This window comes from Jonesia denitrificans DSM 20603, from assembly GCF_000024065.1.
GTDB lineage: Bacteria > Actinomycetota > Actinomycetes > Actinomycetales > Cellulomonadaceae > Jonesia > Jonesia denitrificans.
Map to the genome: position 1 here is coordinate 1,782,132 of NC_013174.1, position 57,184 is coordinate 1,839,315.

Here is a 57,184-nt window from a genome sequence, read left to right on the forward strand (position 1 = left end):
AGACACTTCAACAGCAGAAATTTCGGAGAACTTGCGTACCACAGGGATCCTGCTCGTGGACGGTGCCGCGGGCGGACCATCATACAGACCATCCACATCAGTCAACAGGACCAACGCATCAGCACGCACAATGTGCGACACCAACGCAGCCAACCGGTCGTTGTCACCAAAACGGATTTCATCGGTGGCCACCGCGTCGTTCTCATTAATGATGGGGACAATCCCCAACGCCAACAGCCGCTCCAACGCGCGGCGCGCATTGGCATAGTGACCACGACGCATTGTGTCATCTGCGGTCAATAACACCTGTCCTACCTGAACGCCATGCTGAGCAAAAGCTTCCTGGTAGTAGGTGATCAAAATACCCTGCCCCACCGACGCAGCGGCCTGCGCGGTTGCAAGGTCACGGGGACGAGTAGCTAAACCCATCGGCGCGAATCCAGCAGCAATAGCGCCAGAAGTCACCAGCACAACCTGCTGCCCCCGTGCGTGACGTTCCGCAATCACACCCACAAGGTGGTCGATCATCTCCGTCGCAAGGGTTCCATCTGGGTTCGTTAACGACGACGAACCAATCTTGACGACCACTCGGGGCGCCGTAGCAATTCCAGTTCGGTCTCGGACAAAAGGTGGTGTCGTTTCGATACTCACCCCACTATTGTGGTCCATCAGCGGCCTGGCATGCCGAGATGTCCGAATAGTATCGGCCATCTCGGCACAATCCGGTCACCTACCCGTTACTCATCGTTCGGGTCAGTCCAGTGCCCAGCTTCCCGTTCAGTCCACAATTCCTCACGCGCTGCCGCCTTTGCATCCATGCGCTCATAGTATTCACGGCGTTTATCGGAGCGTGTTGGACGGTGGCTGTCCTCAAGCCTGAGATCAGAACCGCGCGGGCCTCCCAGGAACTCAGCACCCGTGGTCATCGTGGGTTCCCAATCGAACACAACAGCGTTTTCTGGTGGACCGATACGCACCTCATCACCGGCAACAGCGCCAGCTTTAAACAGTTGGTCTTCCACCCCCAGGGTGGCAAGCCGGTCCGCGAGATACCCCACTGCTTCATCGTTGGCAAAGTCAGTTTGCCGCACCCACCGCTCAGGTTTCGCGCCCCGCACCTCAAAATAGTGACCTGCGTGTTCGGTGCGTTTCGTGACCGTGAACCCTTTGTCATTGCGCCCACCCAAAGGTTCTGGTCGCACAATAATGCGCTGCTCACCCGCATCAGGGTTAGTGCGGCGGGCATACTCCACATACTTCGCTAGCGCAAAGGACAGCTCTTTCAAACCATGGTGACTGACTGCAGACACCCGGAACGTCCGCAACCCGCGTTCCTTGATGGCCGGTTCCACAAGGTCAGCAAGGTCAGCACCATCAGGGATATCAACCTTGTTCAACACCACAAGTTGAGGGCGTTCGTGCAACGGTGTGCGTGCGCCATCAAGGTCAAGTTCGTCGCTGTAGGCGCGAAGTTCTTGTTCAATCACTTCCAGGTCGGTCACCGGGTCACGCCCAGGCTCCAGTGTCGCGCAGTCAAGAACGTGCACGATCACCGCGCACCGTTCAATGTGGCGAAGGAACTCCAATCCCAGCCCCTTACCTTCACTGGCACCGGGAATCAACCCAGGAACGTCCGCGATTGTGTACCGCGACTCCCCTGCTTGCACCACACCCAAGTTCGGCACAAGGGTGGTGAACGGGTAGTCAGCAATTTTTGGTCGCGCAGCAGACATCGCGGCAATGAGTGATGATTTTCCAGCGGAGGGGAACCCCACCAATGCAACATCAGCAATGGATTTCACTTCGAGGCGCACGGTCACTTCATCACCTGGTTCACCCAGGAGCGCAAAGCCTGGGGCTTTGCGTCGTTTTGACGCCAGGGCTGCGTTACCAAGGCCACCGCGACCACCTTCCGCGATGATCAGTTCGGTGCCTTCACCCACCAAGTCAGCGATGATCGCGCCATCGCGATCTTTCACCACTGTTCCATCAGGAACCCCAAGGATAAGGTCCTCACCGTTTGCACCGTGCCGCATATCCCCCATACCGAAGGTGCCGCTGGGGGCTTTGCGATGCGGGGAGTGGTGGTAGTCAAGAAGCGTGGTGATGTTGGGGTCAACTCGCAGGATCACTGACCCACCGTTGCCACCATTGCCGCCATCGGGGCCCGCGAGAGGCTTGAACTTTTCGCGGCGAATCGAGGCGCAGCCGTGTCCGCCTTGTCCCCCTTGTGCGTGCAATACGACGTAGTCAACAAATGAGGCCATGTCACTCTTCCTTCCTCGGGAGTTTCAGTATCCCCAGATACAGCGAGGGACGCACCCTCGGTGCGTCCCTCGTGTGAATAAGCGTGTGTGGTGCGCTCAGACAGCTTCGACGATGTCGATAACCTTGCGTCCACGGCGGGTGCCGAACTGGACAGCACCAGCAGTCAGTGCGAACAGTGTGTCGTCGCCGCCACGGCCAACGTTTTCACCTGGGTGGAAGTGTGTTCCACGCTGGCGAACGATGATCTCACCGGCTTTGACAACCTGGCCACCGAAACGCTTGACACCGAGGCGCTGTGCGTTGGAGTCGCGACCGTTGCGAGTTGAACTCGCACCCTTCTTGTGTGCCATGACAGTACCTGTCTTTCCTAAGTCTGTGTGGGGACGTCAGCGAAGATCCCCGAGGGGAACTCCAACAGAGCTCACTTAATGGAGGTGACCTTCAGGCGGGTCAACTTTTGACGGTGACCCTGGCGCTTGCGGTAACCAGTCTTGTTCTTGTACTTGAGGATGGTGATCTTGGGACCCTTCTCTTCGCGAAGGATCTCAGCGGTAACCACTGTCTTCGCGAGGGTATCCGCGTCAGTGGTGACCTTGTCTCCATCAACGAGAAGGATCGCAGGAAGTTCAACGGACTCGCCAGCGTCGCCGGAAAGCCGGTCGACGACGACGACGTCGCCAACGGAAACTTTCTCCTGGCGGCCACCAGCCTTGACGATCGCGTAAACCACGTTGCTGCTCAACTCTCTTATAGTCTCTTGGGCGTGCTCTCTGCTGGGTTTGCCCCAGGACACACGATGGGACGCGCGCATAAGCGCCGACGATCAAGATTACGGAATCTTCATCCCAGGGTCAAATAAGATCCGGTCACCTGCGGGCATGCATCGTGGAACCGGAAGGGTTCGTTGTTGCGTTCACCTGCACGCGCCATCTGTTCGATGACCACGTTCCATGGTACGGCACAACTGCCGTTGGAGGCGATCATCAATGGTGTGATGCGTAATACGTCGCGTGTTGCGCGTGGTCGTCTCCTCGCGCAACACGCACGCATCGTTTGCTATTCCGTCTCGCGGGTCGCGTCCTTAGCGGAGCTTCCTGCGGGGCGACTGGCCCGCCGTGAGCGGGTTCGTGTGGTCTTCTTTGGAGCTGGTTCAGACTGCTCCTCGGATGTCACCTGTGGTGCGGTTTCCGGCTCGGGTGAACCGGTTGGTGCAGTGTGTTCGGTGCTGTCCGTACCACCTGCCGATGCGCTGGTGACTGTGGGCGCATCGTCACTGTGGTCCTCACCGTGTTGTGCATCGTGCGCGTGAGCGGCAGCAGCGGCAATGGCAGCGAGCGCTGTTTTCACGTCTTCGCGGACGGAGGGGTCCGTCGCAGGATCTTGGGGAGTGTCCGGTGCAGACTTGTCAGCAGACGTATGAGTGTCGACTGTGTCTTTGGGTTCTTTGGCCTCTTTGGAGCGCCGACGCTTGGAGCGTTTACTTTCACCCTCCTGAGTGTTGCTGGACTGTGGGGAGGGGGCGTGGCCGTGTCGTTCTACGGGGTCTGTGTGGATGGTGTACCCGCGGCCGCTGCAGTGGTCGCAGGCGGTGGAGAACGCTTCAATGAGCCCTTGCCCCACCCGTTTGCGAGTCATTTGCACGAGGCCCAAACTGGTGACTTCTGCGACTTGGTGTTTGGTGCGGTCCCGTCCCAGGCATTCCACGAGTCGCCGCAAGACAAGATCACGGTTGGATTCGAGGACCATGTCAATGAAGTCGATGACGATGATTCCGCCAATGTCGCGTAACCGTAGTTGACGCACGATTTCTTCGGCGGCTTCGAGGTTGTTGCGGGTCACGGTTTCTTCGAGTGTTCCGCCAGTCCCGGTGAATTTTCCGGTGTTGACGTCAATGACTGTCATTGCTTCGGTGCGGTCGATGACGAGGGATCCACCGGAGGGGAGGTAGACCTTTCGGTCAAGCCCTTTGGCGAGTTGTTCGTCGATGCGCGCGGCGGCGAAGATGTCGTCTTCGGAGGTCCACCGCGACATTTTGTTGGCAAGGTCGGGTGCGAGGTCTCCAACATATTCTGAGATTTCACCCCATGCTTGGTCGCCTTGGACAGATAGTTGGGTGAAGTCGTCGTTGAAGATGTCGCGGACGACGCGGATTGCGAGGTCTGGTTCTCCTTGGAGCAGTGCGGGTGCGTTGGCGTTTTTGCGTTTCTTTTCGATCGCAGCCCACTGTTTTTTGAGGCGTTCGACGTCCGCACGGAGTTCGGTTTCGGACGCGCCTTCAGCGGCGGTGCGCACGATGACGCCGGACCCTTCGTCCACGAGTTCTTTGAGGATGCGCTTGAGGCGTGCTCGTTCGGTGTCGGGGAGTTTGCGGGAGATCCCGGTCATGCCGCCACCGGGGACGTAGACGAGGTAGCGTCCAGCAAGGGTGATTTGGGACGTGAGTCGGGCTCCTTTGTGTCCAATGGGATCTTTGGTCACCTGAACGAGGACGGAGTCGCCGGATTTGAGGGCTTCTTCGATCCGGCGTGGTTGACCTTCGATACCGTGGACGTCCCAGTTCACTTCACCGGCGTACAGGACTGCGTTGCGTCCTTTTCCGATATCGACGAATGCCGCTTCCATGGAGGGCAGGACGTTTTGTACGCGCCCAAGGTAGACGTTCCCAGCAATGGAGGCTTGTTCTTGTTGGGAGACGTAGTGCTCGACGAGGATACCGTCTTCGAGGACCGCGATTTGGGTGCGTCCTGCCACTTCGCGCACGACCATGGACCGGTCTACTGATTCGCGGCGTGCCAGGAATTCTGCTTCGGTGATGATGGTGCGGCGACGGCCTGCGTCGCGGCCTTCACGGCGCCGTTGCCGTTTCGCTTCGAGGCGGGTTGAGCCTTTGAGTGCGGTGACTTCATCGGAGGCGCGGCGGCGTGCTGTGTCGTCGTCGGCGGTGCTGCTTGACCGGGTGCGGCGGCGACGGCGGCGGCGACGGCTTGATCCTTCTCCGTCGTTGTCGTCGTCGGTGGTGTCATCGGTGATGTCGTTCTCGCCGGTTGTGTCGTCGTCTGACACTTGTGGCTGCGATTCGTCGGCGGTGTCGGGGGTTTGTGTGGATGACTCATTGGTGGTGTCATCGCTGGTGGATTTGGATTTGCGGCCTCGTGATCCGCGGCGTCGGCGGCGGCGTGGGGTGTCGTCTGCGGTGTCGTCTGCGGTGTCGGTTGCGCTGTCCGCGTCGGTTGTGGCCTCAGTGGTTGTGGTCTCTTCAGCGGTGTCGTTTGTGTTGTTGTCGCTGGTGGCTTCGTCTGAGTGTGACCGGTTTTTCGAGCGACGGTCTGTTTGTGAGCGGGTCCGTTGACGTCCGGTGCGTGGTGCGTCGTCTTCTGCGGGGCGTGGCGAGCTGGTGGTGTTGTCCTCGGTGTCTGGGGTTGGTGTGGGGACGACCACTTCTGGTGCTTGGAACAGCAGTGCGGTTGTCGCTAGCCGCGGGCGCACGGGCGCGGCGGGGGTTTCTGCTGCGGGTTGCGTTGGTGGCGCGAAGACGTCTTTTGTTGCCCGCCGGGGGGTGCGCTTGGTCGTGCGAGCGGGCGCGGGGGTGTCACTGTGAGCGGTGTCTGCCGATTCCGCGTCGGTTGTGGCGCTGGTTTTGGCTGTTTTACCGTGTTTTTTGGTGACTGCATCGAGGTTGATGGCTTGGTCGATTTTGCTGAAGTCTGCCTTCGACCGTTCGGTCCGTGCGGCGTCCTCTTGTGTTCCAGCGATCTGGGACAGTGATGCGATGACGTCTAGTGGTTGTTCTGCTGGGGTGCGTGTGGCGGGCGCGGCCTTGGCGGGCTGTGTGTCTGACGATGCGCTGGTTCGCCGGGTTGTTGTTTTGCCGTCTGAGGTGGCTCGGCGTGAGCGGCGGGGCGCGGGGGTCTCACTGGTGGTGTCAGTGCGGACGGTGGCTCCTCCGGCGGTTGTGAGCCGCTGGGTGGGGGCAGGAGCCTCTGCTGCGAGGAAACTGACGGGTTCCACTGTGGGTGCACTGACGGTTCGGGTGACGCGGCGTCGCGCGGGCTTGCGTGGCGCGTCGGTGGTGCTGGGGGTTGGTGTCTCCTGAGAGTCGTCTCCGGATGTCACGTGGTACTCCTTGTCGCCGCATGTCGCCCGTCCACACCTAGGCGTTGCGGTTATGTCGTCGTGGAGCGGCGTGATGAGTGCTGCCCCACGGAAGTCATGGTAGGGCGCAGTCCAGGGCGAGCGATCTCCGTTTGCGTGGGCAGTTCCACATGGTGAGTGGTCCTGCTCGCCCCGCTCGTTGGGGTTCGCATGGGATCGGCGTTCGCGGTGCTCTGCGCCGGGGTTATCAAAGTGTGGTCTGATAACGCCACCAAGTATCTCACACCCCTGTTGTTTTCGGTCTGGTGGAGTGTGGACGCCTCGTGCACTCGCGTCAGTACAGCAGTGAATCTTCACATTGTTTTGACGAAATGACCGCGACTTCACGGGGCATGCCACCGGGCGTGTTGCCCGGATCTCACTGCCCCCGGGATCAAAGTCCCGCATCATGACACTTCATCACCATGTGTCAGTTCCCTGGTTTTTGCACTCACAAACGCCCAGGACCACGGAAACAACACGGTGAACTTCACACCACCCAATGCCACCTGGGGACCTTAGTCCCAAGCAATTTTTCGCTCCAGATCTAGCGTCGAAGAACAAGGATTTTCCTTCGAATAACCAGTGGAGAACCATGGACCCGCTCGATATCGCACGGTGGCAGTTCGGCATCACCACCGTCTACCACTTTTTCTACGTCCCCCTCACCATCGGACTCGCGCCGCTGGTCGCCATCATGCAGACGATGTGGGTGCGCACTCAGGACGAACGGTGGCTCAAGCTCACCAAGTTCTTTGGCAAACTCCTCCTCATCAACTTCGCGATCGGTGTGGTGACCGGGATCGTGCAGGAGTTCCAATTCGGGATGAACTGGAATGAGTACTCCCGTTTTGTGGGCGACGTCTTTGGTGCACCACTGGCTATGGAGGCACTCGCTGCGTTCTTCGTGGAATCAACATTCCTTGGCCTTTGGATCTTTGGGTGGGACAAACTCAATAAGAAGATCCACCTCGCCTGTATTTGGGCTGTTGCAGTCTCCACTGCGTTGTCGGCGTACTTCATCTTGGCCGCGAACTCGTGGATGCAACACCCCGTGGGTGCAGTGTTCAACCCGGAGACAGGGCGCGCTGAGATGGTCGACATTGTCGCCGTCCTCACCAACTCCACTGTGCTTGCCGCCTTCCCGCACACCATCACCGCCGCGTGGCTCACAGCAGGAACATTTGTTGCCGGTATCGCCGCATTCTGGATGGTCAAAGAAGCACGACGAGGCCGCGACGATGTTGCTCGCTCCATTTACAAACCAGCACTGAACCTTGGGCTCGTCACCATGCTCATCGCCGGAGTTGGCCTCGCCATCTCTGGTGACTTCCAAGCCAAACTCATGTTCGAGCAACAACCCATGAAGATGGCTGCCGCCGAAGCCCTTTGCACCACCCCTGAAGGCGGCGCTCCTTTCTCCATCCTCACCATCGGTGACCTCACCAACGACTGCGAATCAGTGAACCACGTCCTGGAAATCCCCGGACTGACCAGCTTCCTCGCAGACGGTGACTTCAACGCACAACTACGCGGCATCGACGAACTGCAGGAGTACTACACCGAACGGTACGGAGATGTTGGACCAGACGGTGAACCCATCGACTACAGCCCAAACCTGGCCATCACCTACTGGTCGTTCCGCCTCATGATTGGTTTTGCCGCATTCTCCGCAGCGCTGGCAGCCGCCACCATGTGGTTGACCCGCAAGGGCCGCATCACCAATAAGAAGTGGTTCGCCCGCCTGGGACTGATCGCAATCCCCACCCCCTTCATCGCATCAGCTTTCGGGTGGATCTTCACCGAAATGGGACGCCAACCCTGGGTAGTTGCGCCAAACCCCACGGGGATCGACGAAATCCGGATGCTCACCTGGGGCGCGGTGACCACCAACCAATCTGCGGGGGTCATGCTGTTCTCGCTCATTGCGTTCACGGTGATCTACACCTTCCTCACAGCGATATGGGGAATGCTTATCTGGCGGTACATGGCCCACGGGGCACCCGAAACCGTCCACGACGAATCACCCGAAGCCAACCCCGACCGGGCCAACGACGCGGACGCACCGCTGTCGTTCGCGTACTGACCAGGAAGTAGGAGACCCAACATGGAACTCAGTATTCTGTGGTTCATCCTCATCGCGGTCCTGTGGACCGGATACCTCGTCCTTGAAGGCTTCGACTTCGGGGTCGGTATGCTCCTTCCCGTCCTAGGAAAGAGCGAACGCGAACGCCGTGCAGTGATCAACACGATCGGCCCCGTGTGGGACGGCAACGAAGTGTGGCTCCTCACCGCAGGTGGGGCAACCTTCGCGGCGTTCCCCGAGTGGTACGCCTCGATGTTCTCCGGTTTCTACCTGCCGCTGCTGTTCATCTTGTTCGCTCTCATTTTTCGCGGCATGGCCTTCGAATACCGGTCCAAAATTGAAACACCACGCTGGAAAGCCTGGTGTGACTTTGGGATCATCTTTGGTTCGTGGACTCCCGCGATCCTGTGGGGTGTTGCGTTTGCGAACCTGGTCCGTGGAGTGGAACTGAACGACAACTACGACTTCGTCGGGTCGTTCTTCTCCTTGCTGTCGCCGTATGCCCTCCTTGGAGGGGCGGTCACGTTGTTGTTGTTCCTTGCGCACGGCGCGTTGTTCCTTGCCTTGAAGACAGACGGGAAGATGCGCGTTGACGCCAACCGGTTAGCCTCCCGCTTCCTCGCAGGCGCTATTCTTGCTGGCGGCGTGTGGGTTGTGTGGACTCAGCTCGGGTACGGTGCTGGGTGGACATGGATCGCCACCGGTGGCGCTGCCGCCGGACTGGTTCTGGCGTGGTTGTTCAACAAGGTGGGTCACGAGGGCCGCGCATTTGCCGCATCGGCTGCCGCGATCTTGGCTGCTGTGGTGCTGATCTTTGGGTCGCTCTACCCGAACGTCATGCCTGACATTAACGGCATCAATAACCTCACCATCGAGAATGCGTCCTCGACTGACTACACCCTGACGATCATGACGTGGGTGGCTGTGCTCCTCACCCCCATTGTTCTGCTCTACCAAGGGTGGACATTCTGGGTGTTCCGTAAACGGATCAAGGTAGAACACATCCCTGACCCCATCGGTCTTCCGAGTTTGCGGGTCCCCCGGGACACCCCAGGCGCCCCGGCACCCAACTCCACGGACAAGGCATAGGGTTGGTGCGTGAAGCCACTCGACCCTGACCTGCTCCGGCACACGAGCGCGGCCCGAGGATACGTGATCCTCACGGCCGCGCTCGGCTTCGTCACCTCAGGTCTTGTTCTTGCACAAGCTGTCCTCCTCGCCGCGGTCCTCGCCCCGGTCATCACAGCGAATGCCACGCTGACCGATGTGCGTGTCCCGTTGATTGCGCTTGCGTGTGTTGCTGTTGCACGGGCGGGTGTGGCAGCGCTTCAAACCCGGTTTGCACATCGGGCTGCGACCCGTGTCATTGCCGGGCTTCGTCGCGACTTATTGACCCGCGCCCTCGCGCTTGGGCCACGATGGCTCACTGCACCCACTGAATCTGGTACGCGCGCCTCGGACCTCCATACCCTGACCACGCGGGGGCTGGAAGATTTACGGCCCTACATCATCAACTATTTGCCTCAACTGTTGTTGACCGCCACTGTCACTCCAGTCGCGTTAGTTCTGGTGTTTGGGTTGGATATCATCTCTGGGCTCATCATCGCGGGGACCATCCCGCTGGTGCCGTTGTTCATGATTCTCGTAGGCACACTGACTCAAACATCTTCGCAACGCCGACTGGTCACGATGTCGCGCCTTGGTGCGCAAGTCCTTGACCTGCTCACTGGACTTGCAACTCTTCGTTCATTTGGCCGCGAGCGCGGGCCTGCTGCCCGGGTGCGAGCGCTGGGTGAGGCGTATACGCGCTCAACGATGACAACGCTGCGGGTGGCGTTTTTGTCGGGGATGGTGTTGGAGTTGTTGACGACGTTGTCCGTTGCGTTGGTGGCGGTGGCGATGGGGCTTCGTCTTGTGTATGGGCAGGTGGGGTTGGAGGCTGCTCTTGCTGTGATTATTTTGGCTCCGGAAGTGCATTTGCCTTTGCGGCAGGTGGGTCAGCATTTTCATGCGTCAACGAATGGTATTGCGGCGTGGGAGCGGGCGAAAGCGGTTCTTGATGAGCCGGTTCGGCCTCCTGGCCAGGTGTGTTTGTCTGGCCATGGTGATGTGCGGATCGACGTGCGTGATGTGTCGGTTGGGTCGCCTGAGCGGGCTGTTGATGCACCTGCGGGGGTGAGCTTCTCGGTTGAACCGGGTGTGATCACTGCGTTGCGTGGGCCTTCAGGTTCGGGGAAGTCGACGGCCGTGTTGGTGGCTCTTGGGCTTGTTACCCCCACTTCGGGGCGGGTGACAGTCACGCAAGGGGGCGTGACCACGGATATGCCAGATGTTGAGGTGGGGACGTTGTGGCGACATGTGGCGTGGTTGAATCAGCGTTCACCGTTGCCTCCTGCGTCTCTTGCAGAGATTCTTGGGGTGGCTGACCACACTCCTGAGCGGGTGCAGCAGGCGTTGGCTGCTAGTGGGCTTGACACTGTGGTCGCTGGTCTTGCAGCAGGGTTGGATACCCGGGTGGGCTACGGGGGTGTGGGGTTGTCTGTCGGGCAGCGGCAGCGGGTTCATGTGGCTCGGACGTTGCTCAGTGACGCTGGTGTTGTTGTGCTTGATGAGCCCACTGCTCACCTTGATGCGGCAACGGAGGAAACGGTCATGGCTGCAATGAAGGATCTTCGTGATGCTGGTCGTGCCGTGCTTGTGGTGGCGCACCGGCCGTCGTTGCTTTCTCTTGCGGATCGTGTGGTGGATGTGCGGTCCTCGGTGTGGGAGAGGAGCCCGGTGTGACACGTTCAGGTGGTGTTGGTGAGCGCGTTGGCGCGGTGCGTGACTTGCGGGTTGCTCTTGGTTTGCTTGATGTATCGCCGTGGGCTGTGATCAAAGCGGTGACGGCCGGTGTGGTGGCGTTGGGTAGTGCCATTGCGTTGGGGGCGGTGTCTGCATGGTTGATTGCTCGTGCCTCGCAGATGCCCCCGGTCATGATGTTGTCGGTGGCGACGGTGGCGGTGCGTGCCTTTGGGGTGACCCGTGGGTTGTTCCGCTACTTGGAGCGGCTTGCGTCGCACCAGGTGGCGCTGTCTGGGATGGCTTCGTTGCGCACGAACGTGTATGACAGGTTGTCGCGGGGAAATATTGCGGCGGTGACGTCGGTGTCCCGTGGTGATTTGATGACGCGTGTGTCGGCTGATGTTGATGCAGTGGGCGATGTCATTGTGAAAGCGGTGATCCCCGGTGCGGTTGCGGCTGTGTTGTCGGTGGGGTCGTTGCTTCTGATTGGTTCGTTGTATCCACCTGCTGCACTGACGTTGGCTGTGTGCATGATCCTGGCTGGTGTGGTTGCCCCGTGGTTGGCGCAGCGCGCTGGTCGCGGTTCCGAGCAACAGATCTCTAATGCGCGTTCCGGTATTTCTGAGGTCGCCCATGATCTGCTCCACTCCCCTGGGCAGGTTCTCGTGCATGGGGATGACACCGCACTTGTTCGTTTGTTGGGTGAGCGGGAACGGTCACTTGACGATGCGCTGGAACGTAATTCCCGACTTGATGCGCTGGCACAGTTTGTGTTTGTGTTCGCGGTTGTCGCATCGGCTGTCAGTGCGGCGGTCGTGTCGATTCCCGCGACGAACGCCGGGTTGTTGTCCCCGGTGGCGTTGGCGGTTGTGGTGTTGACCCCCCTCGCGGTGTTTGAGATTCATCAAGGGTTGCCGGCTGCAGCGTTGCAGTTGCACACCTCAGCGACCGCGGCCCGGCGTATTGTGGCGTTACTTGACGATGCGGCACGCCCCTTGGATGACACGGCCACGGATGATCTTTCTGCGGTGTCTGCTCACCCGACCTTGGTTGCTGAGGGGCTTGCGGCTGGGTGGCCTGGTCACACGGTGGTGTCTGGGGTGTCTTTGACGGCGCTGCCTGGGCAGTCCATTGCGTTGGCTGGACCTTCGGGGACTGGGAAAACGACCTTGCTGTATACGTTGGCGGGGTTGCTTCCAGCACATGCGGGCACGGTCATGGTGGATGGGGCGCGCATTGGTCCGGCGAACCAGCACGACGCCGCAGCGCATGTTGTGGTCGTGGCTGAGGATGACCATGTTTTTGACACCACGATTCTTGAGAATCTGCGGGTTGCTCGCGGAGACGTCACCCCTGACGATGCGCGTGCCGCATTGGCTGCGGCCGGGTTGGCGCAGTGGGTTGAGGGGTTGCCTGAAGGGCTTGACACTGTGTTGGGACCGGATGGGACCACGATGTCTGGTGGGGAGCGTCGGCGTTTGTTGGTGGCTCGGGCGTTGTGTTCCTCCGCTCCGATTGTGTTGTTTGACGAACCTGGTGAGCACCTTGACCCAGAAACAGCGGACACGGTAATCACTGATCTTTTGACTACGGTGGCCAACGATCACGGGCGCACTGTTGTTGTGGCCACTCACCGGCTCACCCCGTTGCGTCATGCGTCAACCGTGGTGTACCTGGAGGATGGGGGCATTGCTGCGCGCGGTTCGCATGAGGAACTTGTGGCAGGCCATGCTGGTTACCGTCGTGCCGTCGACGCTGAGGCTCCGGTAGTCCAGTAATGTGGTCATCACACACTTCCTCACTACGACAAGGACGAGCGATGCTGCCCTCCGAAGCTGACGCAATTGAACGTGAAAAGTGGCTCAGCGCTGGGTCGGAGATCACGACAATGCTTCTCCAGGGTTCCCCTGAGGAGGATGTTCTTGAGCATATTGTCACCGTGGCGCGTGATATTGCCGATGCGGAAACAGCGGGGCTTGTTCTTCCTGGGTTGCGGGGAGAACTGGTTATGGAAATTGTGCACGGCTGGAATGCGCACGAACTGCTTGGGCTGGTGATGCCTCGTGAGGGTTTGTCGTGGACGGCACTTCGCACGGGGAAAGCAAAGATTATCCCTTCGTTAGCGAAGGCACGGAACCTGTCGCACCCGGAGATGCGAAAGTTTGGTCCCGCGTTGTACGCCCCGATGGGCACAACGGAGAAACCCGTGGGTGTGTTGGTGTTGCTCCGCAAAGTGGGTGAAGAATCGTTTATCACCAAGGATTTGGAGCGGGCTTCGTCGTTCGCAGACCAGGCTGCTCTTGCCCTTGTTCTCTCGGAAGCACGTCAGGCGCAGGATTTGTCGAAACTTGTTGAGGAACGTGAGCGGATCGCCAGGGACTTGCATGACCTTGCAATCCAACAGTTGTTTGCCACCGGTATGCAACTTGAGGTGGTACGCCGCCGTGCTGCTCGTGGTTTAGATAAGGCTGGGCTGATTGCGATCCTTGATGAAGCCCTCGACAATGTTGACAACTCGGTGCGTGAGATTCGTTCCATTGTGCATTCGTTGCGTGACCCTGACGCGGCAACAGGCATTGTGGAACGGTTGCGGCGTGAGTCGGCGCTTGCCCGTACCGGCCTAGGATTTGCGCCGTCGCTGGTGATTTCTCTTGATGGGCAAGACCTTGGCGCATTGGATGAGGCTGAGGACACGATTGACTCGATGATTTCGAAGTCGTTGTCCGATGACATCCTCGCGGTTGTGCGTGAGGGACTTGCTAATTCGGCCCGTCACGCACAAGCTCAGTCTGTGGCGGTTCGGGTGTCCTTCCATTCCTCGCCTGCACCAGGGGAACCTGGCCGGGTTGATATTGAGGTGGAAGATGACGGCATCGGGCTGAAAGACGTGTCTGGGCGCAAATCAGGGACGTGGAACCTGGCTGCACGTGCTCGCCAACACGGTGGTGCGTACGCTCTCGATAACTCCCCTACGGGCCGTGGCGCGTTACTGACCTGGACCGCCCCGATTAGCGGTGTTCAGGCCATATCACCCACCACGGTCCCGTAAGGCCGCGACCTATTTGCCTGGTTCTGACCAGGCGTGGTGTTTACGGGCAGCAACCCACGCTGCGACTTGGGTTCGGCGCTGCCACCCCATTTTTGCCAGCAAGCTCGTGATGTGGTTTTTCACGGTTTTTTCCGCGATGGACAACCGTTCGGCAATTTCACGGTTGGAGAGCCCTTCACCAATGAGTTCAACGACACGTAACTCTGATGGGGTGAGATCCTCGGTGGGGTCATCGTGTTCTTTGCGGCGGCGAGTCACGGTTCGCTCGTCAAGCAGGACACGGCCTGCTGCGACAGCGCGGACCACCTCGGCGATCTCAGCTCCTCGCACTGACTTCAACACGTAGGCGGCGGCCCCCACATCGAGAGCGGCGGCGAGCGCGGAGTCGTCGTCAAAGCTGGTTAACACGATTGCACGGATCTCGGGTTTTGATTGCCGGAGTGTGCGCATCATGTCGATGCCGGTTCCGTCAGGAAGTTGGAGGTCAACAAGCATAACCTGCGGGTTGACTAGTTCGGCGCGTCGGATTCCTTCCGCGACGCTGCCTGCTTCGGCAACCACGCCCATCCCTTCGGTGCGGTCAATCACCTCAGCGATTCCGCGACGGACGACTTCATGGTCGTCAACGATCATGACTCTGATGTCTGCGGCTTGGCCGCTTGCTGTGCTCTCCACACGGTCATTCTACGCATTGGGGCGCGCTTTTCCTTCGAGTTGTCCGGTGTTTCGGTCTTGCAGTGGACCTGCACGACCGCTGGGTGCCAGATAGCCTGGTGGCGTGAAGATTTTGGTGCCCAGCACAGTTCATGATGAGATTCGGGTTCCACCTGGGGTGACGGTGGCCCGATACGACCCGCGTGTGGAGGTTCCCGCTGAGCACCATGACACACAGGTTCTTGTTGCGTGGGGGAATTCTCGGAAAAATTTGGCCGGGTGCGCCCGCGACTTGGCGAACCTCCGATGGGTGGCTGCGCTGTCAGCAGGAGTGGACGGGGTTATTCACGCCGGTTTTGCCCCTCATGTGATGATCACGAGCGGGCGTGGGTTACATGATCGGCCAGTGGCTGAACACACGCTCATGATGATTCTTGCGGCGGTGCGCCGGTTTGATCTGATGCATGAGGCGCGGTGTGATCACCGGTGGGATCTTTCCCTTGGTGGCGTGCAGCACCCTGGTTTGTTAACGGACCGCACACCCGGTGATGGCGGGCTCCCCGGCTTAGGCACCATTGATGGAGCAAACATCATGATTTGGGGGTTTGGGTCTATTGGGCAAACGTTGGCCTCTTACGTCACAATGCTGGGTGCGCGGGTACTCCCGGTTGCGCGCAGTGAAGGGGACCGAGCAGGCTTCCACACCATGACCCCTGACCACATGGGTGAGGTGCTGCCCGTCACGGACATCCTTGTCTCCGTGTTGCCGGCAACCGCTGACACTTTAGGGGTAGCAAACCGTCAAATTTTCGATGCGCTCCCCACCCACGCGTGGTTCGTGAACGTGGGCCGTGGCAGCGTTGTCAACGAGGACGACCTAGTTGCCGCATTACATTCAGGCTCCCTTGGTGGAGCAGCCCTGGATGTCACCGACCGTGAACCACTCCCAGACTCTTCCCCATTATGGGACGCCCCCAACCTGATCCTTACCCCGCACGCTGCAGGTGGACGCCCAGAAGGGGCTGGTGAGTTCCTGTCCACAAACATTGAGGTATTCCATGCAGGCGGCACCCCCGCCAACCTCGTCACCTAGACGCCCTTATTTCCCTGGGACACCAACCTTACTTCCATGAACGTTGCCATCCGCCCCGGTATGACCGCTCGTGACCGGTTCGTCAAACACCACCAGGGCGTTGAAGACCAGGGCACCGAGGTGATCCACCGGCAGTTTGCCTCAGTAGTGGTAGCGGGCCTGCAGGATCACGAGATCGTCGCCGTCGACGAGATAGACGAGCCTGTGCTCCTCATTGATCCGCCGGGACCACGAGCCCTGCACGCCGTACTTCAGCTGCTCAGGCTTGCCAATGCCCTCGAACGGCTCGCGCAGGCAGGCGTCAATGAGCAGGTTGATCCGCTTGAGGACCCTCCGGTCGGCCGTCTGCCAGTGCTTGTAGTCCTCCCAGGCGGCCTCGTCCCAAACCAGCCGCACTCAGATGCCCCGAGGCTGATCTGCGGGCTCGTCGGAGCGGTCGAGTTCGTGAGCCTGCACCTTCCCGGCGCGGGCGCGGTCGTAGGCGTCGAGCAGCCTGCGCGCGTTCGCCGGCGAGCGGAACAGGTAGGCGGTCTCCTGCCAGGCGGCGTACTCGTCGGCCGGCATGAGCACCGCGTTGCCCTTGCGGGAGACGATCTCGATAGCTTCGTGATCCTGGTTCACGCGCTCGATGAGCGGAAACAGCGTCTTGCGGGCCTCGCTCGCGCTGATGGACATGGCGGTCTCCTTCACTCACTTGGCTGGTACAGATTTATGGTACCACTCAGCACTTGCGGCGCTCAGATTCGACGATCAAGACACACACCGATGCGGAACCTCATCACAGGGAAAACCTCCGTTTCATTCAGGTGCTCTTGGTGGAGCAGCCGTGGATGTCACCGACCGTGAACCACTCCCAGACTCTTCCCCATTATGGGACGCCCCCAACCTGATCCTTACCCCGCACGCCCTTGTTTCCCTGGGGCACGTAGGATCACTGCATGACCAGTGCTGCCCCTACAGTTCACCTGATGACTCCGCGTTTGATTCTGCGCGAGCTCACTGAAGAAGACCTTCCCAGCCTGTCTACTCTCCTCCAGGACGAACAGACAATGCACGCCTACGAGGGTGCGTTCAGCAACGACATGGTTCATGCATGGTTCTGCCGGATGCTCGAGCGGTATGACTCTGACGGGTATGGGTTATGGGCTGCCATCAACCGTGACACTGGTGTGATGATCGGGCAGTGTGGACTGACCCGGCAAACAATACTCGACCGCGATGTGATTGAGGTGGGATACCTGTTTCATCACGCTCACTGGCATCAAGGGTTCGCCGTTGAGGCTGCGTCCGCATGCAGAGACTATGCGTTTCACCACGTCAACGAGCACAAGGTGTGGGCTCAGGTGCGGGACACCAACATTGCCTCCATGAACGTTGCGATCCGCCTCGGTATGACCGTTCGTGGCCGGTTCGTCAAACACTACCGGGGTGTTGACATGCCACACCTAGCGTTCGCAATCAACAATCCACGGTTCACTCAGAATGCGTAACAACCAGGTATTACCCCGTACGCAGTGACCGTTTCCGTTGGCACCGCGGACACCAGAATGAAGACCGGTTCATGAACGCTGAGCGGCGGATAGGGGTAGCACACCGCCTGCATGGCTCACCCTCACGCCCATACACGTTCAACGACCGGTCAAAATACCCCGACTGTCCGTTAACGTTGACATACAAGTCATCAAAGCTGGTGCCGCCCTGCACCAACGCTTCACCCATCACCTCACCCAGGTGAGTAAGAAGACGCCGCCACGCGGTGCGGGTCACCGCGTTCGCGGCGCTCTCTCCATGAATACGCGCCCGCCACAACCCCTCATCAGCGTAAATGTTGCCCACACCAGACATCACAGACTGGTCAAGCAGAAGCCGTTTCACCGCAACCTTCGACCCCACACACCGGTCAAGGAGAGCCTCCCACTGCACAGACCCCACCGCCAACACCGGGTCAAGAAGATCACGGGCGATATGCTCCGCCAACGAAGGGACAACAGCACGTTCGCTACCCCGCCCACCAGGACGCGCATCGGCAGTAGCAACAGTAGGTGACAACGCTAAATACCCGAACGTGCGCTGGTCCACAAAATCAACGACGCCTTCTCTACCGTCCGCTGTGTGCGTCCACAAACGCACCCGCACATGCGGGTGGCGCGGTTCCGCGTCCTGAGCTTCCTTAATGAGCAATTGCCCGCTCATCCCCAAATGGGCGACCAACACCTCACCAGGCTCATCAAACTCACACCACAAGAACTTCCCACGACGCGCCCACCCGCGCATCACCCGGCCAGAAAGCCGCGCACTAAAATCGTGGGGACCACCCTCATGGCGGCGCACCGAATACTCACGGAACACCTCAACACCAGTGACCTGGTGACCCAGCACATGACGAGCTAACCCATCACGCACAGTTTCCACCTCAGGTAACTCCGGCACCCCAGGTCACTTCCCCTGAGCGGCGTCTCGTTCCGCAACAAGCACGTCATAGCTACGGTGCGCAGCCTGCTGCTCCGCAAGTTTCTTTGACGTGCCTTCACCGGAACCATAACGACGGTCCTCAATCACCACAGTGGAGGTAAAAACGCGCGCATGATCAGGGCCCTGCGACGTGAAATCGTACGTCGGTTGCGGGTACCCTAGCTGGGCACACAACTCCTGGATCGCTGTTTTCCAATCCAAACCAGCACCCATTGTCGCGGCCTCACGCATGGTCTCCCCCAGCAACCGGTGCACAAACTCCCGGGCAGTTTCCAACCCATGAGTGACATACACAGCGCCAATGATCGCTTCCACCGTGTCCGACAAAATAGAGTCCTTGTCCGCACCACCAGTACGAGACTCCCCCTTGCCCAGCAAAATATACGACCCCAAATTCAAGGTCCGCGCCGCCTGAGCCAACGGCCGCTGCGACACCGTTGCCGCACGCATCCGCGCCAAATCACCCTCAGGTCGGTCCGGGTGACCACGGAACAACGCTTCCGCACTCACCAGTCCAAGAACCGCATCGCCAAGAAACTCAAGCCGCTCATTCGTGGGGATCCCCCCCGCCTCATGAGCAAAGGATCGGTGCGTCAACGCGAGAACAAGAAGCTCGGGATCCAGATGGATCCCGAGCTTCGAGAGAAGTTCTGACGCCGGCGCGGCCTGTTTGTCTTTCGCAGAAGCCACCGGAGTACCCTTCATCAGGTCAGTGAGGAAAAACCCATCACTCAGCGTGCACGGAACGCAGCGCCTCAGCGTACTGACGCCCGTTGTAGGACCCGCACGTTGGGCACGCAGTGTGCGGCAACTTTGCGGCCTTGCACTGCGGGCAAGTGGCGAGGTTCGCTGCGGTTGCCTTCCACTGCGAACGGCGCGCACGGGTGTTGGCGCGCGACATCTTGCGCTTTGGAACAGCCACGGCTAGCTCTCTTTCGTCTCGTTGAACAAGGTATGTAACGCCGACCAGCGAGGGTCAACATTGTCATGATAGTGGTCATCGTCATCTGCCAGACGCGCTCCGCATTCGGAACACAAACCACGGCAGTCCGGTGAACACAACGGTTGAAATGGTAGTTCAAAGACGACGGAATCGCGAAGAACTTGCTCCAGATCGATTTCATCGTCCTCGAGGACTACAACATCATCGTCCTCGTCTCCCTCGTCACTCATGAGACGTGCACGCTCAGGGTAGAAGAACAGTTCATGGAACGTGACATCAACAGGTGACGTCACAGGTTCCAAGCACCGAACACACTCCCCGCGGGCAGTACCGCGAATGGTTCCGGACACAAGAACACCTTCAACAACCGACTCAGCGCGAACAGACACGTCAAGTGGGTCGCCTTCAGGAATGCTCAGGACAGGTGTACCAAAGTCAGCCGGCGCGTGAAGGTCGAGGTCATACTCACGCATGGACCCTGGACGGCGGCTGAGCTCCAACACATCGAGCACAAACGGCGAACGTGGGCTTGCGATGATTGACTCCCTTTTTCATAGCGATAGTGACAGGTGAACACACCCATTAGCGCGCAACCGCTGCACGCCAACGATTAATCCTACGCCACAGAGCCCCAACACCCAACCCTTCACGGGTCACAGTGCCGGTGATACCAACCACATCACGTCTCCGGCGAATCCTGAGCAAGCCGCTGCCCCAACCGGGCCCGACCCGCCTGAACCTGCGTCACCAACTTACCCAAATCAATCTCAAACTCAGCAAGCCGTCGGTCACAATAATCATCCGCTTCGTGCCGCAACCGCTCCGCCTCAACACGAGCCTGAGTCACAATCTCCTCAGCACGCCCCTGCGCGACCCGCACCACCTCTTCGCGAGCAACCAACTCCTGGGCCCGCGCGCGAGCAGCCGCAACAATTCGGTCCGCCTCATCACGCGCATCGTCAAGCACATGCCCCGCATCTGACAACACCTCATCAGCACGCGTAATCTGCGTAGGCAACTGCTCACGCAGTTCATCCAACAAATCAAGCGCCTCATTGCGGTTCACCAACACCGACGACGACATCGGCATCGCACGGGCACGCTCCACCAAGTCCGTGAGAGCATCCAACAACGCTGGAACTCCCAGCCGATCCTGTTCCACAAACGTCTCCGACGACGGCATATCAGACATGGTGACCTCGTTGTGTAAGCGGGCTGACCGTTCCACCATAACGCCGAGACAGCACGTTAGCGCGAAGACTCACTCAGTGGGTGAAAAACGCTCACGCAACGCAACCGCAACCGCTGGCGGAACAAACGTGGACACATCCCCACCATGGCGAGCAACATCCTTGACCAGAGAAGACGCCACATGCGCATGCTCAGGCCGAGCAGGAAGAAACACCGTATCCACCCCAGAAATCGCCCGGTTCATACCAGACATAGCCAGCTCCTGATCCACATCAGCACCCGACCGCACACCACGAACAAGCACCCTCGCCCCCCGGTCAACGCAATACTGGGCGATCAACCCATCGGTCACATCGACAGTGACACCAGGAAGATCAGCAACGACCGCGCGCACCAACGACACCCGCTCGGCCACCGAAAACACTGCGTTCTTCGCCGCGTTGCCCGCAACCACCACGATCACCTCGTCAAAAAGCTCGTGTGCGCGTTTCACCACGTCGTAATGCCCCCACGTGATGGGGTCGAAACTTCCAGAACAAACGGCTATAGTCACTCTGCAAGGGTAATGGAACGGACGCTTTCATGGGCGCCCAACAACACCATTGCCACCACGGCACGATGGGATGATGACCTTGCCTTTCGCGGTGCTCGAGTCACCACAGGACCTCGCAGAATTTTATGACAATGTGCTCCTTCCGTCTTTTCCTGCAACGGAGCTGGTCACAAAAGACGAATTTCTCGAAGCCTGCACACAACGTTTCCTGCACGTCATTGGTGCAGTAGAAGATGGAAAAATCATTGCCGGTGCGGTAGGAACAGTACCCACCCACGAAGGCGTCATGATGCTGCTGTACCTCGCCCTGCAACCCGGGCTCCGTGGAGCAGGAATCGGAGGACGGCTCGTGGACTGTGCCGTTGCGAAATGGTGTGACGAGTTCTCCCCCACCATGATCCTCGCCGAGGTGGAACACCCCACCTACCACCCCAGTTCCGATGACCACGGTGACCCTGCTGCCCGCATGCGCTTCTACGCAAAGCACGGCGGCCGCATCCTTGACATCCCCTACTTCCAGCCAGCAATCCGCGACGGGGAACCACCTGTTCCCGCGCTCATGCTGGTCACCTTGTGGGTTGCCCCTGAAGCCTTTATTGATGAGGACACCATCATTGCGTGGCCACTTCGAGCAGCCCTTCGCCGTGAAATAGTTGACACCTGCCCAGAAGGGTTTGGTCCAGCTATTGCTGTTGCAGAATCAGTTGCAGGTGACGCGGTACGGCTGTGGCAGCCCACAGACATCGACCGAGTCCCCGTCGGCCTATTTGACCCCAGCGAGTATCACGCGCACGTGTAACCAACGAGCGGCACTTCAGGTTCCACGTAGTACACGGTTGACTCACCGTAGGTTTTACTTGTCATGACCCGCCATTGTTTGGGCAAGAGAGGCATCCCACTGCGTGCAGAACGCTCAATGACGATCACAGCACGTTCGTCAACATGCGGAACAAGCGCCGCCAACACATCATGAAGACGCTCATTGCTGAGGTCATACGGCGGGTCTAGAAACACGACATCCCATGGTGGGGAGGTCGGTAGCCCAGCCACGTGTTCCGCGCGGTCACACCGCACGCTCACCCCAGCCAAACCGAGTTTTGTGGCATTGTCTCGGGCGATGCCGGCTGCAGCTTTGTGTGCCTCAACCAACAGCACCTCCCGCGCACCGCGGGATGCTGCTTCTAACCCCAGCGCCCCAGAGCCCGCATACAGGTCAAGAACCTTGGTGTCCCGGAGAAGGTCGTAGTGCTCCAGGCGGGAGAAAATCGCTTCGCGTACTCGTTCGCTTGTGGGTCGTGTCCCTTTCGGGGGAACTTTGAGTACTCGGCCGCCTGCCAGGCCCGCAACGATTCTAGTCACCGTGGGATTCTACTTCGTTAAGCGCGGTCAAGGTACTCGTCGCGACCAGCGTCACTATAGGCCCTGACTGCAGCAGCCAGTTCCGGGTGGTCTGTGAGTGTGGGGTCTGCAGTCACGATGGTGATGGCATCTTCGCGGGCGGTGGCGATCAGGTCTGCATCGGTGATGACGCGCAAGAACTTCAGGGAACTTCCCCGCCCCGATTGGGTTGCCCCTAACACGTCCCCTTCACGCCGAAGTTCCAAGTCTCGCGCGGCGAGGTCGAACCCGTCGGTGGTGCTGGCGACCGCGTTGAGTCGGTCATCAGCGGGGGTTCCTGGTTGGGTGTCGGCCACGAGGAGACACAGTCCAGGTTCGGTTCCTCGGCCAACCCGGCCACGGAGCTGGTGGAGTTGGGAAATCCCGAACCTGTCCGCATCCAGGATGATCATGGTCGATGCGGTGGGGACGTTGACCCCCACCTCGATGACCGTTGTGGCAACCAGGAGCGGGGTGGTGTGGTCGGCGAAGTTGACCATGGCTGCGTCTTTGTCGTCGCCGGACATCCCGCCATGCAAGACACCGATGCGCACCCCTGCGAGCGCGGGTTCGTTGGCGAGCATGGTGGCGGTGGTGGTGACGGAGGCGAGGGTGCGTGGGGTGGGTGTGTTGTCGAGGGGCAGTGTGTCAGGGTCGGTGAGGTCGGGTTCGGTGGTGGGGTCTGGTTCGGTGTCGTTGATGCGGGGGCAGACGACGTAGACCTGGCGGCCTTGGTGGATTTCTTCGGCGGCGCGTTGCCAGACTCTGCTCATCCAGGTGGGGTTTTTTGCGGGGACGCGGTGGGTGGTGATGCCGGCTCTGCCTGCGGGCATGTCGGTGAGGGTGGAGATGTCGAGGTCGCCGAAGACTGTCATGGCGACGGTGCGTGGGATGGGGGTGGCGGTCATGACGAGCATGTGGGGGGTGTGGGTTCCGCGGGTGCGGAGGGTGTCGCGTTGGTGGACGCCGAATCGGTGTTGTTCGTCGACGATGACGAGTCCGAGGTCGGCGTAGTGGACGTTGTCGGAGAGTACTGCGTGGGTGCCGATGATGATTCCGGCCATGCCGCTGGCGATGTCGAGGAGCGCACGTTTGCGTTGTGTGGTGGTCAGGGAACCGGTGAGGAGGGTGATGGTGGTGGCGGGGCCCTTTGTGAGGGGCCCGTTGGCGAGGGGGCCAAGGAGTTGGGTGAGGGTCGCGGCGTGTTGGGTTGCGAGGACTTCAGTGGGGGCAAGGAGTACTGCTTGTCCGTGGTTGTCGATGACTTGGAGCATTGCTCTGAGTGCGACGAGTGTTTTTCCTGATCCGACGTCTCCTTGGAGGAGGCGTTGCATGGGGTGGGTGGAGGCGAGGTCTGTGGCGATGTCTGCGCCGACGTCGCGTTGTCCTTGGGTGAGGGTGTAGGGCAGGGTCGCGTCGAAGGTGTCGGCGAGTTGACCGGCGATGTGGGGGCGGGCGGTGGCGGGGAGGGTGCGGGTTGTGTGGCGTCGTTGGATGAGCGCGGTTTGGATGACGAAGGCTTCGTCGATGCGCATGCGGTGACGGGCGCGGCGCCAGTCGCTGTCGGTGTGGGGTTGGTGGATCATCCGCAGCGCTTCGTAGGCGGTGGGGAGTTGGTCGCGTTCGCGGATGGTGGCTGGGAGTGGGTCGGGGACGTCGGTGGGGGTGAGTTGACCAAGGACGGTGGCGACGGCGCGTTCGATGCGCCAGGTGGGGACGCCTGCGGTGGCGGGGTAGATGGGGATGGGGCGGTTGGCTACGTCGATGGCGTCGTCGGTGGTGGTGGCGTCGATTCCGATGATGATGTAGTCGGGGTGGGTGAGTTGGCGTTCGCCTCGGTAGTCGCGCACTGTTCCGGTGAAGAGGGCGACTCGACCGGGTTGGAGTTTACTTTCGTGGACGCGTAGGGCTCCTGCGCTGCGGGCGAAGAACGCGAGTGTGAGTGTGTGGGTGTCGTCGGTGACGAGGGCGGTGAGTAGTGCGCCGGATCGGGATCGCATGGTGCGGGTGCTGGTGGAGTGGATGCGCGCCATGACGGTGACGTGTTCACCTTCGGTGAGTGCGCCGATGTTGGTGAGGCGTCCAGGTTCGGCGTAGCGCCGTGGTGTGTGCCAGAGGAGGTCTTGGGCGGTGGTGAGCCCAAGTTTGGTGAGGGCGGTCGCGGTTTTTGTTCCGAGGAGTTTGGTGAGGGGCCGGCTGAGGAATGGTTGGTTGGCGAGGGCGTCGTCGGTGAGGGGGGCCGGGTGGCTCATGGGGGTCTCCTGCAGCGTCAGTGATGACGGGTGAGGGTGATGTCTGCGGTGGTGCCGGCGGTGTGGGCGGGGATGACGGTGAGGTGTGGGGGTGTGGGGTGGAGGGTGGTGAGGTGGTGGGTGAGCGCGCTGATGTGGTGGGCGGGGTAATGCGTGTCGGTGAGCATGGTGATGGTGGTTGTGCCGTTTGTGGCGGGTTGGGGGGCGGCGTCGGTGAGGGTGTTGAGGGCGTTGGTGATCGCTGTGATGGGGTTGTCGTCGCGGGTGAGGGTGAGGTGGGTTGTGGGTGGTGTGTCGTTGGGGTCGATCGCCCAGGCGTGGTGGGTGAGGTGGGTGGCTAGTGCAATGTCGTTGGGGTGTGGTGTGGCGTGGGGGAAGGCCGCGGCGGTGTGCGGGTGGGTTGCGCGGTTGGTGATGTGGAGGTTGCTGGTGTGTGTGTCGTCGAGAAGTGCGGTGAGTTCCTCGGTGGTGATGTGGTGGGTTCCGGTGAGGATGACGAGCGCACCGGTGCGTGCTAGTTCTCGGGCGAATACGGGTGTGCGTAGGACCACGACGGGTTGGGGGGCGTCGGGGGTGTGGGGCGGAGTGAGGGAACGAAGTGCGATGTGACTGACCTGGTCTGCCACGTCGGCGCAGATGTTGAGGACGCGTTCTGGGTGGTCGGTGTGGATGTGGAATGGGACGCTGTCGTTGGGTGATACACCACGACCAAGGACCAGTGAGTCTCCGGCGTCTTTTAGGCGGCGTTCGATACCGGGGCGTTGAGTGGGTGACAGTGGCTTGTTCCAGGTCAGGAGTGCGGTGACTTCATATCCAGCGGTGGTGGTGTCCGTTGTGGTGTGGGGTCTGTTGGGGTGGTCTGGTGCCGGTGGGGTCACACGGAGGAAGTCTTGGGGGGTAGGGCGCCCATTGGTGTGGTGATGGCCGAGGATCGTGGTAGCGAGCGCTTGGATGATGAGCACAAAACCGCAGGCTCCAGCGTCCCGCACACCGTGGTCTGCCAGGGCATCGAGCTGGGTGTTGGTGGCGAGGAAGGACGTGTAGGCCACTTCGGCGAGATTGTCGATGCGCGTGGCAGCATCAGTGGTTGTGTCACCTGTACTCGCGGCGCGCGCAACGGCGTGCGCGACAGTGAGGACGGTTCCGTCCACCGGGTCAGCGACCGCACGGTAGGCGCTGTCAGCGCCCTCGACACATGCTGCGGGCACCCCCGCTTGGGTGTGACCATGGGCGAATCCGTTGAGCCATTGCGCAAGAATGGCTCCGGAGTTCCCTCGGGCGCTGTGCATCGCAGCGCGGGCAACTTCTGACAGGAGGGCGTTGGCCTCAATGTGTGGCTGTGTTCTGGTTGCGGCCTGGGCTGCGCGAGCGGCGTGGGAGATGGTGACAGCCATGTTTGTTCCGGTGTCTGCGTCCGCGACGGGGAACACATTGGCGCGATTGAGCGCATCTCGGGCTTGGGTGAGTTGTTGGGCGGCCTCGTTCATCCACTGATGGACGTGGTCAGGAGTCAGGAGCCACTGGTCACTCACTGCTGCGTCTTCACCGCCCTTCACTGTTTCGTGTCGTGTTGTACCAGCGTACTGCGCACCCGCGACAGTCAGCTGTGCTTGTCACACCTCAACGGCGAGGGTGTCACATCTCACGCATGGGAAGCGATTCGGCCCTAGAGTCTGAGGTGAGTGGTTCGCTAGACTGGACCACGCCTTGTTCCCGTTGCAGCACACCATCATCGTTGTGCAACGTGACGAAGAACGTACGCACTATATTTGGGGTTCGCCCTCCTTATCGGCTAACCTAGTGTAGTTGCCCACTGGGCACGTGGGGACACCACCGCGCTTCGTCGCCCGCCGTCAGGCAGGCGCCACGGTGACAACTCACACCAAGACATACTGACTGAGCCGTCGCATCTCGCGACGTGCATGACGACCAGGAGAGACCGTGGCTGCTATCTGCGACGTCTGCGCCAAGGGCCCAAGCTTCGGGCACAGCATCTCGCACTCGCACGTGCGCACGAAGCGCCGCTGGAACCCAAACATCCAGCGCGTTCGCGCAATCGTCAACGGTGCACCCAAGCGCCTCAACGTTTGCACCTCATGCCTCAAAGCAGGCAAGGTGACCCGCAACATCTGACAGGACACAGCAGTACGCTGACCTGAACGCCACGAGGGAGATCACATGCGTGTGATCTCCCTCGTGGCGTTTTCTGTGCATCCTCAATCCCATGCGTAGACTGGACACAGACAGAACCCCCCTACAACTCACCACAACAACGTGGCAAGGTGGACACATGGCAGAGGAATTCTCACAGATCACCGTTCGACACGCGCAGCACTCCGATGCAAGCGCGATCGCACGCATCCACATCATGTCGTGGCGGCAGGCCTACTCCGGGTACATTTCCAACGACTACCTTGACCAGTTAGACGTGGATGAACGCGAAAACATGTGGCGTGACGTTCTCGCCATGGAGGACACAACCGTATTCCTGGCAGAAAACGGTCGAGTCCTTGGGTTCGCCTCCATTGGTGCCGCAAAAGATGAGGACGCCGAACCAGGCGACCTCCAGTTGTACACCATGTACCTCGACCCGGAAGCATGGGGCCTTGGTGTCGCGAAAGAACTCATGCACCACGCAGATTCACTCATCCCCGAAGGTCACGCCATGACCCTTTGGGTGTTTGAAAAGAACGATCGTGCGCGCCGTTTTTACGAGCGACACGGATTCACCCACGACGGTGTGGAACGCATCGAGAATTACGGGGACGACTACCTCACGTCGCTGCGGTACCGGAAGACCCACTGAAATGGTCCCAGCCTGACCCCATCTCACCGGTCTCCACACCACGCACCCGCACACGGTGAACTGCTCCCCCACAAGGACCACTCGGGGTACGTGGAGGGGGCACCACGGTGCCAATAGCAGTCCACCCGTCAGGAAGAGCAACATCCGGTGGGAACACAGCAATAAACCCATGATCCTCACCCCCTGTGAGCATCCACTGACGTACAACATATGCCGGATCATCCTCATCAACCACGGCCGCTACCTGCATCAATGGTTGAGGGTCATACCAGGTGAGTGGGTCGTCAAGATTGACCCCCACCCCTGAAGCTGTTGCGATTCGCCCCACATCGCGCAGCACCCCGTCAGAGACATCAAGCATCGCGCGGGCATGACCATGCTGAGCCGCCAAACCATGAACAAACGGAGAAGTCGGCGCACGAAATGCAGCCAGTGCACGCTCCACCACTGCCATAGGGGCACCAGGAGCATCTCCTCGGAGATCACCACCATGCTGCAACAGTGCAAACCCAGCCGCTGACCACCCACACGAACCCGTGTGAGCAACAACGTCCCCGACGCTGGCACCTGAACGTAATATCGGGGGCTGCCCACCTAAGTTTCCATGCACCGTCACCGCAACCATGATGACAGGGGCAGCCGTCAAATCACCCCCAACGATCTCCGCACCCACCGTGGCACACACCTGAGACAACCCGTCATAAAAGTCCATCACCCACTGAACCGGGGTGTCACGCGGCACCCCCAACGCGACCACCATGGATGTAGGAGACGCCCCCATCGCAACAATGTCAGCAAGGTTTTGAGTCCCAGCCCGCCACCCCACATCCCGCGCACTCGACCACTCCCGGCGGAAATGATGCCCCTCCACCAACGCATCAGTGGACACCACCACACGACCATCTGGGGCACGCACAACAGCAGCATCATCGCCCACTCCCACCTCAGTGTGGACTGTGCCACAAAGAAACCGCTGGATCCGGTCAATAATCTGCGACTCATCAAGGTCACCCACACGCTCAATCACGCTCGCCACGATACCCACTCCCCACCCACCCAAGCGAACCCGATAGGCTGGTTGCTGTGACCCAACAGCGACGCGCACTCACCCTGAGCGCAAGTTTCCTCATCCTGGCAGGCTGCGCCCCCACGATCGCCACCACCGCTGGCCCCTACGCGCCCGACCCAGCCTGCGCATCAGTGATGCTCGCCCTCCCAGAATCAGTGCTGAACCTTCCCCGGGCGCAAGTCACAGCGCAAGGAACCGCCGCATGGAGTGAAGGAAACGGTGCGGTCGTCGTTACCTGTGGGGTCGAACAGCCCGCCCCCACACAAGAAGACTGCCAATCCATCACCACGAACGTGTTCGGCATCGAAGAAACCGTCGACTGGATCTCCACCTCCGACGACCGCGGGTGGATCTTCACCACCTACGGGCGCGACCCTGCCATCATGGTCCAAGTGCCACACGCACTCAACGAACCACAACCCACCGGCGCACTCGTTGACGTAGCCCCCGCCATCGCGAAAGTCGAACAAACCCAGTTCTGCCGATAACCCACGTTACGTAACTACTGCCCCCTGACAGCGGGCTGGTCACGGCAACTAACGCAGACCCAGCGGACGCTCCAACGCAAGATCAATGAGTTCCGAAATCAACTCGGTGTACGACACACCCGATCGCTCCCACATCCGCGGATACATGGAAATCGGCGTGAACCCCGGCATCGTGTTGATCTCATTGACCACCACTGCACCATCTTCTTGAACAAACACGTCAACGCGAGACAACCCTTCCCCGCCCACCGCGTCAAAAGCGCGAACCGCCACCTCACGCACGGTCGCAGTGGTGGTCTCATCCAACTCAGCTGGGCAACTCAACTGGGCTGACGCATCGTCAAGGTACTTCGCCTCAAAGTCATAAAACTCATGGGCGCTACCAGTCATCGTGATCTCACCTGGAAGCGATGCTCGGGCCGGGGTGTCCCCATGCCCGCCAAGAACAGCACACTCAATCTCACGGCCGACAATGCCCGCCTCAATAATCACCTTCGGGTCATGCTTGAGCGCCTCAGCCATCGCCCGGTCAAGATCACCCACATCGGAGACCTTCGAAATCCCCAATGATGAGCCCGCACGAGTCGGCTTCACAAAAACAGGCAACCCCAACGCCACAACCCGGGCACGAACCTCATCCGGGTCACGCTGCCACTGCCCGGGAAACACAGTGGTATACGGCCCTACTGGAAGGCCATGTCCTTCAAAAACAAGCTTCATGTAGTGCTTGTCCATCCCCACAGCAGAGCCCAGCACCCCCACACCCACATACCGTAGGTCAGCGAGCTCCAACATGCCCTGCACTGTGCCATCTTCACCAAATGGGCCATGCAGCAACGGCAGCACTACATCAACAGGTCCTACCGACTCAAGAACACCATCGCGGATGACCCGCACCTCGTTGTCACCCGAGGCAAAGGGCAACAACACCTCGGTACCGTTGTCCGCCACGTGAGGTAGATCGTCACCCGAGGTCACCACCTCATCAGGATCAGTGGACGCCAACACCCACTTTCCCCCCTGGGTGATGCCCACCGCAACCACATCAAACCGGTCACGGTCAATAGCACGCAACACACCCGCGGCAGTGATACACGAAATAGGGTGCTCACCGGAGCGGCCCCCAAACAGGACAAGAACGCGAGTGCGGACACGATCCGCCGCGTGGGGAGCCCCCAGATTATTGGGGCGCGTCTGAGATGTGGACATGTTTTCCATCGGGTGCGACTTTACCGGAGATTTCACCGTAGTCTCATCAGTATGACCGGCGATCAGCACAATCTCACAGAGCACACACCAAACCAGTCACAACTCCCCATGACCACGCCACCTCACCACGCGCACCCCCCAGTTGCCCACCCCACAACCGGCTGGTCTCCCGCGACCCAGGTTGTCGCCGCTGGGCGTCCTGCCCGCACACGAGGCAACCCCCTCAACCCCCCACTGGTGTTTTCCTCCACATACCACTCCACTGGCACCGTGACGCCAGAAGAATTTCTGTACACCCGGATGGACACAGAAACGTGGCACCCCTTTGAGCAAGCCCTCGCCGACCTTGAGGGTTCCCCCGCACCCGCAGTGGTGTTCTCCTCCGGAATGTCCGCAATCGCAGCTGTTCTCGCTCTCGTTCCCGCTGGTGGGCGGCTCGTTGTACCGCGGCACGCCTACCAAGTCACCCTCGGATTCGCCGCTGACCTCCACACACGACTGGGTGTGGACGTCATCAAAGTCGACATTGATGACACTGACTCCGTCCTCGCCGCCTGCCACGACGCCGATGTCCTCCTCATCGAGTCCCCCACCAACCCCATGCTCGAAGTCGCTGATCTTCCCGCAGTGATCGCAGGAGCAAAACAACTCGGTGTCACTGTCGCTGTGGACAACACCTTCGCGACCCCGTTGTTGCAGCAACCACTGACCCTAGGCGCCGACTACGTCATCCACTCCGCAACCAAATACTTGTCAGGACACTCCGATGTTGTCCTCGGGGTTGTCGTCGCCGCAGACTCCGAGGCACGCGCCCCCATTCACGCATATCGCACCCTGCACGGCGCTATTGCCGGCCCCATGGAAGTGTGGCTTGCCCTGCGTGGGCTACGCACGCTTGCTGTTCGAGTTCGGGAAGCGAACGCCAACGCTCTCTACCTGGCTCACAAACTTCAACAACACCCGGCAATCGCCCATGTTCGTTACCCCGGTCTGCCCACAGACCCTGGCTACACCAACGCAACCGCCACGATGTCCAACTACGGGGCAATTATTGCGATCCAACCACACGGTGATGCAGCCACAGCAGACGCCATCATCGATGCGCTCACACTCTGGACGCCCGCCACGTCTCTCGGCGGAGTGGAATCGACCCTCGAACGACGCCGTCGCTTTGGCACTGAATCCCCCACCGTCCCCGAGAATCTCATTCGCATGTCCGTAGGAATCGAAGACAAACACGACCTGTGGAACGACCTCAATGCGGCCCTTACCCGAGTGGTCAGCGCGTCCCGTCCACACGAACAGGAGTAGCGTCCACACCCTCGGATTTGTGTGGACGAGACAGCAACGCACGGGTCATGTCATCAACCGGCATCCCCTCATGCAACACGGCAACCACCGCATCGGTGATGGGCATGTCCACGCCCACCTGCCGGGCAAGTTCCTGCACACTGCGGCAGGACTTCACACCCTCAGCGGTGCCACCGGTCTGCGCAATGGCCTCATCTAACGTGAGCCCCTGCCCCAAGTGCTTACCCAACGTGTGGTTCCGCGACAAAGGTGAAGCACACGTCGCCATGAGGTCGCCCATGCCGGCGAGCCCAGGGAACGTCTCACCTTCGGCGCCTAATCGAAGGCCTAAGCGAGTAATTTCCGCCAACCCTCGAGTAATAATCGTCGCCGTGGTGTTATGGCCAAAACCGCGGCCCTGCGCCATACCCACAGCCACCGCGATGACGTTCTTGACCGCACCACACAACTCCACACCGATCACATCAGCATTCGTGTACGGACGGAAATATGCGTTAGAACACGCAGTGGTAACCGTTGCCATCGCGTCAGTGCTCGCCCCTGACACCACAGTGGCAGTGGGTTGACGCGCAGCGATCTCAGCAGCGAGATTAGGGCCAGAGACGACCACCACACGATCCGGCGACACAGCAAGAGCTTGACTGACCACCTCGCTCATCCGCAGATCCGTGCCCAGTTCCACACCCTTCATCAACGACACAACCACCGCTGATAGGGGAACACTGGCAGCTAACGGCTCCAAAATCCCGCGCGCAAACTGGGAGGGAACAGCGACAACCACCACGTCCGCCCCGCTCAGGGCCGCTGACGCATCAGTTGTCGCAGTCACACGATCAGGGAGCGTGACCTGCGGCAATCTGCGACTGTTCGTGTGCTCAACGGTAATCTCCTGTGCGGTCGCCTCATCGCGACCCCACATGACCACATCCACACCCGCATCTGCCATCACCTGAGCAAACGTGGTTCCCCACGCGCCCATCCCTAGAACCGCCGCTTTCATTGTTCCTCCCTCGCATGTGTTCGAGGGTTATAGAACCCCGCAGGCGGTTGTTCACCACGCATCTCAGCAATCATTTCCGTGATTGCACGCATAATGCGGTCAGTTGCTTCACGCAACGTGTGAGAATCTGTGGGCCGGTCATACAGGTCCGACAAATCCACCGGTTTCCCGGCACGCAACTGAACGGTTTGCCGCGGGAAAAGCTTGGGGAACTTCCCACCACGCGGCAACACATCAGTGACACCCCACTGTGCCAACGGAATCACCGGGCGTTGCGACGCCAACGCAAGACGGGCGACCCCCGTGCGTGCCTGCATCGGCCAACCCTCCGGGTCACGTGTCAATGTGCCCTCTGGAAACACTGCGATACAGAATCCCGCATCAAGGCGTTCCTTGGCGATCTCGAGGGACTGAGACGCCTCCGCTGATCCACGTAACACCGGGATCATTTGAGTGCGGCGCAACACCCACCCGACGAAAGGAACACGCCACAGGGACGCTTTCGCAAGGATACGCGGGGGACGATTTGCGTTGTACAAAAAGTGCGCAGCGGTTAACGGGTCCAACAGAGACGCGTGATTCGCGGCCACAATGATTCCACCATCGCTGGGAATGTTCTCCATCCCGCGCCACTTCTTGCCAAACATGAGGGTGACAAGAGGCTTAATGATCATGGCAGCAAAACGGTACGTACCGTTTTTCCCAGGATGTGCATCACGTGTTGTTGAATCATTCACCGCACTAGGGTACCGCGACCGAGGAACGGCCACCTGCACTGCCCGTGGGCAGAACTAATCCGACAGCTCGAAGCTCGCCCCCAGCGCCTTGAGTTTGCCCATGAAGTTCTCATACCCACGGTCAATGAGGGTAATTCCACGCACTTTAGAACGCCCCTCTGCGGCGAGTGCGGCAATGAGGTGGGAGAACCCGCCTCGAAGGTCGGGAACCTCAATGTCTGCTGCTGTGAGCGGGGTGGGTCCTGCAACCACGGCGGAGTGGTGGAAGTTCATTTGTCCAAAACGGCAGTCGCGCCCGCCCAGGCATTCTTTGTAGACCTGGATTTGTGCACCCATTCCGCGCAGCGCCTCAGTGAAGCCCAACCGGTTCTCGTACACCGTTTCGTGGACGATAGAAAGCCCTTTTGCTTGGGTGAGCGCAACCACAAGAGGCTGCTGCCAGTCGGTCATAAAGCCAGGGTGAACATCAGTTTCCAACACGATAGATTTCAGGTCACCACCTGGGTGGTAAAACCGAATCCCGTTGTCTTGCACCTCAAACTGTCCCCCCACTTTGCGGAAGGTGTTCAGGAAAGCAAGCATTTCAGGTTGGGTGGCTCCCTCAACAAAAATGTCACCCTTGGTGGCAAGCGCTGCCGACGCCCATGATGCTGCTTCAATGCGGTCACTCAATGCCGTGTGGGAGTACCCTTTCAGCGAGCTGACACCCTCGATCCGGATCACACGGTCGGTGTCCACAGAAATGATGGCACCCATCTTTTGCAGCACGTTGATGAGATCCATGATCTCCGGTTCAATGGCCGCATTAGAGAGTTCAGTGATTCCCTCTGCGCGCACAGCGGTTAACAGCAGTTGCTCTGTTGCTCCGACTGACGGGTAGGCGAGCTGGTATTTTGTCCCCTTTAACCCGTTTGGTGCCGACAGGAAAATCCCGTGTGGGTGTTTATCCACCTGCGCACCGAACGCCCGCAAAATATCCAAGTGATAGTTGATGGGGCGGTCCCCAATACGGCAACCACCCAGGTCAGGGATAAACGCTTCGCCTAAACGGTGAAGCAGCGGGCCACAGAACAAAATAGGGATTCGGCTCGACCCTGCATGCGCATCGATATCTGCGACGTGCGCGGTTTCCACGTTTGATGGGTCCAGCGACAACGTTCCGGCCTCAACGTCATAGTCCACGTTGACACCGTGAAGTTGGAGCAGCCCTGAGACCACGTGAACATCGCGGATTTCTGGCACGTTGCGCAACACTGAGGGGGTTTCCCCAAGGAGCGCAGCAACCATCGCTTTGGACACAAAGTTCTTCGCGCCGCGTACCCGAATAGTGCCGTTCAGAGGCGTGCCGCCGTTGACGTAAAGGAGATCTGACATGAAGTAATCGTTACCTATCTTGAACCGTGCTGCCGGGCGTTTGGTGTTGTTGCAGGTTGATGAACCGACAACTGTTACCCGTTGAGTTAACACAGATGTGGGGTCGCGCATTCCGCGCGACCCCACATTACCGCGATCAGGACCATGAACCTACCGTGGTGGGTAGTTCTTCACGATGCCCGCGCAAACTGTGTGGTGTGTCAGTGCACTGGTTGAGCGTCTTCTTCATCAACCGGGCGGGCAGCTTCCACGTGTTCTTTGGGTTCGTGTTTTGCGGGCAGCGTCTGTGGGCGCCACGACGCACGGTGCGCTTCGAACTCTGTGATGTCACTTTCGTGCTGCAAGGTAAGGCCGATGTCATCAAGACCTTCCATCAACCGCCAGCGCGTGTAGTCGTCGATCTGGAACTGGACGGTCACATCGCCTGCGGTCACTGTGCGATCTTCGAGAGACACTGTCAGTTCTGTGCCTGGGTTTTCTTCCAGGATCTTCCACAGCAGTTCAATGTCTGCTTGGGCGCAAATCCCGGCGACGAGGCCTTGCTTGCCTGAGTTTCCACGGAAGATGTCAGCGAACCGCGAGGACAACACCACCCGGAAACCGTAATCCTTGAGCGCCCACACAGCGTGCTCACGTGAGGACCCCGTCCCGAAGTCAGGTCCCGCCACCAGGACGGACCCGTTGCGGTATGCGTCCTGGTTGAGGACGAACTCTGGGTCGTTGCGCCACGCAGAAAACAGTGCATCTTCAAAGCCTGTCCGAGTGACACGCTTGAGGTAAACAGCCGGGATGATCTGGTCTGTGTCCACATTGGAACGGCGCAGAGGGACACCCACACCGGTGTGTACTGTGATTTTTTCCATGATTGCTCTCCAGTCCTACGCTCAGGCGCCCGTGCCGACAAGTTCAGGGGTGTGTGCTGGCTCAGGTCAGCAGGGGATGACAGGGTTCCGCGGATCGCGGTTGCTGCCGCAACAAGTGGCGACACCAGGTGGGTGCGACCACCTTTTCCTTGCCGTCCTTCAAAGTTGCGGTTTGAGGTGGATGCTGCACGCTCCCCTGGCTTGAGCTGGTCGGGGTTCATACCCAGACACATGGAACAGCCGGCGTTACGCCATTCAGCGCCGAAGTCTTTGAAGACTTGATCCAGTCCTTCAGCTTCAGCTTGGAGGCGGACACGTGCAGAACCAGGAACCACCAGCACACGGACGTCCTCGTGCTTGGTGCGCCCCTTGATGATCTCAACGACAGAGCGGAGGTCCTCAATGCGCCCGTTGGTGCAGGACCCGATGAACACGGTGTCGACTTTGATGTCACGCAATGGGGTACCAGCGGTCAATCCCATGTATTCCAGGGCACGCTCAGCAGCCACGCGTTCGTTTTCGTCGGCGATGTCCTCAGGGTTGGGAACATCAGCGGACAGTGGCAGCCCTTGCCCGGGGTTTGTTCCCCAGGTGACAAACGGCTCAATGTCTTTAGCTTCCAGGACCACCTCAGCGTCGAACACGGCGTTATCGTCGCTGCGCAGGGTTTTCCAGTAGTCCACGGCAGCATCCCAGTCTGCGCCTTCTGGGGCGTGTGGGCGGCCTTTGAGGTAGTTGAACGTGGTCTCGTCTGGGGCGATCATCCCAGCCCGAGCACCAGCTTCAATGGACATGTTGCAGATCGTCATGCGACCTTCCATGGACAACTGACGGATTGCTTCACCCCGGTATTCCAGGACGTACCCTTGCCCCCCACCGGTTCCAATCTTCGCGATGATCGCCAAGATGATGTCCTTGGCTGTTGATCCCTCAGGTAGGTCGCCGTTGATGGTGATCGCCATGGTCTTGAATGGTTGCAGTGGCAACGTTTGGGTTGCCAAGACGTGCTCCACCTCGGAGGTTCCAATACCAAACGCGAGCGCACCAAAGGCACCGTGGGTGGAGGTGTGGGAGTCACCGCACACCACAGTGAGGCCGGGCATGGTTAACCCCAACTGTGGGCCAACAACGTGCACAATGCCTTGGTCTGCGTCACCCAGCGAGTGGATGCGCACACCAAATTCCTTGACGTTCGCCCGCAACGTGTCAATCTGGGTCCGTGAGGTGAGGTCCGCAATGGGCCGGTCAATGTTGAGGGTGGGGGTGTTGTGGTCTTCGGTCGCGATCGTGAGATCCGGGCGGCGTACGGGGCGTCCTGCTAGCCGGAGCCCTTCGAAGGCCTGCGGGCTGGTGACCTCGTGCACAAGGTGCAGGTCTATGTAGAGCAGGTCCGGTGAGCCGTCTGTGCCGCGTCGCACAAGATGCGCTTCCCATACTTTCTCTGCCAGGGTGCCGGCCATGGTGTTTCCTCTCGTCAACCGCTGCGCGTTGGGGCTGCAGCGAACGGTTTTGTCCTGCCTTTATCGGAGAGTCTACTTGCATTCTCAGCCGTTGAGACTGCAATATCAATACATGGACAACTCAAGTGGAGTCGGCGTACTCGACAAAGCCGCCGCAGTTTTAGGGGCCCTAGAAGCTGGACCCGCAACCTTGGCGCAACTCGTTGCCGCCACCCAACTCGCCCGCCCGACAGCGCATCGGCTGGCAGTTGCACTCGAGCATCACCGCCTGGTCACACGCGACATGCAAGGGCGTTTCATCCTCGGGCCACGGCTCAACGAACTCGCCACCGCAGCGGGCGAAGACCGCCTCCTGGCCGCCGCGAACCCCGTACTTGCAGCCCTGCGCGACCACACAGGAGAAAGCGCTCAATTGTATCGCCGTCAAGGCGATCAACGCATCTGTGTGGCCGCAGCAGAACGCCCAGTTGGGCTGCGCGACTCCATCCCTGTCGGCGCAACACTCACCATGCAAGCAGGGTCAGCCGCCCAGATTCTGCTCGCCTGGGAGGAACCCGACCGTCTCCACCGAGGTTTACAAGGCGCAAAGTTTACGGCCACAGTCCTCTCCGGGGTACGCCGCCGGGGCTGGGCTCAGTCAGTCTCCGAACGTGAAGTTGGGGTCGCATCCGTGTCCGCGCCGGTGCGCGGACCATCAGGACGCATCGTTGCCGCCGTCTCCATTTCAGGTCCTGTTGAGCGTCTCACCCGGCAACCGGGGCGGCTGCATGCTGGCTCCGTTGTCGCTGCTGCAAACCGGTTAACCGAAGTTCTCCGGCGCGCATCCGAGGAGTCCCGGGCAGCCTCACAGTAACGCTTGACGATGCGCACCCCCAGAGGGTGAAGCGGGCCTACTGTCCCCTGACGGAGAAAAGAAGAAAGCCACTCAGGTCACCTGAGTGGCTTTCTTCATGCTGGTACCCCCAACGGGATTTGAACCCGTGTTACCGCCGTGAGAGGGCGGCGTCCTAGGCCGCTAGACGATGGGGGCCTGGAACTGTTGGTCACCGCAGTGAACAACCAGGTTAGTTTATCCTGCACCGCAGGTGAGGCCGCAACCCGCAGGTGTATGACACTGCCCACAGTTGTGACGTGGGGCGTCATATCTGCTTTCTGCTGCCCGCAGGTCGGCGCATCTTCTGTTGAGACAACAAAACCACCCTGGCCTGAACCGGGTGGTTGCTGATGTGGTACCCCCAACGGGATTTGAACCCGTGTTACCGCCGTGAGAGGGCGGCGTCCTAGGCCGCTAGACGATGGGGGCCTTGAACTTACTCGTCAGATCACGCAGGTGATCTGAGCTGGGGTACCAGGACTCGAACCTAGAATGACGGTACCAGAAACCGTTGTGTTGCCAATTACACCATACCCCAATGACTGTGACCTTTTGGCGCGAAATCAACGTTTTCGCGCCGACTTCCTGTGGTCTACGCAGTTTTCTGCGCTGTCACCAACGAAAACAATACCCGAGTGCACGCCTACGAACCAAATTCTTCCAACGTGTTCTGCGTTACCTCGTAACAAGGGTTAGCCACTCACGGTCGAGCAACTCCCCCCGCCACAAGCAACAGCATCCGTCACCTGCCAGGATCAGTACGCAATTCGTTCAGGGACGTAATGACCGAGACCCCCAACGCCACCGCACGGTCACGTCCTTCAGTGTGTGACCCGCCTCGCCGGGCCCCTGGGCGGTCAAGCCACACCCCAGTAAGACCTGCTCGCTGCGCACCATGCGCATCGATATCAAGTTCGTCGCCGACATACACTGTGTTCTCCGCCGAAAGTCCAAGCAGGCGGGTTGCCTCGAGGAACACGCGGGGGTCAGGTTTCCCCACACCAAAAGTGTCGAGCGTCACAAGGAGCGGGACGTCGTCCAGCCCGCATGCACGCAACTTCCGAGTTTGCATCGACTGGTTTGCGTTCGTCACCGCGCCCACTGCAAGGCCGCGCTCAGAGAAATCCGCCAGCACAGCGTCAACCTCAGGAAATGGTGCCCACCCGGCAGCAAACGCCACCATGAACAGCTCTTCCCATTCCGCGTAGAGTCGGTCAGTGATCATTGGGCCACCAAACGCGGCATGCAATTCCTCAGCACGTGCCCGGCGCTGCTGCTGCTCACTCAGGCGCCCTTGCGTGTACGCACGGTAAAAACCGTTGCGGTCAGCGCGCCACATGGCCAGCACATCACCGTGTCGTTCACCAGGAAGATGCGGGAAGTACTCATCCGCGATCGCGCCCATGGCATGCGCAAAGGCGCCCCGCGTGTCAACGAGTGTGTCGTCAACATCAAGCAGGACGCCTTTGGTGTTCTCAGGCAGGGTCACTCAGCTTCTCCAAGGAAATCCCGAAACGCTGTCAAGCGACGCAATGACGACTCCAATCCCAGGATTTCCATTGACTCAAACAGCGGCGGGGACACGCGACGCCCAGTGATCCCCACACGCAATGGTGTGAACGCAAGACGCGGTTTGACACCCATCTCGTCAACAAGAATGGCCCGGAGCGCCTGCTGGACCCCGTGCGGGTCAGCCAGCGAATCCAATGACTGCAGCAGTTCAATAGACCGGTCAAGGATGGCGCGACGTTCGGCGATCTTGTTCACCTGCGCCAAAGAATCCTCATCGTAGGTGAGTTCACTGTCGTTGGTGAACAAGAAGCCCACCATGCCCGGCGCCTCACCAAGAAGGGTCATACGCTCCTGAACGAGTGGAGCAGCAGCTGTGAAGATGGCGCGTTCACGCTCAGTAAGTTCGTCGTAGCGGGGCGCAGTAACCAACCCCGCAGCATGCACATACGGAACTAGGCGCGCCCGGAAATCCTCTGGTTCAAGTAACCGCAGGTGGGTGGCGTTGATTGCCTCCGCCTTCTTCTGGTCAAACCGCGCCGGGTTGGACAACACATCCTTGACATCAAAGGCTGCAACGAGTTCATCCATGGTGAAGATGTCACGGTCGGGAGCGATTGACCACCCCAACAACGCCAAATAGTTCAGCAACCCTTCAGGAATAAACCCGCGGTCACGGTGGTGGAACAAGTTAGATTGCGGGTCACGCTTCGACAGTTTCTTGTTGCCCTCCCCCATCACGTAAGGCAAGTGCCCGAACTGCGGCATGACCGTGGCAATTCCCAACTCCATCAACGCCCGGTACAACACCACTTGCCGTGGAGTGGAGGACAACAAATCCTCCCCACGTAACACGTGGGTGATCTCCATGAGCGCATCGTCAACCGGGTTCACCAGTGTGTACAGCGGCTGACCATTGGCGCGAACGACCACGTAGTCAGGCACGGAACCAGCCTTGAAGGTCACATCTTCACCGCGCACCAGATCGTAGAAGGTGACGTCCTCGTCGGGCATCCGCATGCGCCACACAGGTTCGCGCCCCTCAGCGCGGAACGTCGCTTTCTGCTCCTCGGTGAGGGTGCGGTCATACCCGTCATACCCCATCGCTTTGGAGCGCCCCGCCGCAACGTTGCGTGCCTCAATTTCCTCTGGGGTGGAATAGGACTCGTAAATGTACCCGCCTTCTTTGAGGCGAGCAATTACATCCTGGTAAATATCAGCACGCTGCGATTGCCGGTAGGGGCCGTGTGGCCCACCCTTTTCCACACCCTCATCCCAGTCCATACCCAACCAGGTCAACGCATCAAGGAGCTGCTGGTAGCTCTCCTCGGAGTCACGTTGCGCATCAGTATCTTCAATGCGGAACACCAGTTTTCCGCCAGTGTGGCGCGCGTACGCCCAGTTAAACAACGCAGTACGGATGAGCCCAACGTGAGGCGTGCCGGTAGGGGACGGGCAGAAACGTACCCGGACAGAGGAATTGTGAGCAGTCATGGTGTGAGGCTTGTTCTCTCGAGTTGCGGGGCGGGACAAAGTGGGCGGTTATGCGTGGCGTTGAATCGCAATGTTCGACAACGTGCCGAGACCGTCAATGGAACACTCAACACGGTCACCGTGCGTGAGCGTCCCAACCCCTGCCGGAGTCCCGGTGAGGATGACGTCCCCTGGCAGGAGAGTAAACGCTTCAGAGATGTAAGACACCAGGTAGGCAACGTCAAAGATCATGTCTGCCGTGGACCCATGTTGGCGTTGCTCACCATTGACGGTAGTCGTGATCGTCAATGCTTCGGTGTTGAGGTCGGTGTCAATCCATGGGCCAAGAGGACACGAGGAATCAAAACCTTTCGCACGTGCCCACTGGCCGTCAGTGCGCTGAGCGTCACGGGCCGTCACATCGTTGGCGATTGTGTACCCCAAAATGTGGCGATGGGCGTTCTCAGGAGTGACATCTTTCGTCATGCGGCCAATGACCACTGCGAGTTCAGCCTCATAGGACACTTCCTGGGAAAACGGTGGCAACACAATCGGGTCATCGGGCCCCACCACGGATGTGTTGGGTTTCAAGAACAGCAACGGTTGGGTGGGCATCTCATTGCCCATTTCTTTGACGTGATCTGCGTAGTTACGCCCCACCCCAATAACCTTAGAGCGCGGAATAACCGGGGCAAGTAACCGAACCCCATCCCCTAGTTCAATCCGTTCGCCGGTGGGGGCAATGGGGGTGTAGAGCGGGTCACCGCTGAGAACTGCGATGTAGTCGCGGTCATTGTCACGTTGAAGGAACCCAAACCGTGGGTCGTCACCTGTTGTAAATCTTGCGATACGCACACAGCCAGGTTAATGCATGAGCGCGGGGCCTGCCGGTGGCGTGTCACACGTGGGCGATGATCTCTCCGTGGGGGATGGTGAACCAGCCGTGGGGGTGTTCAGCCCAGGTGCGCCATTGTTCGGCAAGTTCTTCGAGTGCCACGTCGTCGGCGAGGTCGGCGTCTTTTGCTTGGGCTGCGAAGTTCGATGCGACGCACCGTTCAGCCCACAGGGTTCCCCACCAGTGGCGAGATTCCGGGGTTGCGTAGCTCCAGATCCCAGCGGAGGGTTGGAGGTCGTCGCTGGTGAATCCGGCGTCGTGAAACCAGGCGAGGAGGTGGCGTCCGGCGTCTGCTTCGTACCCGTAGGCGTGGGTGACTTCGTGGTAGAGGAGGTTCCATTCGCTCAGGCCTTCGCTGGGCGGGTACCACGACATGGCCCCGTAGTCTGCTTCACGCACGGCGATGATCCCGCCGGGTGCTACGACACGGCGCATTTCTTGGATTGCTTTGACCGGGTCAGACAAGTGTTGGAGGACTTGGTGGGCGTGAACGATGTCGAAGCTGCCGTCGTCGAAGGGGAGTTCGTAGGCGTTGGCTTGGGTGAAGGTGACATTGGTGACGCTGGACTCTGCTGCGTGGTCACGGGCCGCTTCTAGTGCGATAGCTGCAGCGTCCACGCCGGTGACGTGCCCTGGGGCGATGCGTCGGGCAAGGTCGATGGTGAGGGTTCCTGGGCCACATCCGACGTCGAGCATGGTCATACCGGGCATGAGTCGGGAGGCAAGGTAGGCGGCGGAGTTGTCCACGTTGCGTACCCGGTGGGATCTGAGGACTGATTCGTGGTGTCCGTGGGTGTAGGACTCAGATTCTCGGCGCTGGTCGGAGTTGTTGGTGTGGGGGGCGTCGTCGGCGTTGTGCAAGGGTGTCACAACGTTCACGTCGCTGACCGCAAGGTCGTTGGTGGCCACGTTCGTCATACTGACGACGGTAGGCCCATCGGCCACATATTGGACCCCCACTCTCATATTGTGGAAGCAACATCCGGGTGATTCTCGTCTGTCACCACCTCACCGCCCTCCCCCCCTCACCGCCCTCCCAAGCAGCCCTTCCCCCGTCCAGCTACTGTGACCCAGCAGCGCATCGCGAGTATCTTTACTGTTATGACTCATCCCTTCCACATCACCTCCCGTCCTGGCGCTCCTGACCTTCGATCCCTTGGCCGCAGCGGCCTGGCAGTGTCTGCTGTGGGTTTAGGATGCAACAATTTGGGTCGCCCCAAAACGGCGACCGAATCAGTGTCCGGGTCACAAGCTGTCATTGACGCCGCACTGGATGCTGGCATCACGTTCTTTGACGTTGCTGACATGTACGGGGCTGAGCCTGGTGTCTCTGAGGAAATCCTTGGCACCTGTTTAGGCAACAGGCGCGACGAGGTTGTCGTTGCCACGAAATTTGGGCTCCCCGCAGGTACTGTGAATGGCCCAGATTTTGGGGTGCGCGGGTCACGCCGGTACATCATGAACGCCGTGGAGGCGTCATTGCGTCGCCTGGGTACCGACTACATTGACCTCTACCAGTTCCACACCCCTGACCCCATCACCCCGGTTGAGGAAACCCTGACCGCATTGGATGACCTGGTACGCAGCGGCAAGGTGCGTTACGTTGGGCACTCCAACATGGCCGGGTGGCAGATCGCAGATCTGGAACACACCGCCCGCGCCGCGGGCACTGCTCGCTGTGTGTCATCACAAAATCACTACAACCTCCTTGACCGACGAGCAGAGTTGGAGGTAGTTCCTGCCGCCCGCGCCTACGGACTTGGCGTGCTGCCCTATTTCCCGCTTGCTAATGGTCTTTTAACCGGCAAGTACACGCGCACCGATGCGCCCGCTGACGGGCGCATCTCCCATTCCAAACCAGCCTTACTGGACACAGCCCCGTGGGAGATCCTCGAAGCGCTTCAGGCGTTCGCGCATGACCGCTCCATGTCTCTACTCGACCTGGCGTTCTCCTGGCTCGCTGCACAACCGGTTGTGTCCAGTGTCATTGCGGGGGCAACCAAACCCGACCATGTTGCTACCAACGCGCAAGCGATCCACCCGTTGAGCGTGAGCGACCTGGAGACGATCGACCAGATTGTTGCCCCACCCACGAAAGTGGCGCTGTTTTAATCATGACAACAACGTGGCTGACCTACGACCAGTGGACTGAGGAACATGACACCCACCGCGAGCGCGCACGCGGGTTGACGGCGACGTTTCGTGCTGCGCAGGAGCGTGGTGAGCGGCATGAGATTGAGGAGTTTTTGTTTTCGTATTATCCGATTCGCCCGCGCAGGTTGGAGCGGTGGTCTGCTGGGGTGGGTGTGGGTTTGTGGGTGCCTGCGGGGGTTGGGTGTGGTGATGCGCGGGCTGAGGTGGACCGGGTGGCTGATGGGCGGTGGATGCGTGTGGTGGAGGGCCCCGATGGTGTGGGGGTTGAGCTTGATGTGGCTGCGTTTGTGAAGGACCGTGGCGCGACGGTGCGGTTTGTTCGTTCGTTGTTGGCGCAGACGGATGGTCGGGCACCTCAGTTGGGGTGTTTTGGGTTGCATGAGTGGGCGATGGTGTATCGCAGTGTGGAGCCTCGGCATGGGTTGCCGTTGCGGTTGGGTGAGCAGGGAACTAACGATGTGGTGGATGCGCAGCGGTTACGGTGTACGCATGTGGATGCGTTTCGGTTTTTTACGCCGGCTGCTGTTCCTCGTAACCGGTGGCAACCCACGCGCGAGACTCAGCCTGCTCTTGAGCAGCCGGGGTGTTTGCACGCGAATATGGATTTGTATAAGTGGGCGTGGAAGTTGCAGCCTGCTGTTCCTGGTGGTTTGCTTCTTGATTGTTTTGAGTTAGCTCGTGATATCCGTTATCTCGACATGCAGGCCTCTCCGTATGATGTGTCACGTTTTGGGTTGCCTGCGGTCATGGTTGAGACCGCGGGTGGGCGTGCGGAGTATGCGCGGCGGCAGAAGGAGTTTGCGGAGCGGTCGCAGCCGTTGCGGCGCCGGTTAATTGAGGTGTGTGACGAGGTGTTGGCCAGGGCTGAGGCTGCTGCGGGCCTGTGTGTTGCCTGATGTCGTTTACGATTCACCCATGACCGGATCATTGTCGGGGCGTGGTGTGGACGGTTCGACGGTGTGTGAGGTGTTTGTGTACCGCCGTTCTGGTGAGCTCACTGTCGATGCGCTGGCTGAGTATGCCCGGGGCCGGTCTGTGATTGCTGGGGTTGGCCCTGGCGAGGATTGTGGTGTTCCTGGCACTGTGGTGTTGCGTGTTGCTGTGGATAACGACACCGGTTCGGTCTTGCGGACGGACTCTTCAGGGCTCCTTGATGCAAGTGATCACGTGGATGTGTGGTTGACCCAGTTGGCACGTCACCTTGGGGTGTCGGTTGACTATGGTGATGGCAGCGTGATTCGACCCAATGGTGATGAGGTTGAGTTGGACACCCCGGAGCGCCCTGGCAGTGTTCGCCGTGTGGTGTTGTGGGATCAAGATTGTGTCTATGACGCTGTGTTGTGTGCTGATGGGGTTGGTGTTCCGCTGTGGCTTGGGTCATGGCCAGGGGTGACCGCGTTCTCCCCCATCGCCCTAGAAACACTGTCCTACGCAGTTGAAGAACGCACATTGCGCGCTCGCGGTGTTCGCAGACCGTGGAACGTGTGGTCACGAGGAACCCGTGTTGGTCTCCTCATGGGTGCAGCTTGGGGCGTTCTTCTTGCTCTCGCAGGTGTGACGCTTGCGGTCAGCAGTTGGAATGCTGGTGAACTGAATTGGTTTGAGGGTATTGGTCTGACTTTCCTGGTTGGGTTGTTTTCCTGGACTGCCTGGGCAAGTGTTCGCGCGCTGCCCGTCATCAAGCAAGCACCACGACTCATCCCCCCAACACTGAGGCAACAGGACGAACCATTCGTGTGAGGTCAGCACGCCCCGTACTGTCCTGACCCAACTGCAGTGCATGTCGGGTTCCACCCATGCCGCTAGTGGCGGTCAGGATCTTTGACACCCCACACATCGCCAGGAATATCACCGGGTAGGTGAGGATTGTTGTGCCCGACAAAACGTGAGACTCGCTGACCACCTGCCGTCATCGCTTCGTAGTCTTTGAGCGCCCCAAAGAACCAGCGGGACAGCAACACAATCGCAACAAGGTTCGTCATCGCCATCATCCACATAGCGATATCTGCTAACCCCCACGCTGCTGGCAGTGTCAGCAACGCACCCAACGCCACAGCCGCAAGGATCACCACACGAAGGCGGCGAGTGCCGCGCTCTGACACATTGAGATAGTGCAGGTTCACCTCCGCATACGAATAGTTCCCAAAAATGGAGGTGAACGCAAAGAGGAACACAATCACCGTCATGAGGATCGTCGCCCAGCTACCAAACTCTGTGGTCACCGCAGCAGTGGTCAAAGCAGCACCCTGCTGTGAACCAATAAGCGACACATCCCACGCCCCAGACACCAAAATCATGATCGCCGTACCCGTACAAATCACGATCGTGTCAATGAAAACCCCCAACGACTGAATCAGCCCCTGCTGCACCGGGTGCGTCACACTAGCCGTGGCCGCCATGTTCGGGGCCGACCCCATCCCCGCCTCGTTCGAGAACAACCCACGCCGAGTCCCGTTCATCAATGCCGCAAAAATACCAGCACCTGTCCCAGCAACCGCCTCATTGAGACCAAACGCAGAGGTCACAATGTCAGCAAAAACACCAGGAACTGCCGGGAGGTTCAACAACGCGACCGCGAGCGCCACAAGAATGTACACACCGGCAACAATGGGCATCCAGGTTCCGGCGAACCGGGCAATGGCGCTGATCCCACGCAACAGCAACGGAGCTAACAGCAGCACCAGCGCAATCGCGGTCACCCACGGTGGAATCGAGTGCCCTTGTTCCAAGGCGTCAGCAATCGTGTTTGCTTGAACCATGTTGAAAGCAAACCCGAACACAAAAATCACGATGATCGCAAACATCGCGGCAAACCGCCGCGACCCCAGCCCGGCGCGAATGTAGTACGCCGGTCCACCACGGAACGTGGCATCACCGTTGTAGCGTTCCTTGAAAATTTGGGCGAGGGTCGCCTCCACAAAACCGGTGGCCATCCCCACAAACGCAACAACCCACATCCAAAAGATGGCACCTGGTCCACCCAGTGTCAGCGCAATGGCAACACCCACAATGTTCCCGGTTCCTACCCGCGAGGCCATACCGGTGGCGAATGCTTGGAATGAGGAAATACCGGGGTGCTGAGTGTCATCGTCACGTCCAAGTACAGTTGCCCACATGCGCGGGAACAACCGCAATTGCACACACCGGGTGCGGATGGTGAAGAACACCCCGACCCCGAGCAGCAGTGCCGCAAGGATCCACCCGTGAAGGAAGTCACTGGTCGGTTGGATGAGGTTGTCGGTCACATCCCAGGCGAGGACAAGCGGTGACGAGTGGTCAGTCATGAAGTTCCACCTTGTTGTTCGAGTTGAAAATAGGGTACGCGGGCGGGCACGGGGGCGCTCGCTGAACAGGCACCAGACCTGAGACAATGGTGGGGATGACTACCAAAGCCCCGCTAGATGCGATCCTTTCCTCCCTGCGTGACCCCCACGATGATGACGAGCTTTTTGATGCGATGAGTCAGTTTGCAGCCTCGCGTGGGCTCACCTTGTACCCGGCGCAAGAAGAGGCATTGTTGGAGGTTCTTTCTGGCAACCATGTCATCATGGCGACCCCCACCGGTTCAGGTAAGTCTTTGGTAGCTATGGCTGCGCACTTTGTGGCCCTTGCGCGGGGGCAACGCACGTACTACACGGCCCCACTGAAGGCACTGGTGTCGGAGAAGTTCTTTGCGTTGGTGGAGGTATTTGGGTCCCACAACGTCGGGATGATGACCGGTGATTCTGCGGTGAACCCGGACGCCCCGATTATTTGTTGCACGGCGGAGATCTTGGCGAACCAGGCGCTTCGGCGTGGGGGCGAGCAGTCTCAAGATCCTGGTGTGGACCAGGTGGTCATGGATGAGTTCCACTTTTATGCTGACCCACAGCGTGGGTGGGCGTGGCAGGTTCCTCTCCTGGAGCTTCCGCGAGCGCAATTTGTGCTGATGTCGGCAACTTTGGGTGACACCTCGTTCTTTATCACGGACATTAAGGAGCGCACTGGCCGGGATGTCGTGGAGGTCAGTGGTGCTGAGCGACCTGTTCCGCTCATGTTCTCCTACGTTATTGAGCCGCTTCCTGAGGTGATTGAGGAGTTGGTGACTACCCACCGGGCGCCGGTGTACATTGTGCACTTCACCCAAAAAGACGCGGTGGAACGCGCCCAGGCGTTGTTGTCGACCAAGCTCTCGAGCGCGGCGGAGAAAGCCGCGATCGTGGAGGAGTTGGGGGCGTTTCGTTTTGGCTCTGGGTTTGGGAAGCTGCTGTCGAAGTTTTTGCGGCACGGGGTGGGGGTTCACCACGCGGGAATGTTACCGAAGTACCGGCGGGTGGTGGAGCGGCTCACCCAAAAGGGGTTACTCAAGGTGGTGTGTGGGACGGACACGCTGGGGGTGGGAATTAATGTTCCTATTCGAACCGTGCTGTTGACGTCACTGGTGAAGTTCGACGGTGAGCGGATGCGCCACATTACCGCTCGTGAGTTTCATCAGATTGCGGGTCGGGCGGGGCGCGCCGGGTATGACACGTTGGGTGAGGTCCTTGTGATGGCCCCCGACCATGTCATTGAGAACCGTAAGGCGTTGATCAAGGCGGGGGATGACCCGAAGAAGATCAAGAAAATTGTGAAGAAGAAGGCGCCTGCTGGTGCGGTGAACTGGACTGAGGGCACGTTTGAGCGGTTGCGTGATGCAGATCCGGAACCGTTGACTTCCCAGTTCGCGATGTCTCACGCCATGGTGCTTAATGTTCTTGCGCGGACCCGGGACGGGTATGGGTCTGACCCGGTTGCAGCGATGCGGCACCTGCTCACAGCAAACCATGATTCGCCGGCGCGGCAGCGTGAGCATGTGCGCCAGGCGTTTCGGATTTACCGGTCGTTGCGTCAGGCGGGCATTGTGACGCGTACTCGCCCGGTCACTGGGATTGTTGGGCATGTTCCGGCGGCTCGAATTGAGTTGACGACTGATTTGCCGGAGAACTTTGCGTTGAACCAGCCGTTGTCGCCGTTTGCGGTGGCAGCTCAAGAGTTACTTGACCCGCAGTCCCCCACCCATGCACTTGATGTGGTCTCTGTTGTGGAGTCAATTTTGGATGATCCCCGTCAGGTGTTGTTTGCCCAGCAGAAAGTGGCGAAGGGCTTGGCGATCGCGGAGATGAAAGCCGATGGTCTGGAGTATGACCAGCGGATGGAGTTGTTGGAAGAGATCACGTGGCCTCGCCCATTGGCGGACATGTTGGAACCAGCTTTCCGCACCTACCGGTTGACGAACCCGTGGATCATTGAGCACGAACTCTCACCGAAGTCCGTGGTCCGGGAAATGTTTGAGACGGCTTCGTCGTTTCAGGAGTACATTTCGCGGTATCAGTTGGACCGTTCTGAGGGTGTGTTGTTGCGGTATCTTGCCGATGCGTACCGTACGTTACGGCAGATCGTGGCCGCTGAGCATCGAACAGAAGAGGTGGATACGCTCATTGAGTGGTTGGGGGCGCTCGTGCGTGGTGTGGATTCCTCACTCCTTGACGAGTGGGAGCGCCTGTCACACCCTGAAGCGTTCGCTGACCAAACAGTTCCTGACCCTGTGGAGGACCAAGGGCCACCACCGTTGTCCGCGAACCGACGAGTATTCACCGCCATGATCCGTCAAGCACTGTTCCACCGGGTGGAGTTGGCTGCCCGTGAAGACTATGACGCGTTTGACCGTCTTGCTGCCAAGGACGGGTGGAACGGTGACCAGTGGGCTGATGCACTGGACCCCATGTTTTCTGAGTACGGGGATGACGCTATTGGGATGAGCGCTCAAGCCCGCAGCCCACAGCTGTTCCATGTAGACACAGCACCCAGCGGCGGTCAGGGCACCGTGTGGACCGTCACCCAGATCCTTGATGACCCCAACGAGGACCACGACTGGCGCATCATCGCCCACGTGGATGTGGCAGCCAGCGACGAGGCTGGGGAACTACGCATGCGCATCGTTCATGTCGGAACAAAGGACACAGCACCAACGCAAGGAGAATAATGGGCAAGAAGAAAGCGGCAGCGTCCACGCCGGCGGTTGCTGCCCTCAATTCAGCAGGCATCTCGCACACAACTCACCCCTATGAGCACGACCCACGCAGCGACCTTGGGTATGGGCTTGAAGCAGCGCAAGCCATTGGTGTGCCACCTGAGCAGGTATTCAAAACGCTGATGGTCAGCGTCGACGGAACCCTGACCGTTGCGATCATCCCGGTCAACTGCACCCTGGACCTCAAAGCGGTCGCCCACACGGTCCACGGGAAAAAAGCCACCATGGCCCCCGTCGATGCGGCGCAACGCGCCACCGGTTACGTAGTAGGTGGGATTTCACCCCTTGGCCAAAAAACTCAACACACCACGCTCCTTGACGCCAGCGCCCTCAACCACGACACAGTGTACGTGTCCGGTGGGCGGCGCGGCTTTGATGTCGGGTTACGCCCTCAGGACTTAGTGGCGGTCACCCACGCAGTCACAGCCCCCATTGCGCTTCGAACCGAGCACGGGTGAGGGTACCACCCACCTCATCAACGTACTCACCTTGGGTGTAAAACCACCCGGGCAGCAGCGACGTGCACTCAAACCCTAGTTTCTGTGCCACCCGAAGAGATACCTCATTACCGCCGACGGCACGCCACAGCACAACCTGAGCTCCCAACTCGGTAAACGCCCACCGTAAAGCAACCCTTGCGGCAGCAGTCGCAAGACCACGCCCACGTGCATCAGGGTGAAGCAAATACCCAATCTCATACCGGTCGTGATCTCTCGCCTTCAACGACATCGACCCCAGGTATGTGTCCGACACGTCGGCAATCGCGAACTCAGCGTGCTCGCGGCGGTTCCACCCACCTGCCACATAACCCGTCAAAAAATCGTGTGCAGTGCTGTGAGTGTACGGGGAAGGCAGCGGCACAAACCGTTGCGCCAACGGGTCTTGGCACTGTTCAACGATCCGCTCCAGGTCCCCTGGCCCATGGGCACGCAACACAAACCCATCCCCACGCAACCTCGGCACACACTCAGGGAACTCCCCGCAAATCACCTCAGACACAACCAGTCTCGTTTCCCTGCACTACCAGCGGTTGGACTCAACAATACGTTTGCCCATGGGCAACAATGCCAACGGAATCATCTTGAAATTCGCGATCCCCATCGGAATCCCAATGATCGTCACACACAACGCAATCCCCGTGACCAAGTGCTCCAACGCCAACCACCAGCCAGCCACAATCAACCACACAATGTTGCCCAGCGTCGACCACCCACCGGCACCAGGATGATCCACCACGTCACGCCCAAACGGCCACAACACATAGTTCGCCATCCGGAACGAAGCAATACCAAAAGGAATGGTCACAATCAGGACCATACAAATGAGCCCGGCAACCGCATACCCCACAGCCAGCCAAAACCCCGCGAAGACCAACCAAATAATGTTCAAAACAGTGCGCATACCGCCACCCTACAACCCAGGTCACACCCACCGCATCGAGATAACTACCCGCACACCCAATCCACACATCGGGCTGTTCCGCACCACGCGCATCGGCAGTTTTAGGATGGCAGTATGCCAGCCCACACACCCCACCCGCAGTACCGTGTTCCCCTCACCACTGTGAGCACCCGCATCGACAATGCTGCCCACACCGCCCACCGCAACCCGGCTGACATCACCCTGCTCCTGGCCACCAAAACCCAACCCACACCCACAATCACCGATGCGATCCACACCTACCGGCACCTAGTCACCACCCAGCAAATCACCAACCGCCCCTTAGCCATAGGCGAAAACCGGGTCCAGGAACTCAGCAATAAAGCCGCCGACCTCAGTTCCCTGCGACTCTCTGCACACCTGATTGGGCCGCTGCAATCCAACAAAATCAACCACACCCTCACCGCACTGGCCCACCACGCCGACGCGTGGGTTGACAGTGTGAGCACCCCACAACTAGCCACCAAACTCAACGACCGCTGGTCCCACACCCACCCACTCAACGTGCTCATCCAAATCAACGTCTCCGGTGCCCCCACCCAACACGGTTGCCCCCCTAGCGACGCACTCACCCTGGCCAACCACATTCACACACTCCCCCACCTCCAGTTACGGGGATTCATGGCAATCGGGCCCCGCACCACCGACCAAACCCTTCTACGCGACAGCTACCACAGTGTTGCCGCCATCCGTGATGCCGCGCTCGCCGAGGGACACAAGCACGCCACACACCTCTCCATGGGGATGAGTAACGACCTTGACATTGCCGTCGAATGTGGCGCAACAATTGTCCGAGTCGGGACTGCCGTGTTCGGTGCACGACCCTCACTGGCATAACCTTAGAACCATGAGTTTCTTCCGCCGTAAACCCGCCACCCACGCCCCCGCAGATGTCACCGAACGTTGGTCCGAGCAGGACACATCAGTTCACCTGCACATACCTTTCAATGGCGCGGACCGGGAACCGGCAAAAACCGCTGACGAACTCACCCAACGCATTATTGCAACCGTGAACGCTGTCCAAGCCGGCGAATTTGGGCAAAGCATCCCCGACGGCGTCCAAGGCGCCACAGTCACCCTGGTTGTTGACTGCGGTGACACGGCCATCACCCCGTTAGCAACTCAGGCGATCGAGGTGCTGCGCGAACGCCTTGGCAAGTCCATGCCCATCATGGTTCAGTCCAACCCCGACGCAGCCCGCACCGGGGCACACGGCGACACCAGCGCTGCCGTGTCCTTGCCCACAGTCCCCCGGACAGGACCAGATGGAAAGAAACTTGGTCTTTGGGATTCATTGAAGGCCGCCGCGGAGGAGCAAGCTCGCGCCCAAAGCGCGGCAGCCGGATCACCACGCGCGCCTCGTGACACCCTCACGTTGCCGACCTACACCTGGAACGACAACGCCACTGAACTCCAGGCAGACATCATCGTTCTTGGGGACGCAGGCGACGACGAACAAACCCGAACCGACGTGTCCTACCTGGTTGAGCAGTCACTGGCAGCGCTTGCCACCCCCGAGGTTACCTCGCTAGTTCCCGCAGGGACCGAAGGTTACGGGATTCGACTCACCGTCACTGTCAACGACGACGCCGCTGGTGACCGCACTCGGCAAAAACTCGATGAGGGCAAGAACCAGTTCGCGAACACCCGCGTTATTTTCGATGTGACCATCGCGTCCCGCGAAGACGTGAAGGCGCTCCTCCCACCGGCCTAGTGTGAGCCGTGAACCTCACACGGCATGTTAGGGCACGCGAGTAAGCCACTCACGTGTCGAGAACTTTTCTTCAACCAGTTGCTTTGCCCGCGTCAACTCCCACTCACTGACGTGGGCGTCTTGCGTGCGGTACCGCGACCGGAAATGGTCTTTGAACGCCTCAATAATGGACTCACGGGACATTCCGGTTTGCGACCGCAACGGGTCCACGCGTTTCTTCGCCGACTTCGTACCCTTATCAGAGAGCTTTTCGCGCCCAATGCGCAACACATCAAGCATCTTGTCTGCGTCAATGTTGTACGCCATGGTGACGTGATGGAGCACCGTGCCGCCAGCAAGACGTTTTTGCGCCGCACCCGCGATCTTCCCCTGGTCAGAAGCGATGTCATTCAGGGGAACATACCGCGCCTGAACGCCGATCTCCTTGAGCGCGTCAATGACCCACCGGTCCAAAAACTCATAGGACTCTTCAAAGGACATGCCATCAACCAGTGATCCAGGCACAATCAACGAGTACGTAATCGTGTTCCCCGGTTCCACAAACATTGCTCCACCACCAGAGATGCGCCGCACAACGGTCACATTGTGACGCTCGGCGGCTTCCTCATCAACCTCGTTGCGGTAGGACTGGAACGAACCAATAATGACAGCGTTAGCACCCCATTCCCACACCCGAAGCAAAGGGCCACGCAAACCTTGATCCACCGCCTCTGTTTGCGCCTGGTCAAGGGCAATCTGCATGTAAGGCAGTTGAGGGGTGTCATGAATGATGTCAAACGCGTGATCATCCCAGGTCGTTGCTTTCCCCAGGGCCCGGCGCACGGCAACAACAATGTCCCGCGGAGCAAAACCCATCATGGTGACCCCAGGAGTCACTGCCTCTTCAACGGCAGTTCTGAACTCACTAAACGACGCATCAACAGGCATCCCATTGAGTGCGTCATTAAACCCCATGAGCGCATCGTCAGGTTCGAGGAAAAAATCGCCATGAACAGCGACGTTCGCAAGCCGTCCGTCCACCACATCAAGATCGACTGCCACAAGTTTGCCACCGGGGACTTTGTATTCTGCTCTCACGTCCTCGATCCTACGCCGTTCCCGACCTCACGAAACTGTGGTGTTCCTCATGAGACCACCACAGTTTCCGTGGTGGTTATCGTTATGCAACCGGTTTGACCCCCGCGTGGATAAGCCCGTACACGGCAGAATCAATGAGCGCTTCCCACGAAGCTTCTAAGATGTTCGGACCGATCCCGACAGTGAACCACGAACTCACACCATCTGTTGTTTCGATCAGAACTCGGGTGATCGCATCAGTTCCCTGTTCTTGATCCAGAATCCGCACCTTGAAGTCAATGAGTTCAAACTTGGCAATCTCCGGGTAAATCTTCTCAACCGCATGGCGCAACGCCTGGTCAAGGGCGTTCACCGGGCCGTTTCCTTCCGCGGTGACAATGATGCGTTCCCCACCGGCATGGAGTTTGACCGTTGCTTCCGCGATCGCTTCGTCACCGGTGGACCCATAGTTTTCCACAATGGTCCGCCATGACTCGACCGTGAAATACTCCGGGAGCCCACCAGATACCTCATCCCGCAACACAAGATCAAACGATGCGTCCGCAGCTTCATAGGTGTACCCCTGCTGTTCCGCTGACTTCACACGGTTCGTGATACGAGTAAGCACCTCGGTTTGACCCGCCAGGTCAAACCCCAGCTCTTTTCCTTTGAGTTCAATCGATGCGCGGCCCGCCATGTCAGAGACAAGCATGCGCATGTCATTGCCCACTTTGGTGGGGTCTGTGTGCTGGTACAGGTCAGCGTCGACCTTGATCGCTGACGCATGTAACCCTGCCTTGTGTGCAAACGCCGAAGCCCCCACGTAGGGTTGACGGGCGAATGGAGAAATGTTCGTGATCTCAGAGATGGCGTGCGCGATACGCGTCGCATCATCAAGACGTCCACCACGAAGAACGCGACGGTCATACTTGATCTCCAAGTTCGCCACTGTCGTGATGAGGTCAACGTTGCCGGTTCGTTCCCCATACCCGTTGACGGTGCCTTGGAAATGCTGGGCTCCCGCATCCAACGCAGCCAACGTATTGGCCACCGCGCACCCAGAATCGTTGTGGGCGTGCATCCCAAGGATGCCCTCCCCTGTGCGCTCACGCAGTTCGCTGACAATGTCACTCACCCAGTTGGGGAGCATCCCACCGTTAGTGTCACACAGACACACCACTTCAGCGCCCGCATCGAACGCCGCGAGTGCAGCATTGGTGGCATAGTCGGGGTCGTACCGGTACCCGTCAAAGAAGTGCTCCGCGTCGACAAACACACGGCGCCCTTCCCCCACCAGGAAAGCAACTGTGTCCCGGATCATGGCTAGGTTCTCAGCACCATCAGTTTTCAGTGCCCGCTCAACATGCCGGATATCTGACTTCGCCACCAACGTCACCACAGGTGCTTGGGAGTCAAGAAGCGCGCGAACCTGAGGGTCCTTATCTGTGGCCACTCCCACCTTACGGGTGGCCCCAAACGCGGCCAACACCGCGTTCTTTAATGTCAACTCCCGGGCAGCACGAGCAAAAAAGTCCGTGTCCTTGGGGACAGCACCAGGCCATCCTCCCTCAATAAACCCCACGCCCAGCTCGTCTAGGAGAGGAGCAATGGCCAGTTTATCCGTGACGGACAAACTGATGCCTTCCTGCTGCGCACCGTCGCGCAAAGTGGTGTCGTAGACGTGGAGAGTCACAGTCGGTTCCAACTTTCGTTCTCTGGGGCGTGCGGCGGTGAGCAGATCCATCACCTGGGTGTGTGACGTTCGCTGAGGCGTAGCGGGTGTGCTGTGCCAACAAAAAAACCTCCCGACTGGGTCATGGGAGGTTGGCACGTTCGACGGGTGAGTCGAACGCGCTAGCGAATAATGAGCTGCATCAGTGCCATAGGCCACATTCTAGGTGAGGAAGTGGGTGTGTCCCAAGTTTCGTCTCACACTCAGGGACAGTTCACCCGCTCCCTGCAACCACGCCCAGTGGTTGCAGGGAGCATGAGCAAGGCGCCGAACAGTTACGCGAGGCGCGTCATCCACCCGTGCGGGTCTGGACGACGCCCATACTGGATGTCTGTCAACTCACGGCGAATGTCCATCGTGAGGGTGCCTGATTCACCGTTGTTGATAGTGACATCAAAGTCATTGTCAGCGAGGCGACCGATGGGGGTGACCACAGCAGCTGTTCCACAGGCGAACGCTTCCACGATTCGCCCTTTTTCCAAACCATCGCGCAGTGCGTCAAGGGTGAGATGTTCCTCGCGCACAGTCAAACCACGGTCAGTGAGGAGTTGAATGATCGAGGAGCGTGTGACCCCACGCAGGATGGAACCCGACAGCGCCGGGGTCACCACGGTCCCGTCGTCATGGACGAAGAACACGTTCATCCCACCGAGCTCTTCAAGGGCAGGAGTCTGCCCACCATCCAGGAAACACACCTGATCAAACCCTCGTTTGCCAGCTTCCTGCTGTGGGAGCAACGATGCGGCATAGTTGCCGCCACATTTGGCTTCCCCCGTGCCACCACGGCCAGCGCGAGCATAATCCCTGGAAATCCAGATGTTGACGGGGTGAACACCCTTATCAAAGTAGGGGCCAACCGGTGACGCAATCACAAGGTGTTCCGCCTCATGGGTGGGACGCACCCCTAAGAACACTTCGGACGCGATCATGAAAGGACGCAGATAGAGGCTTGCTTCTTCCCCCGATGGCACCCAGTCAACGTCTGTTCGCACCAACGCCGCAACGGAACCGAGGAAATCGTCAACGGGTAACTCTGGGAGTGCTAGCCGTCGGGCTGACAGCGCATATCGCAGCGCGTTTTGCTCGGGCCGAAACGACCACACGGAACCATCAGCGTG

Annotated in this window: 56 protein-coding genes, 3 tRNA genes and 1 pseudogene (2 of these 60 only partly in view); 23 read left to right on the forward strand and 37 right to left on the reverse strand. The window is 59.5% G+C overall.

Annotation, left to right across the window (positions count from 1 at the left end; all coding sequences use genetic code 11):
• The 5 genes from proB to JDEN_RS14305 form a co-directional block, all read right to left on the reverse strand.
• Positions 1-669: the 5' portion of a glutamate 5-kinase gene (gene proB / locus JDEN_RS08300; protein ID WP_015771925.1), read on the reverse strand. The gene continues 513 nt to the left of window position 1, outside the view; 669 of the gene's 1,182 nt are visible here — the first part of the coding sequence; its start codon is at positions 667-669; its stop codon lies beyond the left edge, outside the window.
• A gap of 68 nt (positions 670-737) precedes the next feature.
• Positions 738-2,267 (reverse strand): GTPase ObgE, encoded by a 1,530-nt coding sequence (gene obgE, locus JDEN_RS08305; protein ID WP_015771926.1) that lies wholly within the window; start codon positions 2,265-2,267, stop codon positions 738-740.
• A gap of 96 nt (positions 2,268-2,363) precedes the next feature.
• Complete coding sequence (gene rpmA, locus JDEN_RS08310; RefSeq protein WP_015771927.1) at positions 2,364-2,618, reverse strand: 50S ribosomal protein L27; 255 nt, start codon at positions 2,616-2,618, stop codon at positions 2,364-2,366.
• Positions 2,619-2,689: 71 nt separating this feature from the next.
• Positions 2,690-2,998, reverse strand: coding sequence for a 50S ribosomal protein L21 (gene rplU, locus JDEN_RS08315; protein ID WP_015771928.1), 309 nt, complete (start codon positions 2,996-2,998; stop codon positions 2,690-2,692).
• A 326-nt stretch (positions 2,999-3,324) separates the two neighbouring features.
• Positions 3,325-5,034 (reverse strand): Rne/Rng family ribonuclease, encoded by a 1,710-nt coding sequence (locus JDEN_RS14305; RefSeq protein WP_226926653.1) that lies wholly within the window; start codon positions 5,032-5,034, stop codon positions 3,325-3,327.
• A gap of 262 nt (positions 5,035-5,296) precedes the next feature.
• Here JDEN_RS14305 and JDEN_RS14310 point away from each other — a divergent pair, with 262 nt between their 5' ends.
• The 7 genes from JDEN_RS14310 to JDEN_RS08350 all read left to right on the forward strand — a co-directional run bounded on the left by JDEN_RS14310 (position 5,297) and on the right by JDEN_RS08350 (position 14,318).
• Positions 5,297-5,617, forward strand: coding sequence for a DUF2637 domain-containing protein (locus tag JDEN_RS14310; RefSeq protein ID WP_226926571.1), 321 nt, complete (start codon positions 5,297-5,299; stop codon positions 5,615-5,617).
• A 252-nt stretch (positions 5,618-5,869) separates the two neighbouring features.
• Positions 5,870-6,361 (forward strand): hypothetical protein, encoded by a 492-nt coding sequence (locus JDEN_RS14315; protein WP_226926570.1) that lies wholly within the window; start codon positions 5,870-5,872, stop codon positions 6,359-6,361.
• Positions 6,362-6,994: 633 nt separating this feature from the next.
• A complete protein-coding gene (locus tag JDEN_RS08330; RefSeq protein ID WP_015771930.1) occupies positions 6,995-8,485 on the forward strand; it encodes a cytochrome ubiquinol oxidase subunit I in 1,491 nt (496 codons plus the stop codon).
• 21 nt (positions 8,486-8,506) lie between these two features.
• Entirely contained in the window at positions 8,507-9,574 is a 1,068-nt protein-coding gene (gene cydB, locus JDEN_RS08335) for a cytochrome d ubiquinol oxidase subunit II (protein WP_015771931.1), read from the forward strand.
• A 9-nt stretch (positions 9,575-9,583) separates the two neighbouring features.
• Positions 9,584-11,269: a thiol reductant ABC exporter subunit CydD gene (gene cydD / locus JDEN_RS08340; RefSeq protein WP_015771932.1), complete on the forward strand. Its 1,686-nt coding sequence runs from the start codon at positions 9,584-9,586 to the stop codon at positions 11,267-11,269.
• On the forward strand, positions 11,266-13,047 hold the full coding sequence (cydC, locus tag JDEN_RS08345; protein ID WP_015771933.1) for a thiol reductant ABC exporter subunit CydC: 1,782 nt from the start codon (positions 11,266-11,268) through the stop codon (positions 13,045-13,047). Before cydD ends, cydC begins: the two co-directional genes overlap by 4 nt.
• A 41-nt stretch (positions 13,048-13,088) precedes the next feature.
• Positions 13,089-14,318, forward strand: a complete 1,230-nt coding sequence (locus JDEN_RS08350; protein ID WP_015771934.1) for a sensor histidine kinase — start codon at positions 13,089-13,091, stop codon at positions 14,316-14,318.
• A gap of 9 nt (positions 14,319-14,327) precedes the next feature.
• On the opposite strand, the gene JDEN_RS08355 is transcribed toward JDEN_RS08350, so the two are convergent.
• Positions 14,328-14,951 (reverse strand): response regulator, encoded by a 624-nt coding sequence (locus tag JDEN_RS08355; RefSeq protein WP_015771935.1) that lies wholly within the window; start codon positions 14,949-14,951, stop codon positions 14,328-14,330.
• A 145-nt stretch (positions 14,952-15,096) separates the two neighbouring features.
• Here JDEN_RS08355 and JDEN_RS08360 point away from each other — a divergent pair, with 145 nt between their 5' ends.
• Entirely contained in the window at positions 15,097-16,065 is a 969-nt protein-coding gene (locus JDEN_RS08360) for a phosphoglycerate dehydrogenase (protein ID WP_015771936.1), read from the forward strand.
• A 141-nt stretch (positions 16,066-16,206) separates the two neighbouring features.
• On the opposite strand, the gene JDEN_RS08365 is transcribed toward JDEN_RS08360, so the two are convergent.
• Both JDEN_RS08365 and JDEN_RS08370 read right to left on the reverse strand, forming a co-directional pair.
• Complete coding sequence (locus tag JDEN_RS08365; protein WP_015771937.1) at positions 16,207-16,461, reverse strand: Txe/YoeB family addiction module toxin; 255 nt, start codon at positions 16,459-16,461, stop codon at positions 16,207-16,209.
• Positions 16,462-16,740 (reverse strand): type II toxin-antitoxin system Phd/YefM family antitoxin, encoded by a 279-nt coding sequence (locus JDEN_RS08370; protein ID WP_015771938.1) that lies wholly within the window; start codon positions 16,738-16,740, stop codon positions 16,462-16,464.
• Here JDEN_RS08370 and JDEN_RS14320 point away from each other — a divergent pair.
• Complete coding sequence (locus tag JDEN_RS14320) at positions 16,739-17,068, forward strand: NAD(P)-dependent oxidoreductase (RefSeq protein ID WP_407928326.1); 330 nt, start codon at positions 16,739-16,741, stop codon at positions 17,066-17,068. The genes JDEN_RS08370 and JDEN_RS14320 overlap by 2 nt on opposite strands.
• Complete coding sequence (locus tag JDEN_RS08375; RefSeq protein WP_226926569.1) at positions 17,034-17,555, forward strand: GNAT family N-acetyltransferase; 522 nt, start codon at positions 17,034-17,036, stop codon at positions 17,553-17,555. The genes JDEN_RS14320 and JDEN_RS08375 overlap by 35 nt, the downstream gene beginning before the upstream one ends.
• 10 nt (positions 17,556-17,565) lie before the next feature.
• On the opposite strand, the gene mutM is transcribed toward JDEN_RS08375, so the two are convergent.
• From mutM to coaD, 6 genes are all read right to left on the reverse strand, one after another.
• Positions 17,566-18,495 carry a bifunctional DNA-formamidopyrimidine glycosylase/DNA-(apurinic or apyrimidinic site) lyase gene (gene mutM / locus JDEN_RS08380; protein ID WP_015771940.1) on the reverse strand — a complete coding sequence of 310 codons (930 nt, stop codon included), beginning with the start codon at positions 18,493-18,495 and terminating at the stop codon, positions 17,566-17,568.
• Between the two features lie 6 nt (positions 18,496-18,501).
• Positions 18,502-19,242, reverse strand: coding sequence for a ribonuclease III (rnc, locus tag JDEN_RS08385; protein ID WP_049754459.1), 741 nt, complete (start codon positions 19,240-19,242; stop codon positions 18,502-18,504).
• 22 nt (positions 19,243-19,264) lie between these two features.
• Positions 19,265-19,459: a 50S ribosomal protein L32 gene (gene rpmF, locus JDEN_RS08390; RefSeq protein WP_015771942.1), complete on the reverse strand. Its 195-nt coding sequence runs from the start codon at positions 19,457-19,459 to the stop codon at positions 19,265-19,267.
• A gap of 2 nt (positions 19,460-19,461) precedes the next feature.
• Positions 19,462-19,992 (reverse strand): YceD family protein, encoded by a 531-nt coding sequence (locus JDEN_RS08395; RefSeq protein WP_015771943.1) that lies wholly within the window; start codon positions 19,990-19,992, stop codon positions 19,462-19,464.
• A gap of 167 nt (positions 19,993-20,159) precedes the next feature.
• Positions 20,160-20,663, reverse strand: coding sequence for a hypothetical protein (locus JDEN_RS08400; protein WP_105597337.1), 504 nt, complete (start codon positions 20,661-20,663; stop codon positions 20,160-20,162).
• 78 nt (positions 20,664-20,741) lie between these two features.
• The gene (gene coaD, locus JDEN_RS08405) at positions 20,742-21,224 is read right to left on the reverse strand and encodes a pantetheine-phosphate adenylyltransferase (RefSeq protein ID WP_015771946.1); all 483 of its coding nucleotides are present in this window, start codon (positions 21,222-21,224) and stop codon (positions 20,742-20,744) included.
• Between the two features lie 73 nt (positions 21,225-21,297).
• Between coaD and JDEN_RS13030 the strand changes: the two genes are divergently transcribed.
• A complete protein-coding gene (locus JDEN_RS13030; protein WP_015771947.1) occupies positions 21,298-22,023 on the forward strand; it encodes a GNAT family N-acetyltransferase in 726 nt (241 codons plus the stop codon).
• Here the strand turns inward: JDEN_RS13030 and rsmD are convergent.
• Genes rsmD through JDEN_RS14205 form a run of 3 tightly spaced genes read right to left on the reverse strand, consistent with a single transcriptional unit; the run spans position 22,008 to position 26,385 of the window.
• A complete protein-coding gene (gene rsmD, locus JDEN_RS08415) occupies positions 22,008-22,583 on the reverse strand; it encodes a 16S rRNA (guanine(966)-N(2))-methyltransferase RsmD (protein ID WP_015771948.1) in 576 nt (191 codons plus the stop codon). The genes JDEN_RS13030 and rsmD overlap by 16 nt on opposite strands.
• 17 nt (positions 22,584-22,600) lie before the next feature.
• Positions 22,601-24,853, reverse strand: coding sequence for an ATP-dependent DNA helicase RecG (locus JDEN_RS08420; RefSeq protein WP_015771949.1), 2,253 nt, complete (start codon positions 24,851-24,853; stop codon positions 22,601-22,603).
• 17 nt (positions 24,854-24,870) lie between these two features.
• Positions 24,871-26,385: a DAK2 domain-containing protein gene (locus JDEN_RS14205; RefSeq protein ID WP_143713282.1), complete on the reverse strand. Its 1,515-nt coding sequence runs from the start codon at positions 26,383-26,385 to the stop codon at positions 24,871-24,873.
• Positions 26,386-26,794: 409 nt separating this feature from the next.
• On the opposite strand from JDEN_RS14205, the gene rpmB reads away from it, so the two are divergent.
• Both rpmB and JDEN_RS08435 read left to right on the forward strand, forming a co-directional pair.
• Entirely contained in the window at positions 26,795-26,986 is a 192-nt protein-coding gene (rpmB, locus tag JDEN_RS08430) for a 50S ribosomal protein L28 (protein ID WP_015771951.1), read from the forward strand.
• A 157-nt stretch (positions 26,987-27,143) separates the two neighbouring features.
• Positions 27,144-27,659: a GNAT family N-acetyltransferase gene (locus JDEN_RS08435; RefSeq protein ID WP_015771952.1), complete on the forward strand. Its 516-nt coding sequence runs from the start codon at positions 27,144-27,146 to the stop codon at positions 27,657-27,659.
• Here the strand turns inward: JDEN_RS08435 and JDEN_RS08440 are convergent.
• Positions 27,628-28,695 (reverse strand): thiamine-phosphate kinase, encoded by a 1,068-nt coding sequence (locus JDEN_RS08440; protein WP_015771953.1) that lies wholly within the window; start codon positions 28,693-28,695, stop codon positions 27,628-27,630. The genes JDEN_RS08435 and JDEN_RS08440 overlap by 32 nt on opposite strands.
• Before the next feature lie 47 nt (positions 28,696-28,742).
• Between JDEN_RS08440 and JDEN_RS08445 the strand changes: the two genes are divergently transcribed.
• On the forward strand, positions 28,743-29,216 hold the full coding sequence (locus JDEN_RS08445; protein WP_015771954.1) for a DUF3515 family protein: 474 nt from the start codon (positions 28,743-28,745) through the stop codon (positions 29,214-29,216).
• A 48-nt stretch (positions 29,217-29,264) separates the two neighbouring features.
• Here JDEN_RS08445 and JDEN_RS08450 read toward each other — a convergent pair whose 3' ends face one another.
• Positions 29,265-30,425 carry a D-alanine--D-alanine ligase family protein gene (locus tag JDEN_RS08450; RefSeq protein ID WP_041288371.1) on the reverse strand — a complete coding sequence of 387 codons (1,161 nt, stop codon included), beginning with the start codon at positions 30,423-30,425 and terminating at the stop codon, positions 29,265-29,267.
• 108 nt (positions 30,426-30,533) lie between these two features.
• On the opposite strand from JDEN_RS08450, the gene JDEN_RS08455 reads away from it, so the two are divergent.
• On the forward strand, positions 30,534-31,736 hold the full coding sequence (locus JDEN_RS08455) for a trans-sulfuration enzyme family protein (RefSeq protein ID WP_015771956.1): 1,203 nt from the start codon (positions 30,534-30,536) through the stop codon (positions 31,734-31,736).
• Here JDEN_RS08455 and JDEN_RS08460 read toward each other — a convergent pair.
• The 5 genes and pseudogenes from JDEN_RS08460 to leuC form a co-directional block, all read right to left on the reverse strand.
• Positions 31,705-32,736, reverse strand: a complete 1,032-nt coding sequence (locus JDEN_RS08460) for an NAD(P)H-dependent glycerol-3-phosphate dehydrogenase (protein WP_015771957.1) — start codon at positions 32,734-32,736, stop codon at positions 31,705-31,707. The genes JDEN_RS08455 and JDEN_RS08460 overlap by 32 nt on opposite strands.
• Positions 32,733-33,473, reverse strand: a complete 741-nt coding sequence (locus JDEN_RS08465; protein WP_226926568.1) for a lysophospholipid acyltransferase family protein — start codon at positions 33,471-33,473, stop codon at positions 32,733-32,735. Before JDEN_RS08465 ends, JDEN_RS08460 begins: the two co-directional genes overlap by 4 nt.
• A 54-nt stretch (positions 33,474-33,527) precedes the next feature.
• Positions 33,528-34,847 (reverse strand): UDP-N-acetylglucosamine 1-carboxyvinyltransferase, encoded by a 1,320-nt coding sequence (gene murA / locus JDEN_RS08470; RefSeq protein WP_015771959.1) that lies wholly within the window; start codon positions 34,845-34,847, stop codon positions 33,528-33,530.
• A 200-nt stretch (positions 34,848-35,047) separates the two neighbouring features.
• Positions 35,048-35,710: a 3-isopropylmalate dehydratase small subunit gene (gene leuD / locus JDEN_RS08475; RefSeq protein WP_041288372.1), complete on the reverse strand. Its 663-nt coding sequence runs from the start codon at positions 35,708-35,710 to the stop codon at positions 35,048-35,050.
• A 56-nt stretch (positions 35,711-35,766) separates the two neighbouring features.
• Positions 35,767-37,170, reverse strand: a pseudogene (gene leuC / locus JDEN_RS08480) (3-isopropylmalate dehydratase large subunit); the annotation flags it as partial.
• Positions 37,171-37,282: 112 nt separating this feature from the next.
• Between leuC and JDEN_RS08485 the strand changes: the two are divergent.
• A complete protein-coding gene (locus tag JDEN_RS08485; protein ID WP_015771960.1) occupies positions 37,283-38,023 on the forward strand; it encodes an IclR family transcriptional regulator in 741 nt (246 codons plus the stop codon).
• Positions 38,024-38,124: 101 nt separating this feature from the next.
• Here JDEN_RS08485 and JDEN_RS08490 read toward each other — a convergent pair.
• The 7 genes from JDEN_RS08490 to JDEN_RS08520 form a co-directional block, all read right to left on the reverse strand.
• Positions 38,125-38,200 (reverse strand) — tRNA-Glu (locus tag JDEN_RS08490).
• 197 nt (positions 38,201-38,397) lie between these two features.
• Positions 38,398-38,473: transfer RNA gene (locus JDEN_RS08495), tRNA-Glu, on the reverse strand.
• Positions 38,474-38,510: 37 nt separating this feature from the next.
• Positions 38,511-38,582 (reverse strand) — tRNA-Gln (locus JDEN_RS08500).
• A 204-nt stretch (positions 38,583-38,786) separates the two neighbouring features.
• On the reverse strand, positions 38,787-39,533 hold the full coding sequence (locus tag JDEN_RS08505; RefSeq protein WP_015771961.1) for an HAD family hydrolase: 747 nt from the start codon (positions 39,531-39,533) through the stop codon (positions 38,787-38,789).
• Positions 39,530-41,047, reverse strand: coding sequence for a glutamate--tRNA ligase (gltX, locus tag JDEN_RS08510; RefSeq protein WP_015771962.1), 1,518 nt, complete (start codon positions 41,045-41,047; stop codon positions 39,530-39,532). Before gltX ends, JDEN_RS08505 begins: the two co-directional genes overlap by 4 nt.
• A 48-nt stretch (positions 41,048-41,095) precedes the next feature.
• Positions 41,096-41,881 carry a fumarylacetoacetate hydrolase family protein gene (locus JDEN_RS08515; protein ID WP_015771963.1) on the reverse strand — a complete coding sequence of 262 codons (786 nt, stop codon included), beginning with the start codon at positions 41,879-41,881 and terminating at the stop codon, positions 41,096-41,098.
• Between the two features lie 43 nt (positions 41,882-41,924).
• A complete protein-coding gene (locus tag JDEN_RS08520) occupies positions 41,925-42,839 on the reverse strand; it encodes a methyltransferase domain-containing protein (protein ID WP_105597265.1) in 915 nt (304 codons plus the stop codon).
• A 183-nt stretch (positions 42,840-43,022) separates the two neighbouring features.
• Between JDEN_RS08520 and JDEN_RS08525 the strand changes: the two genes are divergently transcribed.
• The 3 genes from JDEN_RS08525 to JDEN_RS08535 are packed head-to-tail and all read left to right on the forward strand — an operon-like array spanning position 43,023 to position 45,815.
• Entirely contained in the window at positions 43,023-44,033 is a 1,011-nt protein-coding gene (locus tag JDEN_RS08525; protein ID WP_015771965.1) for an aldo/keto reductase, read from the forward strand.
• A 2-nt stretch (positions 44,034-44,035) separates the two neighbouring features.
• The gene (locus tag JDEN_RS08530; protein WP_015771966.1) at positions 44,036-44,971 is read left to right on the forward strand and encodes a hypothetical protein; all 936 of its coding nucleotides are present in this window, start codon (positions 44,036-44,038) and stop codon (positions 44,969-44,971) included.
• Positions 44,972-44,990: 19 nt separating this feature from the next.
• On the forward strand, positions 44,991-45,815 hold the full coding sequence (locus tag JDEN_RS08535; RefSeq protein ID WP_143713283.1) for a hypothetical protein: 825 nt from the start codon (positions 44,991-44,993) through the stop codon (positions 45,813-45,815).
• Positions 45,816-45,877: 62 nt separating this feature from the next.
• Here JDEN_RS08535 and JDEN_RS08540 read toward each other — a convergent pair whose 3' ends face one another.
• Entirely contained in the window at positions 45,878-47,359 is a 1,482-nt protein-coding gene (locus JDEN_RS08540; RefSeq protein WP_015771968.1) for an alanine/glycine:cation symporter family protein, read from the reverse strand.
• A gap of 95 nt (positions 47,360-47,454) precedes the next feature.
• On the opposite strand from JDEN_RS08540, the gene JDEN_RS08545 reads away from it, so the two are divergent.
• Both JDEN_RS08545 and ybaK read left to right on the forward strand, forming a co-directional pair.
• On the forward strand, positions 47,455-50,076 hold the full coding sequence (locus JDEN_RS08545) for a DEAD/DEAH box helicase (RefSeq protein WP_015771969.1): 2,622 nt from the start codon (positions 47,455-47,457) through the stop codon (positions 50,074-50,076).
• Positions 50,076-50,582: a Cys-tRNA(Pro) deacylase gene (ybaK, locus tag JDEN_RS08550; RefSeq protein WP_015771970.1), complete on the forward strand. Its 507-nt coding sequence runs from the start codon at positions 50,076-50,078 to the stop codon at positions 50,580-50,582. Before JDEN_RS08545 ends, ybaK begins: the two co-directional genes overlap by 1 nt.
• Here the strand turns inward: ybaK and JDEN_RS08555 are convergent.
• Positions 50,545-51,087: a GNAT family N-acetyltransferase gene (locus tag JDEN_RS08555; protein WP_170125585.1), complete on the reverse strand. Its 543-nt coding sequence runs from the start codon at positions 51,085-51,087 to the stop codon at positions 50,545-50,547. The two genes, ybaK and JDEN_RS08555, sit on opposite strands and share 38 nt — an antisense overlap.
• A 57-nt stretch (positions 51,088-51,144) precedes the next feature.
• Positions 51,145-51,525, reverse strand: a complete 381-nt coding sequence (locus JDEN_RS08560) for a YccF domain-containing protein (RefSeq protein ID WP_015771972.1) — start codon at positions 51,523-51,525, stop codon at positions 51,145-51,147.
• Between the two features lie 114 nt (positions 51,526-51,639).
• Between JDEN_RS08560 and JDEN_RS08565 the strand changes: the two genes are divergently transcribed.
• Positions 51,640-52,401 (forward strand): YggS family pyridoxal phosphate-dependent enzyme, encoded by a 762-nt coding sequence (locus JDEN_RS08565; protein WP_015771973.1) that lies wholly within the window; start codon positions 51,640-51,642, stop codon positions 52,399-52,401.
• A 10-nt stretch (positions 52,402-52,411) separates the two neighbouring features.
• Positions 52,412-53,278, forward strand: coding sequence for a hypothetical protein (locus JDEN_RS08570; protein ID WP_015771974.1), 867 nt, complete (start codon positions 52,412-52,414; stop codon positions 53,276-53,278).
• A 27-nt stretch (positions 53,279-53,305) separates the two neighbouring features.
• Here the strand turns inward: JDEN_RS08570 and JDEN_RS08575 are convergent, their stop codons facing one another.
• The 3 genes from JDEN_RS08575 to JDEN_RS08585 form a co-directional block, all read right to left on the reverse strand.
• Positions 53,306-54,355, reverse strand: coding sequence for a lipoate--protein ligase family protein (locus JDEN_RS08575; RefSeq protein WP_015771975.1), 1,050 nt, complete (start codon positions 54,353-54,355; stop codon positions 53,306-53,308).
• A gap of 82 nt (positions 54,356-54,437) precedes the next feature.
• On the reverse strand, positions 54,438-56,078 hold the full coding sequence (cimA, locus tag JDEN_RS08580) for a citramalate synthase (RefSeq protein ID WP_015771976.1): 1,641 nt from the start codon (positions 56,076-56,078) through the stop codon (positions 54,438-54,440).
• A gap of 263 nt (positions 56,079-56,341) precedes the next feature.
• Positions 56,342-57,184, reverse strand: partial view of a branched-chain amino acid aminotransferase gene (locus JDEN_RS08585; protein WP_015771977.1) — the 3' portion only. 285 nt of this gene lie beyond the right edge of the window; only the last 843 of its 1,128 coding nucleotides appear in the window; the start codon falls outside the window, past its right edge — the gene reads right to left on this strand; it ends in the stop codon at positions 56,342-56,344.

Bases quoted from the DNA above. Each gene is read 5' to 3' on its own strand.
- JDEN_RS14310 (WP_226926571.1), top strand. From the start codon at position 5,297: ATGTCGTTCTCGCCGGTTGTGTCGTCGTCTGACACTTGTGGCTGCGAT.
- JDEN_RS13030 (WP_015771947.1), top strand. From the start codon at position 21,298: ATGACCTTGCCTTTCGCGGTGCTCGAGTCACCACAGGACCTCGCAGAA.
- cydB (WP_015771931.1), top strand. From the start codon at position 8,507: ATGGAACTCAGTATTCTGTGGTTCATCCTCATCGCGGTCCTGTGGACC.
- JDEN_RS08520 (WP_105597265.1), bottom strand. From the start codon at position 42,839: ATGACGAACGTGGCCACCAACGACCTTGCGGTCAGCGACGTGAACGTT.
- ybaK (WP_015771970.1), top strand. From the start codon at position 50,076: ATGGGCAAGAAGAAAGCGGCAGCGTCCACGCCGGCGGTTGCTGCCCTC.
- rnc (WP_049754459.1), bottom strand. From the start codon at position 19,242: ATGAAGGGTACTCCGGTGGCTTCTGCGAAAGACAAACAGGCCGCGCCG.
- JDEN_RS08560 (WP_015771972.1), bottom strand. From the start codon at position 51,525: ATGCGCACTGTTTTGAACATTATTTGGTTGGTCTTCGCGGGGTTTTGG.
- JDEN_RS08540 (WP_015771968.1), bottom strand. From the start codon at position 47,359: ATGACTGACCACTCGTCACCGCTTGTCCTCGCCTGGGATGTGACCGAC.
- JDEN_RS08450 (WP_041288371.1), bottom strand. From the start codon at position 30,425: ATGTCCACATCTCAGACGCGCCCCAATAATCTGGGGGCTCCCCACGCG.
- JDEN_RS08400 (WP_105597337.1), bottom strand. From the start codon at position 20,663: ATGCCGTCGTCGGAGACGTTTGTGGAACAGGATCGGCTGGGAGTTCCA.
- gltX (WP_015771962.1), bottom strand. From the start codon at position 41,047: ATGACTGCTCACAATTCCTCTGTCCGGGTACGTTTCTGCCCGTCCCCT.
- JDEN_RS08535 (WP_143713283.1), top strand. From the start codon at position 44,991: ATGACCGGATCATTGTCGGGGCGTGGTGTGGACGGTTCGACGGTGTGT.
- JDEN_RS08350 (WP_015771934.1), top strand. From the start codon at position 13,089: ATGCTGCCCTCCGAAGCTGACGCAATTGAACGTGAAAAGTGGCTCAGC.
- JDEN_RS08455 (WP_015771956.1), top strand. From the start codon at position 30,534: ATGACCACGCCACCTCACCACGCGCACCCCCCAGTTGCCCACCCCACA.
- JDEN_RS08375 (WP_226926569.1), top strand. From the start codon at position 17,034: ATGACTCCGCGTTTGATTCTGCGCGAGCTCACTGAAGAAGACCTTCCC.
- JDEN_RS08570 (WP_015771974.1), top strand. From the start codon at position 52,412: ATGAGTTTCTTCCGCCGTAAACCCGCCACCCACGCCCCCGCAGATGTC.
- obgE (WP_015771926.1), bottom strand. From the start codon at position 2,267: ATGGCCTCATTTGTTGACTACGTCGTATTGCACGCACAAGGGGGACAA.
- murA (WP_015771959.1), bottom strand. From the start codon at position 34,847: ATGTCAGATCTCCTTTACGTCAACGGCGGCACGCCTCTGAACGGCACT.
- JDEN_RS08545 (WP_015771969.1), top strand. From the start codon at position 47,455: ATGACTACCAAAGCCCCGCTAGATGCGATCCTTTCCTCCCTGCGTGAC.
- leuD (WP_041288372.1), bottom strand. From the start codon at position 35,710: ATGGAAAAAATCACAGTACACACCGGTGTGGGTGTCCCTCTGCGCCGT.
- JDEN_RS08435 (WP_015771952.1), top strand. From the start codon at position 27,144: ATGGCAGAGGAATTCTCACAGATCACCGTTCGACACGCGCAGCACTCC.
- JDEN_RS08420 (WP_015771949.1), bottom strand. From the start codon at position 24,853: ATGAGCCACCCGGCCCCCCTCACCGACGACGCCCTCGCCAACCAACCA.
- cimA (WP_015771976.1), bottom strand. From the start codon at position 56,078: ATGGATCTGCTCACCGCCGCACGCCCCAGAGAACGAAAGTTGGAACCG.
- JDEN_RS08370 (WP_015771938.1), bottom strand. From the start codon at position 16,740: ATGTCCATCAGCGCGAGCGAGGCCCGCAAGACGCTGTTTCCGCTCATC.
- JDEN_RS08525 (WP_015771965.1), top strand. From the start codon at position 43,023: ATGACTCATCCCTTCCACATCACCTCCCGTCCTGGCGCTCCTGACCTT.
- JDEN_RS08460 (WP_015771957.1), bottom strand. From the start codon at position 32,736: ATGAAAGCGGCGGTTCTAGGGATGGGCGCGTGGGGAACCACGTTTGCT.
- JDEN_RS08565 (WP_015771973.1), top strand. From the start codon at position 51,640: ATGCCAGCCCACACACCCCACCCGCAGTACCGTGTTCCCCTCACCACT.
- JDEN_RS14305 (WP_226926653.1), bottom strand. From the start codon at position 5,034: ATGGTCGTGCGCGAAGTGGCAGGACGCACCCAAATCGCGGTCCTCGAA.
- rpmA (WP_015771927.1), bottom strand. From the start codon at position 2,618: ATGGCACACAAGAAGGGTGCGAGTTCAACTCGCAACGGTCGCGACTCC.
- JDEN_RS14320 (WP_407928326.1), top strand. From the start codon at position 16,739: ATGGCGGTCTCCTTCACTCACTTGGCTGGTACAGATTTATGGTACCAC.
- JDEN_RS08530 (WP_015771966.1), top strand. From the start codon at position 44,036: ATGACAACAACGTGGCTGACCTACGACCAGTGGACTGAGGAACATGAC.
- JDEN_RS08485 (WP_015771960.1), top strand. From the start codon at position 37,283: ATGGACAACTCAAGTGGAGTCGGCGTACTCGACAAAGCCGCCGCAGTT.
- JDEN_RS08330 (WP_015771930.1), top strand. From the start codon at position 6,995: ATGGACCCGCTCGATATCGCACGGTGGCAGTTCGGCATCACCACCGTC.
- JDEN_RS08355 (WP_015771935.1), bottom strand. From the start codon at position 14,951: ATGATCGTTGACGACCATGAAGTCGTCCGTCGCGGAATCGCTGAGGTG.